Source organism: Shinella sp., assembly GCF_052438155.1.
Lineage (GTDB): Bacteria > Pseudomonadota > Alphaproteobacteria > Rhizobiales > Rhizobiaceae > Shinella.
The window spans coordinates 1-56,755 of record NZ_JBQVPI010000002.1; the positions used below are offsets into that span (position 1 = coordinate 1).

At 61.5% G+C, this 56,755-nt stretch carries 51 protein-coding genes and 1 tRNA gene (1 of these 52 cut by a window edge); 24 read left to right on the top strand and 28 right to left on the bottom strand.

Annotation, left to right across the window (positions count from 1 at the left end):
- Positions 1-30: 30 nt before the first annotated feature.
- Positions 31-807, top strand: a complete 777-nt coding sequence (locus ACT6VE_RS04645; RefSeq protein WP_069058793.1) for an amino acid ABC transporter ATP-binding protein — start codon at positions 31-33, stop codon at positions 805-807.
- 46 nt (positions 808-853) lie between these two features.
- On the opposite strand, the gene ACT6VE_RS04650 is transcribed toward ACT6VE_RS04645, so the two are convergent.
- The gene (locus ACT6VE_RS04650; RefSeq protein WP_444797460.1) at positions 854-1,834 is read right to left on the bottom strand and encodes a GlxA family transcriptional regulator; all 981 of its coding nucleotides are present in this window, start codon (positions 1,832-1,834) and stop codon (positions 854-856) included.
- Positions 1,835-2,104: 270 nt separating this feature from the next.
- Here ACT6VE_RS04650 and ACT6VE_RS04655 point away from each other — a divergent pair, with 270 nt between their 5' ends.
- The 3 genes from ACT6VE_RS04655 (at position 2,105) to ACT6VE_RS04665 (ending at position 3,996) form a co-directional block, all read left to right on the top strand.
- A complete protein-coding gene (locus tag ACT6VE_RS04655) occupies positions 2,105-2,539 on the top strand; it encodes a BA14K family protein (protein WP_444797461.1) in 435 nt (144 codons plus the stop codon).
- 296 nt (positions 2,540-2,835) lie between these two features.
- Complete coding sequence (locus tag ACT6VE_RS04660; protein ID WP_444797462.1) at positions 2,836-3,363, top strand: GNAT family N-acetyltransferase; 528 nt, start codon at positions 2,836-2,838, stop codon at positions 3,361-3,363.
- Positions 3,364-3,573: 210 nt separating this feature from the next.
- Positions 3,574-3,996 carry a DUF4864 domain-containing protein gene (locus tag ACT6VE_RS04665; RefSeq protein ID WP_444797463.1) on the top strand — a complete coding sequence of 141 codons (423 nt, stop codon included), beginning with the start codon at positions 3,574-3,576 and terminating at the stop codon, positions 3,994-3,996.
- 6 nt (positions 3,997-4,002) lie between these two features.
- Here ACT6VE_RS04665 and ACT6VE_RS04670 read toward each other — a convergent pair whose 3' ends face one another.
- The 7 genes from ACT6VE_RS04670 to coaD form a co-directional block, all read right to left on the bottom strand.
- Entirely contained in the window at positions 4,003-4,491 is a 489-nt protein-coding gene (locus ACT6VE_RS04670; RefSeq protein WP_444797464.1) for a hypothetical protein, read from the bottom strand.
- A gap of 28 nt (positions 4,492-4,519) precedes the next feature.
- Complete coding sequence (gene tgt / locus ACT6VE_RS04675; RefSeq protein ID WP_444797465.1) at positions 4,520-5,650, bottom strand: tRNA guanosine(34) transglycosylase Tgt; 1,131 nt, start codon at positions 5,648-5,650, stop codon at positions 4,520-4,522.
- Entirely contained in the window at positions 5,647-6,714 is a 1,068-nt protein-coding gene (gene queA, locus ACT6VE_RS04680; RefSeq protein WP_444797466.1) for a tRNA preQ1(34) S-adenosylmethionine ribosyltransferase-isomerase QueA, read from the bottom strand. The genes tgt and queA overlap by 4 nt, the downstream gene beginning before the upstream one ends.
- Positions 6,715-6,721: 7 nt before the next feature.
- Positions 6,722-7,171: a DMT family transporter gene (locus ACT6VE_RS04685; protein ID WP_444797467.1), complete on the bottom strand. Its 450-nt coding sequence runs from the start codon at positions 7,169-7,171 to the stop codon at positions 6,722-6,724.
- A gap of 80 nt (positions 7,172-7,251) precedes the next feature.
- Positions 7,252-7,767 carry a peptidylprolyl isomerase gene (locus tag ACT6VE_RS04690; RefSeq protein WP_444797468.1) on the bottom strand — a complete coding sequence of 172 codons (516 nt, stop codon included), beginning with the start codon at positions 7,765-7,767 and terminating at the stop codon, positions 7,252-7,254.
- A gap of 83 nt (positions 7,768-7,850) precedes the next feature.
- A complete protein-coding gene (locus ACT6VE_RS04695; protein WP_444797469.1) occupies positions 7,851-8,411 on the bottom strand; it encodes a peptidylprolyl isomerase in 561 nt (186 codons plus the stop codon).
- Positions 8,412-8,444: 33 nt separating this feature from the next.
- Positions 8,445-8,939 carry a pantetheine-phosphate adenylyltransferase gene (gene coaD / locus ACT6VE_RS04700; protein ID WP_444797470.1) on the bottom strand — a complete coding sequence of 165 codons (495 nt, stop codon included), beginning with the start codon at positions 8,937-8,939 and terminating at the stop codon, positions 8,445-8,447.
- 250 nt (positions 8,940-9,189) lie between these two features.
- Here coaD and ACT6VE_RS04705 point away from each other — a divergent pair, with 250 nt between their 5' ends.
- Entirely contained in the window at positions 9,190-9,315 is a 126-nt protein-coding gene (locus ACT6VE_RS04705) for a hypothetical protein (RefSeq protein WP_444797471.1), read from the top strand.
- 13 nt (positions 9,316-9,328) lie between these two features.
- Complete coding sequence (locus ACT6VE_RS04710; RefSeq protein WP_444797472.1) at positions 9,329-9,475, top strand: hypothetical protein; 147 nt, start codon at positions 9,329-9,331, stop codon at positions 9,473-9,475.
- Between the two features lie 122 nt (positions 9,476-9,597).
- On the opposite strand, the gene gyrA is transcribed toward ACT6VE_RS04710, so the two are convergent.
- A complete protein-coding gene (gene gyrA / locus ACT6VE_RS04715; protein ID WP_444797473.1) occupies positions 9,598-12,375 on the bottom strand; it encodes a DNA gyrase subunit A in 2,778 nt (925 codons plus the stop codon).
- A 238-nt stretch (positions 12,376-12,613) separates the two neighbouring features.
- On the opposite strand from gyrA, the gene ACT6VE_RS04720 reads away from it, so the two are divergent.
- Positions 12,614-13,243 (top strand): MarC family protein, encoded by a 630-nt coding sequence (locus tag ACT6VE_RS04720; protein ID WP_444797474.1) that lies wholly within the window; start codon positions 12,614-12,616, stop codon positions 13,241-13,243.
- Positions 13,244-13,710: 467 nt separating this feature from the next.
- On the opposite strand, the gene ACT6VE_RS04725 is transcribed toward ACT6VE_RS04720, so the two are convergent.
- Together ACT6VE_RS04725 and ACT6VE_RS04730 are read right to left on the bottom strand one after the other, a co-directional pair.
- A tRNA-Ser gene (locus ACT6VE_RS04725) sits at positions 13,711-13,800 on the bottom strand.
- Between the two features lie 836 nt (positions 13,801-14,636).
- Positions 14,637-14,771, bottom strand: a complete 135-nt coding sequence (locus ACT6VE_RS04730) for a hypothetical protein (protein WP_444797475.1) — start codon at positions 14,769-14,771, stop codon at positions 14,637-14,639.
- 340 nt (positions 14,772-15,111) lie between these two features.
- Between ACT6VE_RS04730 and ACT6VE_RS04735 the strand changes: the two genes are divergently transcribed.
- Complete coding sequence (locus ACT6VE_RS04735) at positions 15,112-18,432, top strand: Ig-like domain-containing protein (protein ID WP_444797476.1); 3,321 nt, start codon at positions 15,112-15,114, stop codon at positions 18,430-18,432.
- Here ACT6VE_RS04735 and ACT6VE_RS04740 read toward each other — a convergent pair.
- A complete protein-coding gene (locus ACT6VE_RS04740; protein ID WP_444797477.1) occupies positions 18,422-18,715 on the bottom strand; it encodes a hypothetical protein in 294 nt (97 codons plus the stop codon). The two genes, ACT6VE_RS04735 and ACT6VE_RS04740, sit on opposite strands and share 11 nt — an antisense overlap.
- On the opposite strand from ACT6VE_RS04740, the gene ACT6VE_RS04745 reads away from it, so the two are divergent.
- From ACT6VE_RS04745 to ybaL, 5 genes are all read left to right on the top strand, one after another.
- Entirely contained in the window at positions 18,714-18,926 is a 213-nt protein-coding gene (locus ACT6VE_RS04745) for a hypothetical protein (protein ID WP_444797478.1), read from the top strand. The genes ACT6VE_RS04740 and ACT6VE_RS04745 overlap by 2 nt on opposite strands.
- A gap of 184 nt (positions 18,927-19,110) precedes the next feature.
- The gene (locus ACT6VE_RS04750) at positions 19,111-19,635 is read left to right on the top strand and encodes a DUF992 domain-containing protein (protein ID WP_444797479.1); all 525 of its coding nucleotides are present in this window, start codon (positions 19,111-19,113) and stop codon (positions 19,633-19,635) included.
- A 191-nt stretch (positions 19,636-19,826) separates the two neighbouring features.
- On the top strand, positions 19,827-20,096 hold the full coding sequence (locus tag ACT6VE_RS04755) for a hypothetical protein (protein ID WP_444797480.1): 270 nt from the start codon (positions 19,827-19,829) through the stop codon (positions 20,094-20,096).
- 18 nt (positions 20,097-20,114) lie between these two features.
- Entirely contained in the window at positions 20,115-20,462 is a 348-nt protein-coding gene (locus tag ACT6VE_RS04760; protein ID WP_444797481.1) for a hypothetical protein, read from the top strand.
- Between the two features lie 110 nt (positions 20,463-20,572).
- Complete coding sequence (gene ybaL / locus ACT6VE_RS04765) at positions 20,573-22,363, top strand: YbaL family putative K(+) efflux transporter (protein WP_444797482.1); 1,791 nt, start codon at positions 20,573-20,575, stop codon at positions 22,361-22,363.
- On the opposite strand, the gene ACT6VE_RS04770 is transcribed toward ybaL, so the two are convergent.
- Together ACT6VE_RS04770 and ACT6VE_RS04775 are read right to left on the bottom strand one after the other, a co-directional pair.
- Positions 22,364-23,071 (bottom strand): FadR/GntR family transcriptional regulator, encoded by a 708-nt coding sequence (locus ACT6VE_RS04770; protein ID WP_444797884.1) that lies wholly within the window; start codon positions 23,069-23,071, stop codon positions 22,364-22,366.
- A gap of 202 nt (positions 23,072-23,273) precedes the next feature.
- Entirely contained in the window at positions 23,274-23,897 is a 624-nt protein-coding gene (locus tag ACT6VE_RS04775) for an invasion associated locus B family protein (protein ID WP_444797483.1), read from the bottom strand.
- Positions 23,898-24,187: 290 nt separating this feature from the next.
- On the opposite strand from ACT6VE_RS04775, the gene ACT6VE_RS04780 reads away from it, so the two are divergent.
- Together ACT6VE_RS04780 and ACT6VE_RS04785 are read left to right on the top strand one after the other, a co-directional pair.
- Positions 24,188-25,984, top strand: a complete 1,797-nt coding sequence (locus ACT6VE_RS04780; RefSeq protein ID WP_444797885.1) for an extracellular solute-binding protein — start codon at positions 24,188-24,190, stop codon at positions 25,982-25,984.
- A gap of 134 nt (positions 25,985-26,118) precedes the next feature.
- Positions 26,119-26,787: a DsbA family oxidoreductase gene (locus ACT6VE_RS04785; protein ID WP_444797484.1), complete on the top strand. Its 669-nt coding sequence runs from the start codon at positions 26,119-26,121 to the stop codon at positions 26,785-26,787.
- A 55-nt stretch (positions 26,788-26,842) separates the two neighbouring features.
- Here the strand turns inward: ACT6VE_RS04785 and mfd are convergent, their stop codons facing one another.
- Entirely contained in the window at positions 26,843-30,355 is a 3,513-nt protein-coding gene (gene mfd / locus ACT6VE_RS04790) for a transcription-repair coupling factor (RefSeq protein WP_444797485.1), read from the bottom strand.
- Entirely contained in the window at positions 30,352-30,660 is a 309-nt protein-coding gene (locus ACT6VE_RS04795; protein ID WP_444797486.1) for an FAD assembly factor SdhE, read from the bottom strand. The genes mfd and ACT6VE_RS04795 overlap by 4 nt, the downstream gene beginning before the upstream one ends.
- Before the next feature lie 107 nt (positions 30,661-30,767).
- On the opposite strand from ACT6VE_RS04795, the gene recG reads away from it, so the two are divergent.
- Positions 30,768-32,873 (top strand): ATP-dependent DNA helicase RecG, encoded by a 2,106-nt coding sequence (gene recG / locus ACT6VE_RS04800; RefSeq protein ID WP_444797487.1) that lies wholly within the window; start codon positions 30,768-30,770, stop codon positions 32,871-32,873.
- Positions 32,874-32,954: 81 nt separating this feature from the next.
- Complete coding sequence (locus tag ACT6VE_RS04805; RefSeq protein WP_444797488.1) at positions 32,955-33,170, top strand: hypothetical protein; 216 nt, start codon at positions 32,955-32,957, stop codon at positions 33,168-33,170.
- A 39-nt stretch (positions 33,171-33,209) separates the two neighbouring features.
- Here ACT6VE_RS04805 and ACT6VE_RS04810 read toward each other — a convergent pair whose 3' ends face one another.
- The 5 genes from ACT6VE_RS04810 to ACT6VE_RS04830 form a co-directional block, all read right to left on the bottom strand.
- Complete coding sequence (locus tag ACT6VE_RS04810) at positions 33,210-33,917, bottom strand: DUF502 domain-containing protein (protein ID WP_444797489.1); 708 nt, start codon at positions 33,915-33,917, stop codon at positions 33,210-33,212.
- Between the two features lie 35 nt (positions 33,918-33,952).
- Positions 33,953-34,447, bottom strand: a complete 495-nt coding sequence (locus ACT6VE_RS04815) for a GNAT family N-acetyltransferase (protein WP_444797490.1) — start codon at positions 34,445-34,447, stop codon at positions 33,953-33,955.
- Positions 34,444-36,270, bottom strand: a complete 1,827-nt coding sequence (gene glmS / locus ACT6VE_RS04820) for a glutamine--fructose-6-phosphate transaminase (isomerizing) (RefSeq protein ID WP_444797491.1) — start codon at positions 36,268-36,270, stop codon at positions 34,444-34,446. The genes ACT6VE_RS04815 and glmS overlap by 4 nt, the downstream gene beginning before the upstream one ends.
- 138 nt (positions 36,271-36,408) lie before the next feature.
- Positions 36,409-37,788 carry a bifunctional UDP-N-acetylglucosamine diphosphorylase/glucosamine-1-phosphate N-acetyltransferase GlmU gene (gene glmU, locus ACT6VE_RS04825; protein ID WP_444797492.1) on the bottom strand — a complete coding sequence of 460 codons (1,380 nt, stop codon included), beginning with the start codon at positions 37,786-37,788 and terminating at the stop codon, positions 36,409-36,411.
- Positions 37,789-37,868: 80 nt separating this feature from the next.
- Positions 37,869-39,518 carry a Na/Pi cotransporter family protein gene (locus ACT6VE_RS04830; protein WP_444797493.1) on the bottom strand — a complete coding sequence of 550 codons (1,650 nt, stop codon included), beginning with the start codon at positions 39,516-39,518 and terminating at the stop codon, positions 37,869-37,871.
- Here ACT6VE_RS04830 and ACT6VE_RS04835 point away from each other — a divergent pair.
- From ACT6VE_RS04835 to ACT6VE_RS04860, 6 genes are read left to right on the top strand one after another with little or no spacing between them, the layout of a single operon-like run.
- The gene (locus ACT6VE_RS04835; protein ID WP_444797494.1) at positions 39,499-39,798 is read left to right on the top strand and encodes a hypothetical protein; all 300 of its coding nucleotides are present in this window, start codon (positions 39,499-39,501) and stop codon (positions 39,796-39,798) included. The genes ACT6VE_RS04830 and ACT6VE_RS04835 overlap by 20 nt on opposite strands.
- Positions 39,799-39,801: 3 nt before the next feature.
- Positions 39,802-41,691 carry a SurA N-terminal domain-containing protein gene (locus ACT6VE_RS04840; RefSeq protein WP_444797495.1) on the top strand — a complete coding sequence of 630 codons (1,890 nt, stop codon included), beginning with the start codon at positions 39,802-39,804 and terminating at the stop codon, positions 41,689-41,691.
- A 16-nt stretch (positions 41,692-41,707) separates the two neighbouring features.
- Positions 41,708-42,730 carry an anthranilate phosphoribosyltransferase gene (gene trpD, locus ACT6VE_RS04845; protein WP_444797496.1) on the top strand — a complete coding sequence of 341 codons (1,023 nt, stop codon included), beginning with the start codon at positions 41,708-41,710 and terminating at the stop codon, positions 42,728-42,730.
- Positions 42,731-42,738: 8 nt separating this feature from the next.
- Positions 42,739-43,554, top strand: coding sequence for an indole-3-glycerol phosphate synthase TrpC (trpC, locus tag ACT6VE_RS04850; RefSeq protein ID WP_444797497.1), 816 nt, complete (start codon positions 42,739-42,741; stop codon positions 43,552-43,554).
- The gene (gene moaC, locus ACT6VE_RS04855; RefSeq protein ID WP_444797498.1) at positions 43,554-44,048 is read left to right on the top strand and encodes a cyclic pyranopterin monophosphate synthase MoaC; all 495 of its coding nucleotides are present in this window, start codon (positions 43,554-43,556) and stop codon (positions 44,046-44,048) included. Before trpC ends, moaC begins: the two co-directional genes overlap by 1 nt.
- Positions 44,048-45,271: a molybdopterin molybdotransferase MoeA gene (locus tag ACT6VE_RS04860; protein ID WP_444797499.1), complete on the top strand. Its 1,224-nt coding sequence runs from the start codon at positions 44,048-44,050 to the stop codon at positions 45,269-45,271. The genes moaC and ACT6VE_RS04860 overlap by 1 nt, the downstream gene beginning before the upstream one ends.
- Positions 45,272-45,307: 36 nt before the next feature.
- Here the strand turns inward: ACT6VE_RS04860 and ACT6VE_RS04865 are convergent, their stop codons facing one another.
- The 6 genes from ACT6VE_RS04865 to ACT6VE_RS04890 form a co-directional block, all read right to left on the bottom strand.
- On the bottom strand, positions 45,308-46,855 hold the full coding sequence (locus ACT6VE_RS04865; protein ID WP_444797500.1) for a caspase family protein: 1,548 nt from the start codon (positions 46,853-46,855) through the stop codon (positions 45,308-45,310).
- On the bottom strand, positions 46,855-48,441 hold the full coding sequence (locus tag ACT6VE_RS04870) for a caspase family protein (protein ID WP_444797501.1): 1,587 nt from the start codon (positions 48,439-48,441) through the stop codon (positions 46,855-46,857). Before ACT6VE_RS04870 ends, ACT6VE_RS04865 begins: the two co-directional genes overlap by 1 nt.
- Positions 48,441-49,334, bottom strand: a complete 894-nt coding sequence (locus ACT6VE_RS04875; protein WP_444797502.1) for an OmpA family protein — start codon at positions 49,332-49,334, stop codon at positions 48,441-48,443. The genes ACT6VE_RS04870 and ACT6VE_RS04875 overlap by 1 nt, the downstream gene beginning before the upstream one ends.
- Before the next feature lie 65 nt (positions 49,335-49,399).
- Positions 49,400-52,684, bottom strand: a complete 3,285-nt coding sequence (locus ACT6VE_RS04880; RefSeq protein WP_444797503.1) for a c-type cytochrome — start codon at positions 52,682-52,684, stop codon at positions 49,400-49,402.
- A 104-nt stretch (positions 52,685-52,788) separates the two neighbouring features.
- Positions 52,789-54,048 carry a ferredoxin reductase family protein gene (locus ACT6VE_RS04885; protein WP_444797504.1) on the bottom strand — a complete coding sequence of 420 codons (1,260 nt, stop codon included), beginning with the start codon at positions 54,046-54,048 and terminating at the stop codon, positions 52,789-52,791.
- A 242-nt stretch (positions 54,049-54,290) separates the two neighbouring features.
- Positions 54,291-54,560 carry a hypothetical protein gene (locus ACT6VE_RS04890; RefSeq protein ID WP_444797505.1) on the bottom strand — a complete coding sequence of 90 codons (270 nt, stop codon included), beginning with the start codon at positions 54,558-54,560 and terminating at the stop codon, positions 54,291-54,293.
- A gap of 110 nt (positions 54,561-54,670) precedes the next feature.
- Here ACT6VE_RS04890 and ACT6VE_RS04895 point away from each other — a divergent pair, with 110 nt between their 5' ends.
- Positions 54,671-56,326: a M10 family metallopeptidase gene (locus ACT6VE_RS04895; RefSeq protein WP_444797506.1), complete on the top strand. Its 1,656-nt coding sequence runs from the start codon at positions 54,671-54,673 to the stop codon at positions 56,324-56,326.
- A gap of 118 nt (positions 56,327-56,444) precedes the next feature.
- On the opposite strand, the gene ACT6VE_RS04900 is transcribed toward ACT6VE_RS04895, so the two are convergent.
- Positions 56,445-56,755, bottom strand: the 3' end of a protein-coding gene (locus ACT6VE_RS04900) for an XdhC family protein (RefSeq protein ID WP_444797507.1). It continues 616 nt past the right edge of the window; 311 of the gene's 927 nt are visible here — the last part of the coding sequence; its start codon lies beyond the right edge, outside the window — the gene reads right to left on this strand; its stop codon occupies positions 56,445-56,447.

Consider the following 56,755-nt stretch of genomic DNA (forward strand, 5'->3'; position numbering starts at 1 on the left):
GCCACAAAAGATAACTGAGAGGAAACAACAATGGCCAACCAAGCCCAGGCGCAAAAGCTGGCGGTCTCCACGACGGACGTCGCCGTCGAGATCACCAACATGAACAAGTGGTACGGCGATTTCCACGTGCTGCGCGACATCAATCTCAAGGTGATGAAGGGCGAGCGCATCGTCATCGCCGGCCCGTCGGGCTCCGGCAAGTCGACGATGATCCGCTGCATCAACCGTCTGGAAGAGCACCAGAAGGGCCAGATCGTCGTCGATGGCATCGAGCTCACCAACGACCTGAAGAAGATCGACGAAGTGCGCCGCGAAGTCGGCATGGTGTTTCAGCACTTCAACCTCTTCCCGCACCTGACGATCCTGGAAAACTGCACGCTGGCCCCGATCTGGGTGCGCAAGATGCCGAAGAAGGACGCCGAGGAAGTGGCGATGCACTACCTGAAGCGCGTCAAGATCCCGGAACAGGCCCACAAATATCCGGGCCAGCTCTCCGGCGGCCAGCAGCAGCGCGTGGCGATCGCCCGCTCGCTCTGCATGAAGCCGAAGATCATGCTGTTCGACGAGCCGACGTCAGCGCTCGACCCGGAAATGGTCAAGGAAGTGCTCGACACTATGGTGTCGCTGGCCGAAGAAGGCATGACCATGCTGTGCGTGACGCACGAAATGGGTTTTGCCCGCCAGGTCGCCAACCGCGTCATCTTCATGGACCAGGGCCAGATCGTCGAACAGAATTCGCCGGCCGAATTCTTCGACAATCCCCAGCATGAACGCACGAAGCTTTTCCTCAGCCAAATCCTCCACTAAGCGGTCGGCACGGAAATCAGAAGGCGGGCCTAGCAGCCCGCCTTTTTCATTTGGCGCGCTGCTCAGCCCGAAGTTTGAGGGGGCTCGCGCCAAAATGATTGCGGAAAGCGCGCGAAAAGGCGGACAGGCTGTCAAAGCCGCTGCGCAGCGCCACGTCCTGGATCGACAGCGGCGTGTCGCGAACCATCCGCTGCGCTGCCGTCAGCCGCAGGCGCAGGTAATACGTTCCAGGCCCGATGCCGAGACCGTTGGCAAACAGTGTCTCCAGCTTGCGTGTCGAAAACCCGAGTCGCCGGGCAAGGGCCGCAATCGTCAGCGGCCGATCGATGGTGCGCTCCATCAGGCGGATCGCAGCGGCCAATTCCGGCTGGTGCTCCCCCAACCGGCCAAGCGAGACGAGCGGCTGTGCGTCCGTTGCCGCATGGGTCTCGTCATAGACGAAGACACTCGCCACATCGAGCGCCACGGCGGAGCCGAACTGCTCGCGCACCAGATGCAGCATCATGTCGAATGTCGGCGAAGCGCCACCGGACGTCCACAGCGGGCCATCAGTGACGAATCGGTCGGCCCGCACGTTGAGTGCCGGAAAGGCCGCCGCGAAATCTTCGAGTTCTTCCCAATGCGCCGTCGCATCGCGCCCGTCGAGCAGCCCTGAACGCGCCAAAAGCCAGCAACCCGATTCGATGCCCGCCACCACGCCGAAGCGACGGGCTACCTTCTTGAGCCGGGCAACGAAATTGCGGTCGGCATGGCGGTCCTGGTTGAAGCCGGCAATCAAAAGCAGCGCGTCGCCGCTGGTCACGTCGGCAAAGTCACCGTCCACCCGGATTTCCACACCACAGGTCAGCAGGACGGGTTTGCCCTGCGGCGACAGGATCTTCCAGCGGAACACCGGCTCCGGCACGACGCGATTCGCGGCGCGCATCGGGTCAAGAACCGAAGCAAGCGACATGATCGACGATTCAGGCAGGAGGACGATCGTGACATCGAGTGGCCCTTGCCGTTGTGCTTTTTTGCTCATGGGCAAATTGTCAAAAAAGATGCGGATTATGTCAATCGGCAAAAGCGCGTTCGGGCATGATCGACGTCACAGGAGATCCGGAGATGCAGCCGGATTGTGGTGAGAGCCCCTGTACCCCGAACACCCTGATCCGCAATTTACCGGAACGGGTTGGCGAGCCGACAAGGCGGACCAACCCGTTTTTTTTGTTTTGGAAATGACGCCGTTCGACACGCTGGTGGGAACCAAATACCCTGTGCCGCGTTCCGTTGCAGAACAAGCAAGAAAGGTTGCGCCATGTTTAATCTCAAGACCGGTCTCGCCGCCGGGCTTCTCTCGCTCGCCGTTGGACTGACATCCGTTGTTCCGGCCCAGGCAGTGACATTCGCCCGCGTGCCGGTGCCGGAAGCATCCTCGGTGGAGCAGGTGCAGTATCGCGTTGAACGCCGTCGTGATCGGTACGAACGCCGTGCGGACCGTCGCTGGCATGGCCATCGCGGATACCGTGATTATCGCCCCGGCTATCGCCGCAATTCGGACGGCTGGTGGTATCCGCTTGCAGCCTTCGGCCTGGGCGCGGCAATCGGCGGTGCGATCGCCAACCAACCGCAGGCTGGCGGCAACTCGCATGTGAACTGGTGCTCCAACCGCTACCGGTCATACCGCGCCTACGACAACACGTTCCAGCCGAACTATGGTTCGCGCAGGGCTTGCATTTCGCCGTACTCGTAAGGCGGCGGCCTGATTCCGCTGGGTTCTTGATGAACTCGCAAAAAGCCCGCCTCGGCGGGCTTTTCCCTGCCTGATTGAAACTTGAACTGGTCAGGAATCCAGCTCGAACGGGATCCCATCTGCCGATGGAAAAAAGTAAGCCGACGTGCCAATCCGGTGGAGCGCGGGACGGAGCATGTCGACTACGTCGATCTTTCCAGTGTAGGTTGTTGCGAATCCAGTCCGGCCCCGCCAAAATCAGAACCTGCCTCCCTTCCTGAACCCGCACATCCTCCAATTTCCCGCTACTCGGTCCGATGCCCAACATACCTGTTCTTGAAACCGACCGCCTCGTTCTGCGTGGCTTTCAATCTGACGATCTCGACGCACTGACGGCGATGTGGAGCATGCCGGAGGTCGTCCGGTACATTGCCGGCGTCCCCTTGTCGCGGGAGCAGTCGTGGGTCCGCCTCCTCCGCCATATCGGCATGTGGAGCGTCATGGGTTTCGGCTTCTGGGCGATCACGGAAAAGGCTTCAGGACAGCTCATCGGAGAATCCGGCTTCCATGAAATGCGCAGGGGGCTGGTACCCAGCATCGAGGGAACCATGGAAGCAGGCTGGGGTCTGATCCCGGACTATCAGGGTCGCGGCTACGCCAGCGAGGTGCTGGAGACGATATTGCCTTGGGCGGAGGCCAACCACCGCGGTGCCGCCATCACCTGCATCATCGATCCAGACAATGCGCCCTCCATACGCCTTGCCCAGCGGCATGGTTTCCAGGAGTTCGCCCGGTCGACATATCAGGATTCGGACATCGTGGTCTTTCGAAGGAACGCGGCATAGGAAGGCGCGCTCCGTCCGCTGCTTTGTATTTGCTTAGCGCCTTATATCGCAGATATTTAATATTATTGCTTTGGTTTAATTAATTTAAATATCATATTGTTTTAAATCGAAATTTTTATCCATTGAAGCGCCTTACCTCCCCACAAAAGGGGGGCAGCCCCTTGAAAATTCCCGTGCTACTCTACCTTCCGCAGAAAAGGAGTGCGCGCCATGAAATTGCCTGCCGCCTTGTTCCTTTGCGTTTTCCTGCCGGTGATATCGTCCTCCTTCGCCCGGGCGGAGGAGCCCGTCGATACGGCGCAGGGTATCATCCAGAGCCAGATCGATGCCTTCCTGAACGACGATGCGAAGACGGCCTATTCCTTCGCCTCACCCACCATCCGCGGCAAATTTCCGAGCGAGGGTGCCTTCTTCGACATGGTGAAGAAGGGCTACGCGCCGGTCTACCGGCCGGGCAATTTCGCCTTCGGCCGCTCGAAGGTCGCGGGCGACATGGTGGTGCAGGAGGTGCTGATCTCCGGGCCGGACGGGAAGGACTGGACGGCACTCTACCAGCTCGTGAAGCAGCCGGACGGCAGCTACAAGATCAACGGCGTGCACATGGTACGCGCCGCGCCGGGACCGGAAATCTAAGGCACTTCACTCGTGCTCGTCAGCCATGTCTAACAGCGATTCCGCTAAATCGACATGCCCCTTTGCAACCGCTTGCGCTGCGGCAATCGACAGGAGCATCGACCGATCCCATGCCTTATGTCGGTGAAGAAACGCATTGTCGGGCAGAAGGCCGATCGCACGATGATAAGCCTCGGCAAAAGCCTGCGGAACATGTGGACCTCTACCAGTCTGTCGCGCGATCTCGATGCTGGTCGGCAGCAAGAAAAAGGACGTGTCTATTGGTCCTGTAGCGTCGGCCGCAATACGAACGATATGGGGAACGGCCGCGTATGAAGCGGTGTAAACATCGCCCTGATGACATAACCTTGACCACAACCCGAACCACAGCTCTTCCTGATAGTCGGCTTTAGGGCCTGATGATTGAGCAAGGAGGTGCAAAAGCGCCGGGATATCGGTGGCCTCGCCATAGGCATGCTGTAAATCTTTCCAGCGCGGGTCGTCGAGCAGCAGCATCGGGTGCACTTCAAAGCAAACAATAATCTTAGAGCGGGGCGAGATCGCCCCTCGCCCATTCTTCCTGCGTCTCCGCCATGAAATCGGCAAAACGTCCTTCCTCGATCGCCTTGCGGATGCCGGCCATCAGGTCCTGGTAATAGGACAGATTGTTCCAGGTCAGCAGCATGCCGCCGAGCGACTCGTTGGCGCGGATGAGGTGGTGCAGATAGGCGCGCGAATAGTCGCGGGCGGCCGGGCAGTTCGATTCCTCGTCGAGCGGCCTCATGTCTTCCGCATGGCGGGCGTTGCGCAGGTTGATGCGGCCGCGGCGGGTGAAGGCGAGGCCGTGGCGGCCAGCGCGGGTCGGCATCACGCAGTCGAACATGTCGATGCCGCGGGCGACGGATTTCAGCATGTCGTCCGGCGTGCCGACGCCCATCAGGTAACGCGGCTTCTCGGTAGGCATATGCGGAATCGTCGTGTCGATCATGTCGAGCATGACCTCCTGCGGCTCGCCGACAGCAAGGCCGCCGATGGCGTAACCCTTGAGGTTCAGCTCGGCCAGCGCCTGTGCTGAGCGGACGCGCAGATGCGGGATATCGCCGCCCTGCACGATTCCAAACATCGCCTTGCCCGGCTGGTCGCCAAAGGCAACCTTGCAGCGCTCGGCCCAACGCAGCGACATTTCCATCGCACGCTCAATTTCCTTGGGCGACGCCGGAAGCGCCACGCACTCGTCGAGCTGCATCTGGATATCGCTGCCGAGCAGGCCCTGGATTTCGATCGAGCGCTCCGGCGACATGTGGTGCAGCGCGCCGTCGATATGGCTCTTGAAGGTCACGCCCTGTTCGTTAAGCTTGCGCAGGCCCGAAAGCGACATGACCTGGAAACCGCCGGAATCCGTCAGGATCGGGTGCTTCCAGCGGATGAGTTCGTGCAGGCCGCCAAGCCGCGCGACGCGCTCTGCGCCGGGCCGCAGCATCAGGTGATAGGTGTTGCCGAGGATGATGTCGGCGCCGAGTTCGCGCACCTGGTCAAGATACATCGCCTTGACGGTGCCCACCGTGCCGACCGGCATGAAGGCCGGCGTGCGGATGGTGCCGCGCGGCATGGAGACCTCGCCGCGGCGCGCCTTGCCGTCTGTTGCGAGCAATTTGAACTGGAATGTTTCGGTCATCGGTCGTTCCGGAAAAGCAGGCTGGAGTCGCCGTAGGAATAGAAGCGGTAGCCGGCCGCGATCGCATGCGCATAGGCACCACGCATCGTATCCAGGCCGGAGAAGGCCGAGACGAGCATGAACAGCGTCGATTTCGGCAGATGGAAATTGGTCATCAATATATCGGCCGTGCGGAAACGGTAGCCGGGGGTGATGAAGATGCCCGTGGCACCCGACCACGGCTTGATCGTGCCATCCGCGTCGGCCGCACTTTCGAGCAGGCGCAGCGACGTCGTGCCGACAGAGACGATGCGCCCGCCCCGCGCTCGCACAGCGTTGAGCGCGGCAGCGGTCTCTTGCGAGACATAGCCGATCTCCTCATGCATGACGTGGTCGGTCGTGTCATCCGCCTTGACCGGCAAAAAAGTGCCGGCGCCGACATGCAGCGTTACGAAATGCCGTTCGACACCCAGCGCATCGAGTTTTTCGAAGAGCGCGTCGGTGAAGTGCAGGCCGGCGGTGGGCGCGGCGACGGCGCCCTCCTCGCGGGCATAGATCGTCTGGTAGTCTCGGCGGTCCGCTTCGTCGTCCTCACGCTTGGACGCGATGTAGGGCGGCAGCGGGATATGGCCGACGATGGCGATGGCGCGATCTAGGTCGGGGCCGGAGGCGTCGAAATGGAGGGTGACGTCGCCGCCCTCACCTTTCGCCTCGACGGTCGCCGATAGATCGTCGCCCGCGCCGAAGGTGATGCGGTCGCCGATCTTGATGCGTTTGCCGGGCTTGGCAAAGGCTTTCCAGCGGTCGCCGGCAATGCGCATATGCAGCGTCGCGGAAACCTTCTGGCCGCCCGCGCCTTCGCGGTGGCGGATGCCTTCCAGCTGGGCGGGAATTACACGTGTATCGTTGAAGACCAGTGCATCGCCTGCCCGCAGAAGCGACGGCAGGTCGCCAACGGTGAGGTCTTCGTAGGGGGCATCCGTCTCAGGGCGCACGACGAGGAGCTTTGCAGCTTCGCGCGGCGTCACCGGACGAAGTGCTATGCTGGCTTCCGGGAGATCAAAATCGAAGAGGTCTACGCGCATGAAACCCTCAGTAGAAGCGGATCATCAGCGCGCCGACGACGAGCAGCATGGCGCCGGCGATGCGGCCGACGGAAACTTCGCGCACGGCCATGCCGAGGAAGCCGATGCGATCCAGCAGGATTCCGGCGAGAAGCTGGCCTGTGACGGCGAAAGCCATGACGGCGGCAGCACCGATGCGCGGCGTCAGGAAGATGGCGGTGGTGACATAGACCGTGCCGAGCGCGCCACCAGCGAAATACAACCAGACGGCTGGCCCGCGCCAATCGGGTCCCCGGCCTTCAAAAGAGGCGGTCGCCAGCATAACGACGGCGAGGATGATGGCGCCGGACAGGAACGACACGCAGGCGGCAGCCACCGGCATGCCCAGCCCGCGACCGAGCATGGCATTGATGGGAGCCTGGATTGCGATGCACGCGCCGGCCGCAACGCCGAGCAGCGCCCAGAGGAAAGCAGCCATATCGACTTGTCTCTTGAAAAGCGCATAAAGAAAAACCGCGCCCGCCGTGGCGAGCGCGGTCGAAATCGAACGTTTCTCTATCAGGCAGCCGCGTCGGCGGCAACCTTCATCGAGACGATGGTATCGGGATCACGCACCGGCTCGCCGCGCTTGATCTTGTCGATATTGTCCATGCCTTCGATGACCTGGCCCCAGACGGAGTACTGCTTGTTGAGCCACGGGCTATCCGTGAAGCAGATGAAGAACTGCGAATTGGCGGAGTTCGGCATCTGGCTGCGGGCCATCGAGCACGTGCCGCGCACGTGGCTCATGTTGGAGAATTCGGCCTTCAGGTCCGGCTTTTCCGAGCCGCCCATGCCGGCGCGGGCCGGGTTGAAATCCTTGCCTGCGGTCTTGCCGTACTGCACGTCGCCGGTCTGCGCCATGAAGTCTTCGATCACGCGGTGAAAGACGACACCGTCATAGGCGCCTTCGCGCGTCAATTCCTTGACGCGAGCCACGTGGCCCGGTGCGAGATCCGGAAGCAGCTGGATGACAACCTTGCCCTTCGTCGTCTCCATGATGATGGTGTTTTCCGGATCCTTGATCTCGGCCATGGTCTTTCTCCTTCAAAAGTCTGTTGCGCAAAAGGTGTGGTACGGTTTTGCGATTACAACCGGCAGCGAACCAAAAAGTTCACTTACTTGCCGACGGTGACCTTGACCATGCGGTCAGGGTCGGTGACGGAACCGTTGTTGGCGTCGTCGCCGCGCTTGATCTTGTCAACGTTCTCCATGCCGGACACGACCTTGCCGACGACCGTGTACTGGCCGTTCAGGAAGTCGCCGGGCGCGAACATGATGAAGAACTGCGAGTTGGCGGAATTCGGGTCCTGCGACCGCGCCATGCCGACGGTGCCGCGCTGGAAGGGCACTTCGGAGAATTCCGCCGGAAGGTCCGGCTGGCTGGAACCGCCCGTGCCGGCCGCCTGTGCCTGGTAGCCGTCCGCCAGGTCGCCATACTGCACGTCGCCAGTCTGGGCCATGAAGCCTTCGATGACGCGGTGGAAGGCGACATTGTCATATTCGCCGGCAGCGGCGAGTGCCTTCATGCGCTCGACGTGCTTCGGCGCGGCCTTGGTATCAAGCTCGATGACGACCGGGCCGTCCTTCAGCTGGATCGTGAGGAAGTCGGCAGCCTGCGCAACAGCGGTTGTCGCGAGGAGAAGGGCTCCGGCAAAAGCGAGACGAAGGATGTTCATGATAGCTCCCTTGAGGGGTTCAGGATGATTGTGTCAGCTGTTCTTGCGGGCATTCAAAGCCGCAAAGACGGGCGCCGGAACGAAGGCGCTGACATCGCCGCCCATGGCCGCGATCTGGCGGACCAATGTGGCGGTAATGGGCCGCGAGGCAACGCCGGCCGGTAGAAAGACGGTCTGCACGTCCGGCGCCATCTGGCGATTCATGCCGGCCATCTGCATTTCATAGTCGAGATCCGTACCATCGCGCAACCCACGGATGAGCAGGTGGGCATTGTGGCTGCGTGCCGCATCGACGACCAGATTGGCGAACGAAACGACGCTGACATCCCCTGCCCGATCCGGCAGTACTTCGGCGAGAGATTGACGGATTAGGGCTGCCCGCTCTTCGAAGGAAAACATCGGGGTCTTGCCGGGATGGATACCGATTGCGACGATGACCTTGGGAGCCACGTTCAGCGCCTGCACGAGGACATCGATATGGCCGTTGGTGATCGGATCGAAAGAGCCAGGATAGAAGGCAACTGTCATCGGCAGGGTCCCGTTTGCCGCCTTTTGTCACGGACAGCCCAAATTCGCAAGGCTCCGCACGGCTCTACCCGCGACTGTCCCCGGTCGCGAAGATGAACTCTAGGTGAACAGACCGTTCAAACCCGTTTCAGCCGCACTATGTCTATATAGCAAGCATGGAGGTCGGGAACAAAGGTCGCAGTCGCGCATTGTACCGTCCGAACACACCGAACCAAGTATTGCGTTTCCTCTGGCTGGAAGGAACACGAAAATGGCACTGGCAATTCTTTGCATGACGATGTTCATCGCGCTCAGCTTTGCGACGATCCATGCCCTGCGGCAAGAGGATCGCCCCATCACGCCGAAGGCAGTCGGCCGCGGCAAGTGGCTGCGCTGAGTGGAGACGCATGATGGCCGCACTTACCATTCTTTTCACAGTGTTTATCAGCACCGTCTTCACCTTCGACTTCATGCGCACGATCATCGATTTGAAACGTGACCGCGCGGCCTTGAAGGTGGTGAAGCTGAAAACAGAAGCAGGCGGCTTCGGCGTTTAACGCGCCCCCTTGTCGCCGTTAGAGCGGGTAGCCTTCCCTCCGGGCTGCCCGCACCATATGAAAAGCCGGACGGTCGTTCCCTGCCCGTCCGGCTTTTTAATTTCTATAAGAATGCTGCGCGCCTATTCTTCAGTCGGCGCCACATCCACGGCTTCGATCTCGCCTTCGACGCCGATCTCCTCCGCATCATCCTCACCTTCCGGCTCGCTGATACGCTCGACCGACACAACCTTCTCGTCCTTGGCGGTCGAGAAGATCGTCACACCCTTCGTGGCACGGCTGGCGATGCGAATGCCATTGACCGGCACACGGATCAGCTGGCCGCCGTCCGAAACGAGCATGAGCTGGTCCTTGTCCTCGACCGGGAAGGCCGCGACGACTTCGCCGATCTCGTTGGTCTTCGAGGTGTCCGTGGCGCGGATACCCTTGCCGCCACGACCAGATGTACGGAAGTCGTAGGAAGACGACCGCTTGCCAAAGCCCTTCTGCGAAACCGTCAGCACGAATTGTTCACGCGCCTTCAGTTCCTGATACCGCTCTTCAGACAAGTCGCCGATTTCACCGACGTCTTCCCCGACCAGTGCGATATCCTCCTCGTCGACACCGCTCGCACGGCGTTCGGCGGCGGAGCGTTTCAGGTAGGCAGCGCGTTCCCACGGCTCGGCATCGACATGGCTGACGATGGTCATCGAGATGATGCGATCGCCGGCGCCAAGCGAGATACCGCGCACGCCGACCGAGTTACGGCCGGCAAAGACACGCACGTCATCGACCGGGAAGCGAATGCACTGGCCGAGCGCCGTCGTCATCAGCACGTCGTCCTGCTCTGTGCAGGTTTCGACGTTGAGGATTTCGTCGCCCTCTTCCTCGAGCTTCATCGCGATCTTGCCGTTGCGGTTGACCTGGACGAAGTCCGACAACTTGTTGCGGCGAACCGTGCCGCGGGTCGTCGAGAACATGACGTCGAGGTTTTCCCACGTCGTCTCGTCCTCGGGCAGCGGCATGATCGTCGTGATGCGTTCGCCCGGCTCGATCGGCAGCATGTTGATGAGCGCCTTGCCCTTCGACTGCGGCGTACCGATCGGCAGGCGCCAGACCTTCTCCTTGTAGACGATGCCACGCGAGGAGAAGAACAGGACCGGCGTATGCGTGTTGGCAACGAAGAGGCGGGTTGCGAAATCCTCGTCCTTCATCGCCATGCCGGAGCGGCCCTTGCCGCCGCGGCGCTGCGCGCGGTAGGTCGCAAGCGGCACGCGCTTGACGTAGCCGGCATGCGACACGGTCACCACCATGTCCTCGCGGGCGATCAGGTCCTCGTCGTCCATGTCCGGACCGCCCTCGACGATCACGGAGCGGCGCGGCGTGCCGAATTCGTCGCGCACGGAGATGAGCTCGTCCTTGACGATATTCATCATGCGCAGGCGCGAGGAGAGGATGTCGAGGTAATCCTTGATCTCCTCGCCAATCTTGTTCAGTTCCTCGTCGATTTCGTCACGACCGAGCGCCGTGAGGCGGGCGAGGCGCAGCTCGAGGATGGCACGGGCCTGTTCCTCGGAGAGATTGTAGGTGAGGTCCTCGTTGATGCGATGACGCGGATCGTCGATGAGCTTGATCAGCACGTCGACGTCCTTCGCCGGCCAGCGGCGCTCCATCAACTGCTCGCGCGCCGTCTGCGGATCGGGCGCGCGGCGGATGAGACTGATCACTTCGTCGATATTGGCAACCGCGATTGCAAGACCCACCAGGACGTGGGCACGGTCACGCGCCTTGCGCAGCAGGTATTTGGTGCGGCGGCTGACGACTTCCTCGCGGAAGGACACGAAGGCGCGCAGCATGTCGAGCAGCGTCATCTGCTCCGGCTTGCCGCCGTTCAGCGCCACCATGTTGCATCCGAAGGAGGTCTGCAGCGGCGTGTAGCGATAGAGTTGGTTGAGGATAACCTCGGCATTGGCATCGCGCTTCAGCTCGATGACGACGCGGTAGCCCTGCCGGTCGGATTCGTCGCGCAGGTCCGAAATGCCCTCGATGCGCTTGTCGCGCACCAGTTCGGCCATTTTCTCGATCATCGACGACTTGTTCACCTGGAAGGGAACTTCCGTGACGATGATCTGCTCGCGGTCGCCGCGCATCGGCTCGATATGGGCGCGGCCGCGCATGATGACCGAGCCGCGGCCTGTCTCGTAGGCCTGGCGGATGCCAGCACGCCCGAGAATCAGCGCGCCGGTGGGGAAGTCCGGCCCCGGGATGTGCTGCATAAGGTCGAGCAATTCGATCGCCGGGTTTTCGATCAGCGCGATACAGCCGTTGATGACTTCAGTCAGATTGTGTGGCGGGATGTTCGTCGCCATGCCGACGGCGATGCCGCCAGCACCGTTAACGAGCAAGTTGGGGAACTTCGCGGGCATGACGACGGGCTCGCTCATCGTGCCGTCGTAGTTGTCGCGGAAGTTGACAGTTTCCTTGTCGAGGTCGTCGAGCAGCGAGTGAGCTGCCTTTTCCAGACGGCATTCCGTGTAGCGCTGAGCTGCCGGCGGGTCGCCGTCGATGGAGCCGAAATTGCCCTGACCGTCGATCAGCGGCAGGCGGAGCGACCAGTCCTGCGCCATGCGGGCCAACGCGTCATAGATCGCGCTGTCGCCGTGCGGATGGTATTTACCCATCACGTCACCGGTGACGCGCGCCGACTTCACATATTTCTTGTTCCAGTCGACGCCCATCTCGCTCATCGAGTAGAGGATGCGCCGGTGCACGGGCTTCAGGCCGTCACGCACATCGGGCAGCGCGCGGGACACGATCACGCTCATCGCGTAGTCGAGATACGACCGCTGCATTTCCTCTATGATGGAAATAGGCTCAATGCCGGGTGGGTTTTTGCCGCCGGGTGTCGATTGCTCTGTCAATTTTGATCACGATCGTTGTTCAGAATCAGTCTTGATTTATAGCCTACCGGCGTCTGTCACGCCAATTTTGCAAAGGGTTTTGAACAGGCTTTTGCAAGTAAAATCCGCCAATTTGCGCATTTTCGTGACATTGTCGGTGCAAGTCTGCGACTGCCCTTCCCTTGCACACGACCCTCGCCTAACAATGCGGGCATAAAGCCGTCAAAAGCGGCCGCACAATGGCGAGGGGAACGCCGCAATGCTCAACATCGACCTTCTGGTCAATGCGGTCACGACGCTGCTCGTAACCATCGACCCGCCCGGCCTCGCACCGATTTTCCTGGGCCTGACCGTCGGCATGACGCGCGCGCAACGCAAGCAGGTGGCGCTGCGCGGCTGCATCATCGCCTTCTGTATCCTGGCGGTTTTCGCGCTCACGGGCGCCGGCGTGCTGTCGCTGCTCGGCATCTCGATTGGCGCCTTCCGCATCGCCGGCGGCCTGCTGCTGTTCTGGATCGCCTTTGAAATGATCTTCGAGCGCCGCAATGAGCGGAAGGAAAAGACCAGCGAAGTGGCGATCACCCGTGATCACATCCACAATATCGCCGTCTTCCCCCTCGCCTTGCCCCTCATCGCCGGCCCCGGCGCCATCTCCGCGACGATCCTCACCTCCGGCTCCTTCCCGTCGGCGCTGGAACGCAGCGCCCTCATCGGCGTCATCGCGCTCTGCATCGCCATCCTCTTCCTCTCGCTGGTGATCGCTGAACGCATCGACCGCTTCCTCGGCAACACCGGTCGCGCCATCCTCACCCGCCTCCTCGGCGTCATCCTGGCGGCGCTGGCGGTGCAGTTCGTGGTGGATGGGGTCAAATCGGTCTTCGTTGGGTGACGTCGGACGGGCCCGCCGCATTCCCGCGCCTCAAAATCGCCGGGACTATAAGCCTCTCGCTGTCCGGCAGGGCGCGAACTTGAGGGGAATGCGCTTTTAGGGGTAGCTTCAGAGCACCCCAAAATGCCCAAACCAGACTGCGAGCGCTGTTTGGGGAGAGCGCATGCCAGCAGGACGTAGGGCGATGAATGCCAACGCCGTTTTTTTGCTCCAGACCTCCGGTACTTCAGAATTTCTGGAACCAAACGGCCGCCAAAGCTCTCCAGTGTGGCTTCTTCTCCTTCGCTGGGAGCAAACACCTAGATCGTGTGAGCTCGTTGATCGGCGTGTCGATTCGTGAGGCCGAAAGGGTGCGTGATTCCGCATCTTTCCTCGACAGACCGAGGAGATGGATCAGGGCGTATTGCGTACGTCGTTTTGTGCGCAGGATCGAAAAACTGATAGTTACTAAACAGAAACAATTGGATTGGCGGAAGAGGTGGGATTCGAACCCACGGTACGGTTTCCCGCACGCCGGTTTTCAAGACCGGTTCCTTAAACCACTCGGACACTCTTCCATGCGATTGATTTGGTTGAGTAATCGATATCTTACCCGTTTCCCCAAAAACGGCGATGCCTACCGCTTTGCTACCCAATCATTCGATGGCTGGCGTTTTAGCAGCTTTGATTGCCGCGTCAACTTGCTCCGCCGCATTCCGGGCATCCCGTGGCTGTACAGATCGCTACCGCTATCGCGGCGTTCGCAAAGGCAATGTCCCGTAAGCACAGAGCGACGACCTCCCCTCGCTTCATCCCGCATAGCGCTGCCAGCAGCACCGGGATGAAGACGAGACTTTTCGCAGATCACCTCATACCGTTGAGCAAATCAAATAAGGCGGTGGCTGATCTCGCCGACATTCTCGAAAATGAACGAGGGAGTGAGTTCTATTGGCCTATATTCGAGCGATTGGAACGCGAACTCGCGATGTGAGACACGCGATCTGCGCGGCTTGCCGCCGCACGTGCTGCCGTACGACGTGACCGGTTCGAAATCGGTCATCGCCCTCCCAGAACGGAATGATCGAGGTTCAACGCGATGGCCACCATCCTATCACACCACAACTCGAGTGAACCCCCGTCGCCATATTCCGGTCGCATCGTTCGTGAGCGAGCGCGTGGCGGCGGTACTCGTCATTGTAGCCAGCCTCAGCCATCCGCTTCTCATAGGTGTACCGCAACGAATAGACTCGGTGTTTGCCACCTTCCGGCACCAGTCTTTTTTCGCAGGTGCCTCATCAACAGGGCAGAAAGGTTCGTTTCCTTGTCCTGATAGAGAGGCAAGCCATTTAGCGCGCTGCACATTGCCCCGGCGAGACACCGACCAACACTACGTCGCGAATACTGTTCTCCGTCTTCAACGGCGATCATCTGTGAAAATGATGGCGGTAAATGGTACGTTGGCATCAAGGTGGATGTCTTCCGGCTCCAGACTGCGCAGTTTGGAAGGCCGACATCCGGTTTCGATCATGGCAAAGAACAGCCAGCGCACCTCTTCATTCAATGTTTTAGACGGCGTTCCCTACTGGTATTTTTCGGCAAGGGCGCATCCTACATAACAGTGCGAGGGGCTCAATTGTAGGTTTCACAGGTGTCGCCCATACCTGCATTGGCTTGACTCTGGCGTGTGACATGGCAACCTTACTCCATCACAAGGGGAACACACCTAAGGCTCCTGGCTGGTTCGCTCGGACATTATAGTTCGCCACGCTCCACTGTCTGCAAAATAGGTCCACGTGTTTTTGTTGCTGTTGGCTGCAGCGCTTCGACCACGCCAAGTGTGCGGGAAGCCGTGAAATTTCGTGAGCCGAACGAATAGACAGGATGTTGACATGACACAGGCTGCACTTTCTTTCGATGACGCCGGGCAACCCTCTTCAAGCAATGGGGAAATGGCAGGTGGTTTTGATCGCCACCATGGAAGTGCCCCAATGTCCGCTGCCTCTGCCACAGGCTCGGGGGCCAACAACGTACTTGTCGTTGACGACGTTCGGCCGACCTCAACGATCACCGTTTCAGACAGCGCGCTGAAGGCTGGCGAGACCTCGCTTGTTACCATCACCTTCAGCGAGAAGGTTTTGGGATTCGACAATGACGACCTCACCGTCGAAGGCGGTACGCTGGGCACTGTCACGACGTCCGACAGCGGCATCACCTGGACGGCGGTGTTTACGCCGAAAGCCAACTTCACAGACGCGACGAACGTCATTACCCTCGACAACTTCGATGTAACGGACCTTGCAGGCAACACCGGCATTGGCGCCACGGATTCCCCGAATTACACGATCGATACGACGCGACCGACCTCGACCATCGTTGTTTCGGGCGGAAGTGCCGCCGAAGATCTCACAGTCACCATCACATTCAGTGAAAAGATCACCGGGTTTGAGGCCGCCGACCTGTCCGTGTCAGCCGGCATGGGTACGCTGGGCGATATGTCGTCATCCGATGGCGGACAGACTTGGACCGGGTTATTGACGGTGCCAGCCGATACTCAGAACGGCGGCCGCATTACACTCGACAATACGAAGCTCACCGACTTGGCTGGCAATAGCGGCGTCGGCACGACATCTGGCAGTTACTGGGTCGATACAAAACGCCCGACGGTGACGATCACCATCGAAGATACCATGCTTACGGTCGGAGAAACCACGCACGTCGCATTCACATTCAGCGAAGATATCAAAAATCTAGACAACAACGCGATTACTGTTGAGGGCGGCACTTTGAGCCGGTGGTATCTACCGGACCCGGTGTCAGATCCCAGTCTGACCTGGTATGCAACGTTCACGCCGACCCAAAATATTACCGACACGTCGAACATAATCACGTTCCTCAATTCGGGTCTGACGGACTACGCCGGGAACACGGGTACCGGTACCACCGTATCGAACACATTCGCTATCGATACCGAGCTTCCAACGGCGGCGATACACGTGTCGGATACCGTGCTGCAGACGGGCGAGACCGCAACAGTTACGATCACGTTCAGCGAAAGGGTCAAAGGCTTTAGCCTGACTGACCTCATGGTTCAGAATGCGGCGTTGGATGGGCTTGTCAGTGCGGATGGCATCACATGGACGGCGACACTTACTCCGACTGCCGGTATCTCCGACGCAAAAAATATTATCACTCTCGAAAATACGGGATTTACGGACGACGCGGGCAATCGCGTAGCAGGGACGACAATCTCCAATAGCTATGTGGTTGAAACAGGGGGCATTCCAAACACCCCTGCCGTTGTAGCCGGCGACCTGGCGGCAACACTGAATGAGGGCGGCAGCTACGTGCTGACGACCGCAGACCTCAACTTCACCGATCCGGACGATGTTGCCTCGGGCGTCCGCTTCACCGTTTCCAACCAGGAAGCCGTTCAACTGCTGGTCGACGGCGTGGTCGAGACGAGTTTTACCGGCGCTCAACTTGCCGCCGGCAAGGTGGCCTTCGTCCATGACGGCACGGAGACGACGACGGCAACGTTCAAGGTCTCAGTCGAAGATGGCGACGAGGACAACTCGATCCCGACGTCATCCACATTCACCTTCTCCGTCAACCCCGTCAACGATGCACCGAAGCCTATGGGCAGCCTGAAGGGAGCAGTCACGGAAGGCCGCAGCTACAAGCTGAACCCGGCCGCCTTCAAGATTACCGATCCGGACGACGCCGCCGCGGACATCCACTTCACCGTTTCCAGCGTAAGCGCCGGCAAGCTGCTGGTAAACGGCACGGTCGCGACGAGCTTCACCGTCGCTGAACTCGTCGCCGGCAAGGTCATCTTCGTGCATGACGGCTCGGAAACGTGGAAAGCCTCTTTCAATTTCACTGTTGAAGACGGCAACGAGGATGGCTCCACGCCAAAAGAGTATACCTTCTCCATCAACGTCAAGTCCTTCAACGATCCACCGAAGCTCGTCACCGATCAGTTGATGATGTCCATTGCCGAGGACGCGTCAACGGAAGCGCCGCAAAAAGTCGCGACGCTTGTAGTCTTGGATCCCGACACAAGCCCCTACTACAACAAATTGTCCCTAACCGGCAGTGATGCGGGGCTGTTCGAGATCAAGGATGGCGCACTCTGGCTCAAGAAGGGAGTCAGCCTCGACTACCAGACCAATACTACTCTCGACGTGACGGTGCGAGTCGACGATCTGTCGATCGGTACGAGCTACGAAGCGGAACAATCCTTCAAGATCACCGTCACGGGTGATTATCAAACAACCGGGACGCCTGGCAATGACAGGCTCGTGGGCACGTCGAACAATGACCTGCTGGATGGCAAAGGCGGCAACGACGTTCTTATCGGCGGTGCCGGTGGCGACAGGCTTGATGGTGGTAGCGGCATCGATACTGCCTCCTACGAGACGGCGACAGGCGCGGTTGTCGCCAGCCTGTGGCGGCCATCCACGAACACCGGCGTCGCACAGGGTGACACCTATTTTGGCATAGAGAGGCTGACCGGTTCGTCCTTCGCAGACAGGCTGGAAGGCAATGGCGGCGCAAATCTCATATCCGGTGGAGGCGGCGCCGACGAGATCTACGGTGAAGACGGCAACGATACACTGGTCGGCGGTGCTGGCGCCGACAAGCTGCACGGTGGGACCGGCAGCGACACAGCATCCTATGAAGGCGCGGCGGCAGCCATTCGCGCCAGCTTGACAAACCAGGCCTCCAACGCCGGCGACGCCAAGGGCGACACATATTCGTCGATCGAGAACCTGACCGGCTCGTCTTTTGCCGACCGGCTCGTCGGCAACGCGGCGGCCAACACGCTAAAAGGGGGAGCTGGCAACGACAGGCTCTACGCCGCAGCAGGCGCCGACAAGCTCTACGGCGGCACGGGTGCGGACACCTTCGTATTCCTCAAAACCGCGGAAAGCACATTAACCGCGCGTGACATCGTCTACGATTTCTCGCGCGTCGGCGGCGACAAGTTCGACATATCCGCCATTGACGCCAGCACCAAAACGACCGGCGACCAGGCTTTTACATTCATCGGGATAATGGAGTTCAGCCATAAGGCCGGTGAACTGCGCTACCTCAAGAAGAATGGTGATACATTCATCCATGGCGACGTGAACGGCGATGGCAGCATCGATTTCTCCCTTCGCCTGGATGCCGCTATTGATATGAGAAGCACCGACTTCATCTTGTGATGCTGGAGCCATGATGCGGATTCAGCACGGGGCTGACCTGAAACCTCTTGTTTTGAACACAATGCCCACCTATATACCCTGCATCGGCATTGCTATGAGCGCTGGAAAATATCTGCCGCTCGCAATTGCTGCCATCACCTGATGCCCTTGACCACGGATGTACTGGCACTGGTGAAAAGGTGATGATGAGGAAGGTCGGTGCGGTTTCGCCCCGGCCTTTTTTGTTGCCGGAACAATCGGGCAGCATGCGGGTTTCTGGTTCGCCACCACAGGAGGCCGCCATGGAACAGACATCCACCGCAAAACTTGCCGCAGAATATGTTCGCCTCGGCGGCAACCGGCTGGCGAAGATCGACGACAATCAACTCAGCACTCGGCAATGGAAACACGAGACGCGCGCGGCCGAAGTGTTCTGGAACGAGCACATCGCGCGCCTCGACGAAAGGCGCCGCGACGAGGTGATCACGCATCTGCCGACGATCAATCAGGTGTAAAGCGGCCTATGCCCTCCCCGGATATGATGTTGAAAAGCCTCACCCGGCGCTGCCGGCGCCTGCAATCTGTTAGCAAAACGTTACCTGCCCACACTCTGCCACGATCTTCGCCATGAGATGCCCTGCGACCCGGAACAAATTCGCCGGATTCGCCGTTATCGTGCCTGTTAGAAGGAGTGCACAGATGAATAAAAAGCTCGGAACAGTCCTCGCGCTGGCCCTTGCGCAGGCTATCGCGACCACGGCTGGCGCGGCCGACATGGCAAACCGTGATCCGGCACCCACCTATGTCGACCGTGGCGACCAGGGCGGCGTCAAGATCGGGATGCTGACCTGCGACGTCGGCGGCGGAGTCGGCTACGTGCTGGGTTCGGCAAAGACCGTCGATTGCGTCTTCTCCTCCAGCCGCGGCACACACGATTCCTACAGCGGCGTCATCCGCAAGCTGGGCGTCGATCTCGGCTTCACCACGCAGGGCCGCATCGTCTGGGCGGTCTTCGCGCCGACGGCGGGCTACCATCAGGGTTCGCTCGGCGGCCTCTACCAGGGTGCGACAGCCGAAGCGACCCTCGGCTTTGGCATCGGTACCAACCTGCTCGTTGGCGGTACTTCGGGTTCGATCCACCTGCAGACGATCAGCATCAGCGGGCAGATCGGCCTCAACCTGGCGGCAACCGGTACCTCGGTAACGCTCACGCCGCAGGGTTGATACGGACGAAAGCGGGCGGCCTTGGTCGCCCGTTTCTCATGGGGGCTGCCGCATGGTGATCTGCTAAAGCGCACCGCGATGTTTCGGATTCGCTCCTTGCGCTTTAGGTCTTTGATTCTTCGCATATCTTTATCGCAAAACCGCTGCACACTTTGCGCGACATGCTTTAGAATGCTGACGAGGAGACCATCATGACCCGTCTTTTGCCCGCTCTTCTGTCCGTTCTCCTGCTTGCCGCCTGTACGGCCGGCACTCCGCGGTCGATGGAGCCCATCCCGGGCAGCATCACCTATGGCGGGCAGCCGCGCACCAAATTGACGAAAGCACCGATTGGCAGCACGTTCGACCATACGTTCTTCGACAATCGTGGCCGCCGTGTCGTGGAAATCTATCAAATACAGCCGGATCGCTCGCTTCTTCTTCTCCGTCGTCACACTCGAATCGAGTATCTGTGGGATTAGAAACGAATGGAGACGACCATGTTGGAAAGCACCGATATCGAACTGGAAGACGAACGCCTGAAGCTGCTCGACATTCTGGCCGACGAACGCGCCATGACGCCGCCAGTGCTGTTGTCCCACTATACGTCCGGTTCCTTCGGCTTTCACGAGGCGGTGCACACGGCCTCCATTGTGCTCGATCTCGTCGATGACCAGCTTCTCCACCACCCTGCAATTGCCGGTAACAGCGACTGGTTCCGGCTTGCGGCACGGGCAAGCGAGGCGCTTTTCAATCTCTACCAGTCGATGGGAGCCGCCCAGTTGGTGACCCGCGCTGTGGACGAGGGCAAGCGGCCGGAAGAACTGGACGCCAGCAACGACGGCTGATGTATTTACCGCCTTGCGCACAGAAATTGGCGACGGTACCCTATCCTCTTGAATTATAGAGAACTTCCTGCGATTTGCGGGCGTTCTCTCAATAAAATCGGGATAGTGCGTTGCCCCATGAGACACCGCTGATCGCAACCTTGGTTGCCGGCATCTGCCTTGCCTTCGCGGCGGGGCTAGTTGCGCATCGCTTCCGCCTGCCGCCGATAGCCGGCTATCTATTGGCGGGCGTCATCATCGGCCCGTTCACGCCCGGATTCGTCGCAGACCAAAATCTCGCGAACGAACTGGCGGAGATCGGCGTCATCCTGCTGATGTTCGGTGTCGGTCTGCATTTTTCCCTGAAGGACCTGCTGTCGGTCCGGGCGATCGCCATTCCGGGTGCGATCGGCCAGATCGCGGTGGCGACCGTCTTCGGCCTGCTGCTTGCGCTTGCGATGGGCTGGTCGGCGGGCAGCGGCTTCGTGTTCGGCCTGTCGCTTTCCGTCGCCAGTACCGTGGTGTTGCTGCGCGCATTGCAGGAACGCCGCATGGTGGAGACGGAAAAAGGCCGTATTGCGGTCGGCTGGCTGATCGTCGAGGACCTGGTGATGGTGTTGACGCTCGTGCTGCTGCCGCCTTTGGCCGGCGTGCTGGGCGGCACGGCGCAGACCGCCAATGTCGATCCCGACTTGACGCGAGCACTTGGTATCGGCGCGGTCTGGACGGCGGTCGGTGTCACCGCGCTCAAGGTATCCGCCTTCATAGCGCTGATGCTCGTCGTCGGACGCAAGGTCATTCCGATGATCCTGCACTATGTGGCGCATACCGGTTCGCGGGAGCTGTTTCGCCTCTCGGTCCTCGCCATTGCGCTGGGTGTCGCCTATGGCTCGGCAAAACTCTTCGGTGTCTCCTTCGCGCTCGGCGCGTTCTTTGCCGGCATGGTGCTGGCCGAATCGCAACTCAGCCAACAGGCGGCGCGCGAAACGTTGCCGTTGCGCGATGCCTTCGCAGTTCTCTTCTTCGTCTCCGTCGGCATGCTGTTCAATCCGGTCAACCTGATCGAACGGCCGCTGGCGATCCTTGCGACCATCGTGACGATCGTCTTCATCAAGTCGGCTGCCGCCTACCTGATCGTCAAGGCGTTCGGCTATCCGCGCACGATCGCGCTGACCATTGCCGCGAGCCTGGCGCAGGTCGGCGAATTCTCCTTCATCCTTGTCGCTCTGGGTGTCGGCCTCGACCTGCTGCCGCCCGTCGCGCAGGATCTTATCGTTGCGGGCGCCCTGTTTTCGATTCTCGTCAATCCGTTGCTCTTCATGGCGGTCGATCGCTATGGCGCGAAGCTTGACGCGGCCCCAGCCGCGGCGGAACCGGCAGGAGACGAAGACGCGACAACGCATCCAGAAGAGCCGGCACAGGATATGCCGGAGCCGACGACGCTCACCGACCATGCGGTGGTGGTGGGCTATGGCCGCGTCGGCAGGCGCATCGTCGAGCAGTTGCGTGCGGCCGGCATTCCCCTGCTCGTCATCGAGGAGCGGGCCGGCGTGGCGGAAGAGCTGCGGGACGGTCGCATCGAGGCCATCGGTGAGCCCGCCGGTAGCCGCGGCGTGCTGGCACAGGCCAACATTGCCGGCGCGCGATGGTTCGTGACCGCCCTTCCGGATGCCTTTGCCGCCGGCACGCTGATCGAGCAGGCGCGCGCAGCCAATGGCGCGATCAGCATCGTGGCGCGGGCGAACTCTCAGGCGGAGGCCGATCACCTCCGGCAATTCGGCGCCAATCACATTGTCATTGCCAAGGAGGAGCTTGCCGCGGCGATGGCCGATCGGCTGCTTGCCGGCGATGCGCAAAAGGGGCACCGCCCGAAGGATGTTACGCAGGGCGAGCTGGATCTCGCCGCGCCGTCGTCGGCCTGACTATTTTTCGCTGCGCAGGGCTTCGACGACCCGCTCACGTCCAACCCGGATGACATTTTCCATCGCGCGCCTTGCGCCGTCCTCGTCGCGTTTGTCGATCTCCTCGACGATGCGGATATGGCTGGTCGACACGTCGCCGATCTTGCCGCGATCGGAGGCCGGTGAACTCAGCTTGAAGACGCCGACAAGCCCGGCCTCGATGAGGCTACCCAGCGTGCGCAGGAAGGGATTGCGCGAGGCCTCGAGCACGGACAGGTGGAATTTCAGGTCGGCCACGGCGAGCGTTTCCGCCGTATGCTCCGGATCGCCCATGGCAACGGCAAGGCGCATCATCTGGCTGATATCCGCCTCGGAAGCATGCCGCGCCGCCAGCGCCGCGGCATGCGGTTCGAAGGCGAGCCGCACCTCGGAAAGATGCAGCAGAAAATCTTCGTTGACGCCGACGGCGAAGTACCAGGTGAGGATATCGCTGTCGAAGAGGTTCCATTGCATGCTCGGCGTCACACGCGTGCCGATGCGTGCGCGCGGCACCACAAGGCCCTTGGCCGCGAGCGTCTTCATCGCCTCGCGCAGAACGGTGCGGGAAACCTTGAAGCGGGCGGCAAGCTCGGCATCGCCCGGCAGCGTCGCCCCGACGGGGTAGTCTCCAGCGATGATGGCCCTGCCCAGTTCGTTGACGACCTGTGCATGGCTGGTACGCGTGTTCATCCCGCTGATGACGGTTTCAAGCAAACCTTTGCGCAAGAACGTTCCCCTCCTCCGCCCCGGCCCACCCCTCTGGTCCGGAACAATCGTGCAGGTATAGAGCGCCCCGCCGATTCCGCAAAGCCCGATCGCGTCACGCGTCTGTCACACACAAAAAACCCGGCTCTCGGCCGGGTTCTTCATGTCTGGATTTAAGCGGCAAGTCTTACTGGCTCTTGGCTGCCTTCTGGGCGTCTTCGAGCTTCTTGCGGGCTTCCTCAGCCTTCTTCTGCATTTCTTCCTGCAGCAGGCGCTGGCGCTCTTCAAGCTTCGACTGTTCGATCGGCTCGCCGTCGAACACGCCGGTGAAGCCTTCGAGCGAGATCTTGATCGGGTTCGGCGCGCGCTGGAAGTTGATCGAGGTCAGCACGAGTTCGCCGCCCTTCTTGAGGCTGGCGATCATCTGGTCGGTCAGAAGCACTTCGGCGACGCACTTGTCGGGCATGCAGATAGCGTAGTCGAGCTTCTGGCCCTTGCCGCCGTCGATCTGCATCTGGATGCCCGGCGGGATGAGACGCGCGCTGGGGACCGAGACCTGCATGATCTTGCGGTTGGTCTTGCCGGTGACGGTGATGAGGCCGACAGCGGTGATCAGCTGGCCGCTGTTGGCCGCCAACAGGTTCTGCACGATGCAGACGTCATTGTCTTCCTGCTTGGTGCAGACCTTGAACCAGCCCTTCGGCGGAGCGGCCTGCTGTGCGAGCGATGCGGACGGCACAGCCGCCAGGGCAACGCCAGCAGCAAAGGCGGAAAGCACGGTCCGCTTGATGAGGTGCGATGTGAAGATCATACGAATTCGGTCTCCTGAAAATCCGGTGCCGGAGCGACGACGCCCCTCCTTGAGCCCCTCTCGGGCGTGTGGTCAGTCGTGCGCTCTCCTGTCGGCGAATTGAGGCATTTGCATGACCCGCTTCGGGGAACCCTGTTACAATGGGCGGCTGCGGATATCCAGCTTTTCTTGCGAAAATCCCGCACGCATTCGATTTCCCTCACTTGCCACACTGCTGTCCCCGTTCCAGCGGTTATAATAACAAAGAATCATCCGGACCTCACGAGGAGATCCCCTTGCGCCCCTTCCTGATGGCCTTTGCGGCCTGCCTCATCGGCGTGCCCGCCAGCCTTGGCCATGCCGCCCCCCTCCACGGCATTGCCATGCATGGCGACCCGGCCCTGCCGCCGGATTACAAGCACTTCAGCTACGTCAATCCGGACGTGAAGAAGGGTGGCCGCATTTCTTATGGCGTCGTCGGCACCTTCGACAGTCTCAATCCTTTCATCCTGAAAAGCATGCGCACGACGGCGCGCGGCATGTGGGATCCGGAATTCGGCAATCTCGTCTACGAATCGCTGATGGTGCGCTCGCGCGACGAAGCCTTCTCCATGTATGGCCTGCTCGCAGAAAGCGTGGAGTGGGACGACGACCGCAGCTTCATCGAATTCCATCTCAACCCGAAGGCGCGCTGGGCGGACGGAAAGCCCGTGACGCCGGAAGACGTCATCTTCACCTTCGAGCTGATGCGCGACAAGGGCCGTGCGCCGTTCAGCATCCGCCTGAATGCCGTCGAAAAGCTGGAAAAGACCGGCGAGCACAGTGTCCGCTTCACCTTCAACGAGAAGGGTGACCGAGAGGCACCGCTCCTCATCGCCTTCTCGCCGATCCTGCCGAAGCATGCGATCGACGTGGAGACTTTCGACCGGTCATCGCTCGCCTTGCCGCTCGGCTCCGGCCCCTACAAGGTCAAGGCGGTAAAGCCAGGCGAACGCATCGTTTACGAGCGCGATCCGAATTACTGGGGCAAGGACATCCCCTCGAAGGTCGGCTTCGACAATTACGACGAGATCTCCGTCGAGTATTTCCTGCAGGACAATTCGCTGTTCGAGGCCTTCAAGAAGGGCGTGATCGACGTCTACCAGGAAGGCAATCCGACAAAATGGGCGCGCGGCTACGATTTTCCTGCGGTCCACTCCGGCACGGTCATCAAGGACGCCGTGACGTCGAAACTGCCGCCGGTGATGTTCGGCTTCGTCTTCAACACACGCAGGCCTGTCTTCCAGAACGCGGAATTGCGCAAGGCGCTCTCGCTCGTCTTCGATTTCGAATGGGTCAATCGTACCCTGTTTGAAAACGCCTATACGCGCACGGAAAGTTTTTGGCAGAATTCAGCACTGTCATCGCTCAATGTACCGATCGACGCCCGCGAACGCGAAATCATCGGCGACGCGGTGAACAAAATCGATCCCTCCGTGCTCGCCGGCACGCATCGTTTTCCGGTGACCGACGGCTCGGGCCGCGACCGCAAGGTGTTGCGGGAGGCGATGGGCCATTTCCAGAAGGCTGGCTATTCGATCAAGGACGGCCGCATGGTCGATGCCTCCGGCAAGCCGCTCGCCTTTGAAATCATGACGCAGAACGCCGACCAGGAAAAACTCGCCCTCGCCTACCAGCGCTTCCTTGCCGCCCTCGGTGTGCGGGTAAGCCTCAGAACCGTCGATGATTCGCAATATCAGAGCCGCAGCCAGACCTTCGACTACGATGTCATCATGAAGGCCTTCCTGTCGTCGCTGTCGCCAGGTCTCGAACAGGTGCGACGCTGGGGAACACAGGCGCGCGATCTCGAAGGCAGTGAGAATTTCGCCGGCGTCGCCGATCCCGATATCGACCGTGTCATGACGGCCATTCTCACCGCCCGTTCGGCAGAGGATTTTCAGTCCGCCGTTCGTCTCCAGGACAGGATGCTGCTTTCCGGCAACTACATCGTCCCGCTCTATCATCTCGGAGAGCAATGGGTGGCGCGCAACAAACATATTGGTCGACCCGAGATGACGCCGCTCTGGGGCTTCCAGTTCCCCGCATGGTGGGACGAGCAGGCACAATAAAGGGGACATCCCCAGAATTAAGGGTACTTTGAGGTAACCTGTTGAAAGCCGCGGCAGACCGGCCTATCTCGGCGTTCAAGTAGCGCGTCAATGTGCGTCCGCCGGAAACTCCGGCGTCTCGAAAGGAAATCCGGATGGAAGCCATTACGATCGATGTCGTTTCGGATGTCGTCTGCCCTTGGTGTTACCTCGGCAAGAAACGGCTTGAGAAAGCAATCGACAACGTCAAGGGCGACTTTGCCGTGGCCGTGACGTTCCGCCCCTACCAGCTCAACCCGGACATGCCAGCCGAAGGCGTCGACCACAAAAAACACCTCGCGGAAAAGCTCGGTGGCGCCGACGCGGTCGAGCGGGCGCACAAGATGCTGACGGGCCTCGGCCATGAGGACGGCATCGATTTCGATTTTCCGGCTGTGAAAGTCAGCCCGAACACGCTGGATGCCCACCGCCTGCTCCGCTGGGCGATGATCGAGAGCCCGGAAATCCAGGCCCGCGTGGCGATAGCTCTGTTCAAGGCCTATTTCGAGGAAGGCCGCAATGTCGGCGACCGCACGGTGCTGCTGGATATTGCGGAAAACAACGGCATGGACCGCGCCGTGGTGAGCGCCCTGTTTTCCGCCGGCGCCGATGTCGATGCGGTCAAGGAAGAAATCGGCATGGCCCGCGACATGGGCGTCACCGGCGTGCCGTGCTTCATCATCGACAACAAATATGCGGTGATGGGTGCCCAGTCGGTGGACGTGCTGACCAACGCCTTCCGCGAGATTGTGGCGGTGAAGGCAAAGGAACGCGCCGCCGGTTGATAAGGCCCGGTGCGCGACAGGAAATGGGCCGCCCGGCTTTCGCCGGGCGGCTTTTTCATGTCGGTTGTTTTGCCAGCCCCGCAAGCTGCGTCATTACCTGCGCCGCGCCTGTCAGGCGCTTTTCCGGTGTCGGGTAGTCGCGGGACAGGAACAGGCTCTGGTCAGGCCTGATCTTCGCGAGCGTGCCCTGCTTGGAAATGTAGCCGACCAGTGCGGCGGGGTTCGGGAACTGCTTGTTGCGGAACTGCACGACGACGCCCTTCGGGCCGGCATCGAGTTTTTCCACATTCGCCACGCGGCAGAGCGACTTGATGTAAACGATCTTCAAGAGATGCTGCACCTCGAGCGGCAACGGGCCGAAGCGGTCGATCAGTTCGGCGCCGAAAGCATCGATATCGCCGAGTTCGGTGATCTCGCCCAGACGGCGGTAGAGACCGAGGCGCAAATGCAGGTCCGGTACGTAGTCGTCCGGGATCATCACCGGCGTGCCGACCGAAATCTGCGGCGACCAGCCGCTGTCGGCGACCTCTTCGTCGCCCTTGATCTCAGCCACGGCCTCTTCGAGCATCTGCTGGTAGAGCTCGAAGCCGACCTCCTTGATATGGCCGGACTGTTCTTCACCCAAGAGGTTGCCGGCGCCGCGGATATCCAGGTCGTGGCTGGCGAGCTGGAAGCCTGCGCCAAGCGTGTCGAGCGATTGCAGCACCTTGAGGCGACGCTCCGCCATGCCCGTCAGCGTGCGGTTGACCGGCAGCGTCAGCAGCGCGAAGGCACGCACCTTCGACCGGCCGACGCGCCCGCGCAGCTGGTAGAGCTGGGCGAGGCCGAACATGTCGGCGCGATGGATGATCATCGTGTTCGCCGTCGGCACGTCGAGGCCGGATTCGACGATGGTCGTCGAGAGCAGCACGTCGTAGCGGCCCTCGTAGAAGGCGTTCATGATGTCTTCGAGTTCGGTCGCCGGCATCTGGCCGTGCGCGACCGCCACTTTCAGCTCCGGCACGTCCTGGCGCAGGAAATCATGGATTTCCGAAAGGTCGCTGAGACGCGGGCAGACATAAAAGCTCTGACCGCCACGATAATGCTCGCGCATCAAGGTCTCGCGGATGACGAGCGGATCGAAGGGCGAGATGAAGGTGCGCACCGCCATGCGGTCGACCGGCGGCGTGGTGATCAGCGACAGTTCGCGAACACCCGTCATGGCGAGTTGCAAGGTGCGCGGGATCGGCGTCGCCGAGAGCGTCAACACATGCACATCGCTCTTCAGATCCTTCAGCCGCTCCTTGTGCTTCACGCCAAAATGCTGCTCCTCGTCGATGATCAGCAAGCCGAGATTGGCGAACTTGATAGAGCTGCCAAGCAGCGCATGGGTGCCGACGACGATATCCGTCTTCCCCTCGGACAGTTCCTTCTTCGTCAGCGCCAGTTCCTTCGAGCCGACCAGGCGGGAGGCCTGCTGCAAACGGATCGGAAGCCCGCGGAAACGCTCGGTGAAGGTCTTGAAATGCTGGCGGGAGAGCAGCGTCGTCGGCACGACGACGGCGACCTGAACACCGTTCATCGCGGCGATGAAGGCCGCACGCAACGCCACTTCCGTCTTGCCGAAGCCGACGTCGCCGCAGACGAGGCGGTCCATCGGTCGGCCGGCGCCGAGATCCTCGCGCACGGCATCGATGGCGGTCGCCTGGTCGTCCGTCTCGTCATAGGGGAAGCGGGCAGCAAACTCGTCGTAGATACCGTCTGGAGCCGCCAGCACCGGGGCATGACGCACCAGGCGCGCGGCGGCGATCTGGATAAGCCCGTTCGCCATGTCGAGTAGGCGCTTCTTGAGCTTGGCCTTGCGTGCCTGCCAGGCGACACCGCCGAGCTTGTCGAGCATCGCATCGCTGCCCTCGCCGCCGTAGCGCGACAGAAGGTCGATGTTTTCGACCGGCAGAAAGAGCTTCGCCTCATCCGCATAGACGAGTTCGAGACAGGCATGCGGCGCCCCGGCCGCCTCGATGGTGCGCAGGCCGACGAAACGACCGATGCCATGTTCGGCATGTACGACGATCGAACCCTCGTCGAGACCAGCGACCTCCGTGATGAAATCCGCGCCGCGCTTGCGCCGCTTCGAGCGCCGCACCATGCGGTCACCCAGAATATCCTGCTCGCCGATAACGACCACATCGCCGGTCTCGAAGCCGCTTTCGAGGCTGAGCACTGCGGAACCCGCCTCACCCGGCTTCAGTTTGCGGACGTCGGCAAACTTTTCGACAGGCACGACATTGCCGAGGCCGTGTTCGGAAAGAACCTGCAACAGGCGATCGAGCGACCCCTCCGACCAGCCCGTGACGAGAACCTTGGCACCCGAAGCGCGCTTGTCCGCAATATGCGTCACCGCCTGGCCGAACACGTTGACGCGGGCGCCCTCCGCATCCTCGTTGCCCGCCGGCCGCGCCCAGCGCATGCCCGGCCGCGCCTCAATGGCCACGACTTGGCGCGCTTCGCCTTCATGCTCGTTGAAGGGCGTCAGGCGGATGGCGTTGCGTTGATCGAGTTCCTGCGCAAAACGCTCGGCATCGAGATAGACCTGGCCGGGCGGAACGGGTTTGTAAGGCGTGGACTGCGATATTTTGCCCTTGCCCGGCGTCGCGGACGCAACACGCGCGTCGTAATAATCACGCACGAGACGAGCGCGCTCGACAGCCGATTCCCGCACGGTATGGTCAGTGACGATACGAAAGCCTTCGAGATAGTCGAAGGTCGTTTCCAGCTCCTCATAAAACAGCGGCAGCCAGTGCTCCATGCCGGCATAGCGCCGGCCCTCGGAGACGGCGAGGTAGAGTGCATCGTCACGTGTCGTGGCACCGAAGGCGGCGAGATATTGCGTGCGGAAACGGGAGATCGTCTCCGGCGTCAACGTCACTTCGCTCATCGGGTTGAGATCGAGCGAACGCGCCTGGCCCGTCGTGCGCTGACTGGCCGGGTCGAAGGAACGGATTGATTCCAGCGTGTCGCCGAAGAAATCGAGACGCACCGGCTCGCCGCTGCCGGGCACAAAAACGTCGAGAATGCCGCCGCGCACCGCATATTCGCCGACCTCGCGTACGGTCGCGACGCGGTCGAAGCCGTTGCGCTCCAGTCTTGCGGCGACATCGTCCATGCGGATCTGGTTGCCGGGCCGGGCAGAAAAAGCCAGGCTTTCGATGATCGCGCGCGGCGCCGTCTTCTGCAGCATGGCGTTGACGGTGACGAGCACGATGGCCGGATGCGGCTTCTTCTGGTGGGCGATCAGCGCCGAGAGCGCGGACAGCCGGCGTGCCGAAACTTCGGCGCTCGGCGAGACGCGGTCATAGGGCAAACAGTCCCAGCCGGGCAGCGTCAGCACCGGAATGTCGGGCGCGACGAAGCCGAGCATCTGTTCGAGATCGGAAATGCGCTGGCCGTCCGACAGAACGAAGGCGATCGGGCCGGTCTTGCGGGCAAGATCGGCAAGGATCAGCGGCTCGACGCCTGACGGCACGGCACCGATGGTCAGCGGTCGGCCGGCAGCCGCGATGCGTTCAGGGGAAAAACCGGGGATCATGCGCGGTCGTCTTTGAAGAGCGGAGAGAAATCGGGGCGATAGGCGGCGATGCGGGGGAAGAGGCCGTCGCGAAATTCTTCAGGCACCGGCATTTCACCGGTCACCCATTTCACGAGGTCGTTGTCCTCCTCCTCCATGATGCGCTCCAGCTCATCCAGTTCGGCCTCGCTGAGGTTTTCGATCTCCGCATCGGCGAAGGCGCCGAGCACCAGGTCCATCTCGCGGATACCGCGGTGCCAGCAGCGAAAGAGGATGCGCTTGCGGCGTGGGTCGATCTCGGCGCTGGAGCGTGTCGTTCCCGTCATGATCGTCTTCACTTTCCTACCGCTTGGATCGTCTGGCGCTTCTATAGACTGGCAAAAGCCACTTGTCAGCCTTGCCAAAGCGTCCTTCTCCAGCGATTTTGCCGGTCATGCGTCCCGCCCTTCTTGATCCGCTCTTTGCACCGCTTTCTTCCCTTCCGGGCATCGGCCCGAAGCTGGGAGACCTGTTCGCACGCCTGCTCAACCAGGAGAGCATCGACGACTGCCGCGTCATCGATCTCGTTTTCCATTTTCCCCACAGTATCGTCGATCGCCGTAACCAGCCGGGCATTGCCAATGCGCAGCAGGGCGTCATCGTGACGATCACCGGTCGCGTCGATCGCCATCAGCCGCCGCCGCCCGGCAAATCGAACCAGCCCTACCGCGTCTTCCTGCACGACGAGACGGGCGAGCTGGCGCTCACCTTCTTCCGCGCCAAGGGAAACTGGCTGGAAAAAGCGCTGCCGATCGACGAAACGGTGGTCGTCAGCGGCAAGGTCGACTGGTTCAACGGCCGGCCCTCCATGGTGCATCCGGACTATATGGCCCGGCTTGGCGACGCCGACAACCTGCCGCTGGTCGAGCCGGTGCACGGCCTGACCGCGGGCCTGACGTCCCGTGTGCTGCGCAAGGTAGTGGAGGCGGCGATCGCTCGCGTGCCGCACCTGCCGGAATGGATCGAAGAGACGCTGTTGCAACGGGAGGGTTTCCCCTCCGCCTTCGATGCCATCCATCGCCTGCACGATCCGCGCGACGAGACGGACCTCGACCCACAGGCCCCCGCCCGCCGCCGGCTTGCCTATGACGAGTTCCTGGCAGGCCAGATTTCGCTCGCCCTCGTGCGCCAGCGCCTGCGCAAGGTCGCCGGCCGGCCGGTCGTCGCGACGGGTGCGCTCAGCCGACCGGTTATCGACGCCCTGCCCTTTTCGCTGACCAACAGCCAGCAGGTGGCAATTGCCGAAGTGCTCAAGGATATCGCAGGCGAGCAGCGCATGTTGCGGCTGTTGCAAGGCGACGTCGGCGCGGGCAAGACGGCGGTGGCGCTGATGGCGATGCTCGCCGCCGTCGAATCCGGCGGACAGGCCGTGCTGATGGCGCCGACCGAAATCCTTGCCCGGCAGCATTTTGCCACGCTGTCGCGCATGGCGGCACCCGCCGGCGTCACCATCGACGTCCTGACTGGCCGCACCAAGGGCCGCGAACGCGACGCGATCCTCGAACGCATCGCCTCCGGTGAAACGCAAATCGTCATCGGCACGCATGCGCTGTTCCAGGACAATGTCGTCTACAATGACCTCGTGCTCGCCGTCGTCGATGAACAGCACCGGTTCGGCGTGCACCAACGCCTGCGGCTGACCGCGAAGGGCATCTCGCCGCACATGCTGGTGATGACGGCGACGCCCATCCCGCGCACGCTGGTGCTTGCGGCCTTCGGCGACATGGATGTGTCGAAACTCACGGAGAAACCGGCCGGCCGCAAGCCGATCCAGACCGTCGTGGTGGCGCAGGAGCGCGTCGGAGAAATCGTCGATCGGCTGCGCGCAGCCATTTCCGAAGGCAAGAAGGCCTATTGGATCTGCCCGCTCGTCGAAGAATCGGAAGAGAGCGACCTGATGTCCGTCGAGGAGCGGCATGCGACGCTCGCCAGCGTCTTCGGCCCCGCCGCCGGCCTCGTACACGGCCGGATGAGCGGACCCGAGAAGGACGCGGCCATGCTCGCCTTCAAAACCGGTGAAACGCGACTGCTGGTCGCGACGACAGTGGTGGAGGTTGGCGTGGACGTACCGGATGCCACCATCATGGTGATCGAACATGCCGAGCGCTTCGGGCTCGCCCAGCTTCACCAACTGCGTGGCCGCGTCGGGCGCGGCGACGAGGCGTCGAGCTGCATCCTGCTCTACAAGGGGCCGCTCAGCGAGAATGGAAGGGCACGCCTTTCCATTCTGCGCGACACGGAAGACGGCTTCCGCATTGCCGAGGAGGACCTGAAGCTGCGCGGCGAAGGCGAGTTGCTGGGGACCCGGCAATCCGGCACGCCGGGCTTTCTGGTGGCAAGCCTCGAAGCGCATGGCGACCTTCTGGAGATTGCGCGCAAAGATGCCGCCTATGTGCTGGAGCGCGACGCCGACCTGACGAGCCAGCGTGGCGAGGCGATCCGCACGCTGCTCTATCTCCATCGCCGGGACGAGGCGATCCGGTTCCTGCGCGCCGGCTGATCACGACCACAAAATCGTGATTTCGTCGATCTGGCGCGTGAAGGCATACTGAGTAAGCCTCAGCGAAGAAGGAGAAATGCCATGAAGACAGTTCTCATAGTCGCAGCCACGATTGGCCTTTCGGCATCCGCAGCCTTTGCGGACTGTGCAGGCCACAGCAAGATCAATGCGGCCGCAGACGTCGACAAGACGATTACGACGGCAAGCGTCGTCACCACGGAAAAACAATCCCGTCTGCCGGCAGAAGCGGACCAGATCCTTCTGGACGACCAAAAAGACGCGTCGGCTTCAAAGTAAGCCGTTCGAGCCGTCCCTGTCGGGGCGGCTTGCCTCTCATCAGTTCTTTTTCTTGGCTTTCGCCTTTGCCTTGCGCTGTTCTTCGCTCTCCAGCAGTTGCAACGTCTTTTCCGGCGGCGTGACGAGGCCAACAGAGATGATGAGCTTGGCGGCATCCTCGGCGCTCATGTCGAGCAGCATGAGCTTCTCCCGCGGCACATAGACGAGGAAGCCCGCCGTCGGAAACGGCGTCGGCGGCAGGAAGCAGGCGACCATGTCCTTGCCCATCGCCTTGAATTTCGAAGCGATCTCGCCGCGCGCATCGGTCGCCACGAAAACGATCGCCCACAGGCCCGGCCCCGGATATTCAATCATCGCCGCCTTGTTGAACGACGTGCCCTTGTCCTTCAACACCGTCTCAAAAATCTGCTTGAGGCTTTTGTGCACCGTGCGCACCAGCGGCGTGCGGTTGAACAGCGAATCACCGAACTGGACGACAGTACGGCCGATGAGGTTCTTGCCGAGAAAGCCGACCAGCGTGATCAGCACGAGGGCGGTCAGCAGGCCGAAGCCGGGAATGGCGAACTGGAGATAGCTTTCCGGGTTATACTGCGCCGGAATATAGGGTTTCACCCAACTGTCGGCCCAGCGGATGAAGGTCCAGGTCAGCCATATGGTGATGGCGATCGGCGCGCAGATGACGAGGCCGGTCAGGAAATTGTTACGCAGCCGCATGGCAGGCGACTGTCTCGGAAGGAGGTCGGTCATCGGATATCCAGCGTGAGGCGAGCGTGGGAGGCCGCTCAGCCGTAGAAACCCGGATGATAGGAAACGGTTCCCCCGCCGTAAACCGGCGAAAACGCCACACGCATGAAATACTCTGGCGGCACCCCGTCCAGCGTGAGTTTCGGATCGGCCTCAAAGCCGAAGCGGCCATAATAGGCGGGATCACCAAGCAGCACGCAACCGGCCGCGCCCAGAGCCTTCAGGTGCTGAAGCCCCTCACGCACCAGCCTGCTGCCGATTCCCTCGCCCTGCCGGGCCGGATCGACGGAAATCGGGCCGAGACCGTACCAGTCAGCGCTACCATCGGAGACCGAAACCGGCGAGAAGGCGACGTGTCCGACAATCACACCGTCGACCTCCGCCACAAGCGACAGCGTCAGGACACCGGCCGCCCGCAGGCGGTCGATGATGACGTGCTCCGTGCCGTCGGCATGCGGCGCCGTCCGGAACGCCGTTTCCGTCAGGGTGCGGATGGCGTCGATATCGGCCGGCTGCTCGGGGCGGACGATCATTCGACCGTGACGGACTTGGCAAGATTACGCGGCTGGTCGACATCCGTGCCCATGAAGACGGCCGTATGATAGGCCAGAAGCTGGATCGGCAGCGAGTAGATCATCGGCGCGATGATCTCGTCGACATTCGGCAGAACGATCGTCGCCATGGTTTCCAGCTTCGAGGCCGCCGCACCCTTCTCGTCGGTGATGAAGATGATCCGGCCACCGCGGGCGGCCACTTCCTGCATGTTCGAGACGGTCTTGTCGAAGAAACGGTCATGCGGCGCAATGACGATGACCGGCATGTTTTCATCGATCAGCGCGATCGGCCCATGCTTCAACTCGCCGGCGGCGTAGCCTTCCGCGTGGATGTAGGAGATTTCCTTGAGCTTCAGTGCGCCTTCCATCGCCAGCGGATAGCTGGTGCCGCGGCCGAGATAGAGCACGTCCTTGAACTTGGTGAGTTCGCGGGCAAGCTGCTCGATCGACGGCTGGATGGTGTTCAGCACGCTTGCCATGATGCGGGGCATCTCGGCGAGGTAGCGAACGAGGTCCTTCTCTTCCGCCTCGGTGATCGTGCCGCGCGCCCTGCCCGCGCCGATCGCCAGCGCCGCCAGCACCGTCAACTGGCAGGTGAAGGCCTTTGTCGAGGCAACGCCGATTTCCGGGCCGGCGAGGATCGGGAAGACCGCATCCGATTCACGAGCGATCGTCGATTCCTTCGTGTTGACCACGGCGCCGATCTTCAGGCCGTGTTCCTTGCAATAACGCAACGAAGCCAGCGTGTCGGCGGTCTCGCCGGACTGGGAAATGAAGAGGGCTGCCGAGGCAGGATTCAGCGGAATTTCGCGGTAGCGAAACTCCGAGGCAACGTCGATTTCGACCGGCAGGCGGGCATAGCGCTCGAACCAGTATTTGCCGACGAGGCCCGCGAGATAGGCCGTGCCGCATGCCGAGATCGCAAGGCTCGGCACCTTGGCGAAATCGATATCCGCGGCAACGGGGCGAACCGTGTGGTTCAGGAAATCGACATAGTGAGCGAGAGCGTGAGAAACCGCCTCCGGCTGTTCATGGATTTCCTTTTCCATGAAGTGGCGGTGATTGCCCTTGTCGACGAGGTAGGCAGCGGCCGAGGATATCTGTCGCGGGCGCTCGACGCGGTTGCCGTCAAGATCGAAGATGTGCACGCCCTCGCGCCCCATCACCGCCCAGTCGCCATCGACGAGATAGCTGATATCGTTGGTGAATGGCGCAAGCGCGATTGCGTCGGAGCCGAGGAACATCTCGCCCTTGCCGTAGCCGACAGCGAGCGGCGGGCCGTTACGGGCTGCCATGATGGTCGACGGGTCGTCTTCGAAAATGACTGCAAGCGCATAGGCACCCGTGACGCGGCGCAGCATGGCATGCATTGCCTCGCGACGGCCGAGGCCCTGCCGGAGGTATTTTGCGACGAGCTGTGCGACGACCTCGGTGTCCGTCTGCGTCACGAAGGTCGCACCTTCAGCCGCCAACTCATCTTTCAGCTCGGAAAAATTCTCGATGATGCCGTTATGGACGACAGCGACGCCGTCGACGAAATGCGGATGCGCATTCTGCTCCGTCGGTGCACCGTGCGTTGCCCAACGCGTGTGGGCAATGCCGATGACGCCGGCCAGCGGCTCTTCCCCCAACCGCTTCTCCAGATTGACGAGCTTGCCTTCGGCGCGCCGTCGCTCGAGCTTGCCGTTGACGATGGTGGCCACACCCGCGGAATCATATCCCCGGTATTCGAGGCGTTTCAGGGCATCGACGAGCCGAGCTGCAACAGGCTGGTTTCCAACGATCCCGACAATTCCGCACATAAGCCGCTCCGCTCTTTCGAATGGTTTTGATTTGGTTCTTTTCGTAGAGATTTTTTACTGCAGCGCAACACGTCCATGCTCACTTTCGATTGCATGCATTAATGTGCAACACGTGCTGTAACGGGAGAGACGGGCCGGCTATTCGGCCGCCTTCTTCTTTGCATCCTTGATCGCCTGGTTGCGCTCGCGGATGACAGCGGCCCGTCCGGGCTTGTTTTCCTGCCGGGCGCGGCCGAAGGCGACCGCATCATCCGGTACATCTTCGGTGACGACGCTGCCTGAAGCGATATAAGCGCCATTGCCGATCGACACCGGTGCCACCAGCGACGAATTCGACCCGATGAAGGCGTTGGCGCCGATCCGGGTTATGTGCTTGTTGATGCCGTCGTAATTGCAGGTGATGGTTCCGGCGCCGATATTCGTCTTGGCCCCGATGACGGCGTCACCGATATAGGTCAGGTGGTTGACCTTGGCGCCTGCGCCGATATCCGCCTTCTTCACTTCGCAGAAATTGCCGACCTTCGCGCCCTCGCCGAGATTGGCACCGGGCCGCAGCCGCGCATAGGGGCCGACTTCCGCATCCGCCGCGACATGGGCTCCCTCGATATGCGAGAAGGAATGAATGACGGTCCCACTCTCGATGGTCACGCCCGGGCCGAAGACGACATTCGGCTCGATCGTCACATCCCGCCCGATCACCGTGTCATAGGACAGGAAGACGGTTTCCGGGGCGATCATGGAAACGCCGTCGATCATCATCTCGTGCCGACGACGCTGCTGCCAGAGCCGCTCGATGACGGCAAGTTCGGCGCGCGTGTTGCAGCCGGTCAGTTCCTCCTCCGGCGCTTCGACCGCGATCGCCCGCCCGCCTGCGGCCCGCACGATCTCGACGATGTCCGTGAGGTAGTACTCACCCTTCACATTGTTGTTGCCGATCCGGTCGATCAGGTCGAGGGCCTTCCGACCATCGATCGCCATCAGGCCGCCATTGCAATAGGTGATGGCGCGTTCGGCGTCGCTCGCATCCTTGTGTTCGCGGATCGCCAGCAGTTCGCCGTTCTCCACCAGCAGCCGGCCGTAGCCGGTCGGATCCGCAGTCTCGAAGCCGATGACGACGACGTCGGCGCCGGCCGCAAGGCCATCGCGCGCGGCGATCAGCGGCGCTTCGGTGATGAGCGGTGTATCGCCGAAGACGACGAGAACGTCGTCATAGCCCCTGGCAATGGCCGCACGGGCCGCGAGCACCGCATGTGCCGTGCCGAGGCGTTCCATCTGGATATGGACGGAACTTGTGACGGCAGCGTTCTTCGCCGCCGCTTCGACCTTTTCCGCGTCACGGCCCAATACGAGTGCGATATCGGAAATGCCGGCCTTGGCGAGTGCATCGACGACATGGGCGATCATCGGCCGGTTGCCGACCGGATGCAGGACTTTCGACTGCGACGACTTCATACGCGTGCTTTCGCCGGCCGCCAGAATGACGGCCAGGCAGTTGCGTTTCGTCCGGTCTGCAGTCATGGGAATCCCTCGTTCACCCGAAATCGATGGCGTTCCTTAGCAAAAAGCCACCCGAAGAGACAAAGGGATTTCGCAACAGGTCAATTTGCGCTGCTGCGCAGGCGGCTTTCCGTCAGCAACCCGCCTTCGTCGAGGATCGGATAGGCGACCGACACCAGATGGGCGTTGACCCGCTTCAGGTCGCGCAGGATGTCGAGATGCAGCGAGCTGGTCTGGAGACTGTCCAGCCGGCCGTCGCGCAGCCGTTCGAGGTGGCGCTCGGAGGATTGTTTCTCCATGCGGCGCACATCGACCTTCACCTCGACCAGCTGGCGTGCCAGACCGGAATCACGCGTGACGAAAATCGTCTGGGCGATGCGCAGGTTCTCGATCGTCAGGTTGAAGAGGTTGGAAAGTTCCTTGTAGCCGTCGTCGGAAAATTTCAGGCCGTTGACGATCTTCTTGCGCACCTGCTCCTGGAGACCTTTTTCGATGATGTCGCCGACATGCTCGAGATTGATCGCATAGTCGATGATGACGATCGAGCGGGCTGCGGATTCGCCGCCCACGCCCTGCCTGCCAAGCCGCGAAAGGTAGATCTTCACATCCTGCTGCAAGGCGTCGACCTGGCGTTCCAGCTCGGCGACATCTTTCAGCGGCGCGAGATTGTTGTCGTTGAAAGCGCGCATGGTGCTGATCAGCATGGATTCGATGATATCGCCGACCCGCAGCACTTCGCGGGTCGCGCCGGAAAGCGCGATGACCGGCGTCGAGAGCGCAGCGTCGTCGAGATATTTCGGCCCCGTTTCCGGCTGTTCCTCCTCCGGAACGAGCTTTTCCATAAGGCACGAGAGGGGACTGGAAAGCGGCCAGAGTACCAGAGCGACGGCTATATTGAAGACGAGATGCACATCGACCGGCAGTTTTGCGGCCGGAACCGGCAGCAGCGCCAGCAATTCGGCAACCTGTCCCGCGAAGGGAAGCACGACAAGACACCCGACACCGCGAGCCAGAAGATTGCCAAGCGTGACCCGTCGTGCCGAAGCCGCCGCCTTCAACGTCGCGATGACGGGCGGGACCGCACCACCGAGATTGGCGCCAAGCACGAGGATGACGGTCAATGCCGGGGACAGAATACCCATGGATGCGAGCGACAGGATGAGCACGACGACAGCTAGGCTCGACGAGGAGATGATGGCCAGCACGGTGGAAAAGGCAAGCGCCGCCGGCCAGGCACCGTCAAGCAGCTTCAGGAATGCGGCGAGCGCCGGCGACTGGCGCATCGGCTCCGTGGCGAAGCCGAGCAGATGCAGGGAGAGCAGCATCAGGCCGATACCGACAAGTGCGGAGCCAAGGCCCTGCCGAGCCGTGGAACTGCTCGATTTGTAGAGCACGACGCCGACCAGGATGACCAGTGGCGAAATCGATTCGATGCCAGTCGCGACCAGCCAGGCGGTGACGGCCGTGCCGACATTGGCGCCAAGCAGCACGATCTGCGCCATCCGTGCGCGGACCAGGTTGCGCTCGACGAAGGAGGCAATCATCAGGGCTGTCGCCGTGGAGCTCTGGAGCGCAACCGTCGCAACGAAACCGGCGAAAAAGGAGCGGAACGGCCCGCGCGTGCCGAGCGCCAGCCCGGAGCGCAATTTGACACCGAATGCCCGCGTCATGCCGTCCTTCACCTGCGCTAGGCCGAACAGGAGCAGCGCGACCGCGCCGAAAAGGTTGATCATGACGATTGTAGATTCCACTTTTGTTATTCTCCTCCACACCCCGGCCGTCGACGGACTCACGGCAGTGATCACGCATCCGATCATGAATTTTCAAATTATGACAGTGGATTTAGTCGGAAATCTGCCAATAATTTCAAAAAAAATTGGTTTGCCGGCAAAAGAAATCAACACAAAGACCGCATGGGTGAGAGTGTTGATTTTGCGCAGCATTGCAAACACGTTGCGGACTTCAAATCCCGTGAACTTTCCTTTAAGAGACGATTTCCGGCCGCATGGCCGCGTTCATGAGGAAATTTAGACGATGCTCGAAGCCCTGAGACGCTCCTCCCAGACCTGGGTGGCAAAAGCCCTGCTGATCGTACTGGTCGGTTCCTTCGCTGTCTGGGGCGTTTCGAGCTCGCTTGTCACGGCAACGTCCAGCTCCGTCGTCACGGTCGGCGACGTCAAGGTTTCGCCGACGGACTTCCGTTTGGCCTATGAGCGCCAGATCGCGACGATGTCGCAGCGCATCGGCATGCGGATCAATGCCGAACAGGCTCGCGCCTTCGGTATCGAGAACCAGGTTTTTGCCGAACTCGTTGCGGGTGCCGCCCTCGACCAGCTTTCGCGCGACATGAACCTCGGTCTTTCCGAAGGCCGCCTCGCCCAGCTGATCGCCGACGACCCGGCCTTCCGCGGCGTCAACGGCCAGTTCGACCGCCTGGCCTTCTCGTCCGTGCTTCGCAATGCGGGCCTGCGCGAGAACGATTATATCAACAACCGCAGCCAGGTGGCGATCCGCACCCAGGTGGTGGAAGCCGTTTCCGACGGCTACAAGGCACCGGTCGTGCTGACCGAAGCGCTCCGCCAGTACCGCAACGAAGCGCGTACCATCGACTACTTGCTGCTTAGCAACGCCAATATCGATCCCGTGAAGGCGCCGGGCGACGACGTGCTCGCGCCCTGGTTCGAACAGAACAAGGCAAAGTATCGCGCACCGGAATACCGCAAGTTCATCTATCTCGCGCTTGAGCCGAAGGACATCCTGGACACGGCTGCCATTACCGACGAGGCGCTTCAGGCCGACTACGAGAAGAACAAGGAAAAGTACCGCACGCCGGCAACCCGCACGATCGAGCAGCTGACCTTCGCCGACCGCGCCGCCGCCGATGCCGCGGCCGCAAAACTCGCCGCCGGCACGACCTTCGACGCGCTCGTCACGGAACAGGGCAAGACCCCGGCCGACGTATTGCTCGGCGATTTCACGAAGGCGAACGTACCGGACCAGAAATTTGCGGAGCCGGCTTTCGCCGTCGCTACGGACGGCGGCACGACGCCGGTCATCGACGGCACTTTCGGCCCGATCATCCTGCGCGTCACGAATATCCGCCCGGAAGTGCTGAAGACTTTCGACGAGGTGAAGGAAGAGCTGCGCAACGAGCTGGCGCTCTCCGAAGCGGCCGACGGCATTCTCGCCGTGCATGACCGTATCGAGGACAGCCGCGCCGAGGGCCTCAGCCTTGCCGAGGCTGCCGCCAAGAACAACCTGAAGGCTGTGACGATCGATGCAATCGACGCCCAGGGCAACGACCAGAAGGGCGAAGAAATCAACGGCCTGCCGGAAAAAGCCGCCCTTGTCGGCGAAGTCTTCAAGACAGAAATCGGCACGGAAACCCAGCCGGTCAATGTCGGCCGCGAAGGCTATGCCTGGTTCGAAGTGCTTGACGTGGTGCCGGATCGCGACCGCACGCTGGATGAAGTGCGCGACCGCGTCGTCGCCGACTGGACGGCCGAGCAGCAGCGTCAGGCGCTTGCCAAGAAGGCAGGAGAACTGGCCGAGCGTGTCAGCAAGGGCGGAGACCTCGCCGCTATTGCCGGCGAACTCGGCATTGCCGTCGAAAACAAGATCGGCCTGCGTCGCGGCGCCCAGGATCCAGTACTCGGCCCGGCCGCCGTTGCCGCCGCCTTTGCTGGTCCGGTCGGCCATGTCGCCAACACGCCGGGCGTTGATGGCGAAGGCCAGATCCTGTTGAAGGTCACGGAAGCCAACGCGGATACCGCAACCGACGCGCTCTCCAACGACGAGCAGCAGATTGCTGCCGTCGCCCGCGCCAGCGGCGACGACATTCTCGACCAGATGGTCAGCGCGCTGCAGACGGCCTACGGCGTCTCGATCAACCGCGCACTCGCCGAACAGAGCATCACGCGGTAAGGGAGACGGGAAATCCATGTCCGACCTGAAACCCTATATTGCCAAAGTCGCGGCGGGAAACCTTCTCGACCGCGAGGAGGCGAGAGGCGCTTTCGAGATCATCATGTCCGGCGCCGCCACGCCCTCGCAGATCGGCGGCTTCCTGATGGCGCTGCGCGTGCGCGGCGAGACGGTGGACGAGATCTACGGCGCCGTCGGCTCGATGCGGGCCCGCATGCTGCCGGTCACCGTGCCGGCGGATGCGATGGATATCGTCGGTACCGGTGGTGATGGCGCCGGGACATACAACATCTCGACGCTCGCCGCGATCATTGTCGCGGGCGCCGGCGTGCCGGTCGCCAAGCATGGCAACCGCGCGCTCAGCTCCAAGTCCGGTACAGCGGATGCCCTCTCCTGCCTCGGCGTCAAGCTCGATATCGGCCCGGCCGAGATTGCGCGCTGCGTGCACGATGCCGGCCTCGGCTTCATGTTCGCTCAGTTGCACCACCCGGCAATGAAGCATGTCGGCCCGTCGCGCGTCGAACTCGGCACGCGCACCATCTTCAACCTGCTTGGCCCCCTTTCCAATCCCGGCGGCGTCAAGCGCCAACTCCTCGGCGTCTTCTCGCCGCATTGGCTGGTGCCGATTGCCGAAGTGATGCGTGACCTCGGATCGGAAAGCATCTGGGTCGTGCACGGCGAAGGCCTCGACGAGATCACCACGACCGGCACCACGCAGGTCGCCGCACTCGAGGACGGAAAGATCCGCACCTTCGAACTGACACCCGCCGATTTCGGCCTTCCGCAGGTGAAACTCGACGACATCCGCGGTGGCGACGGCGCGCACAATGCCGCCGCCCTCCTTTCGGTGCTCGGCGGCGCGCACATGCCCTACCGTGACATATCGCTTGCCAATGCCGCCGCCTCGCTTGTCGTAGCCGGCAAGGCGGAAACCCTGATGGACGGCATGGTGCAGGCAACGGAAGCGCTCGAAAGCGGCCGCGCCCGCGCCGCACTGGAACGCCTTGTCGCGGTTTCCAATGAAGGCCAGGCGGAGTAGGATTGGCCATGACTGATATTCTGAAGAAGATCGAAGCCTACAAGCTGGACGAGATCGCCGCCGCCAAGGCGCGCGTCGCGCCCGCCGAACTTCGTGCCCGCATCCGCGACCAGCCGCCGCCACGCGGTTTCTTCGCGAGCCTCAAGGACAAAAAAGCAGAAAGTCGCTTCGGCCTCATCGCCGAGATCAAGAAGGCCAGTCCCTCGAAGGGGCTCATCCGGCCGGATTTCGATCCGCCGGCCCTCGCCAAGGCCTATGAGGCCGGTGGTGCCGCCTGCCTCTCCGTGCTCACCGACACGCCGAGTTTCCAGGGCGCACCGGAATTTTTGATCGCGGCCCGCGAAGCCTGCGCCCTGCCGGCGCTGCGCAAGGATTTCATGTTCGACAGCTACCAGGTGCTGGAAGCCCGCGCCTGGGGCGCGGACTGCATCCTGCTCATCATGGCCTCGCTCAGCGACGACACCGCGAAGATGCTGGAAGATTCGGCCTTCTCGCTCGGCATGGACGTGCTGATCGAAGTGCATGACGAAGAAGAGATGGAGCGCGCGCTGAAGCTGAAATCCAAGCTCGTCGGCGTCAACAACCGCAACCTGCGCACCTTCGAGGTCGATCTTGCGGTTTCGGAAAAGCTCGCCGGCATGGTGCCGGATGACCGGCTGCTCGTCGGCGAAAGCGGCATCTTCACCCACGCGGACTGCGAACGCCTCGGCAAAGTCGGCATTTCGACCTTCCTCGTCGGCGAAAGCCTGATGCGCAAGGACGACGTGGCGGCCGCAACGCGCGAACTCCTCACCGGCTCGGCCGGCATGCTGGCGGCGGAATGATGGCCGGGACGGCTGACACGCTCACCCATATCGATGCCTCCGGCGAAGCCAATATGGTGGATGTCGGCGACAAGGCCGAGACCGTCCGTATCGCCGTCGCCGAGGGTTTCATCCGCATGGCGCCGGCGACGCTCGATCTCATCCTCAAGGGCGACGCCAAGAAGGGCGACGTGATTGGCACGGCGCGCCTTGCCGGCATCATGGCCGCCAAGCAGACGTCCAACCTCATCCCGCTCTGCCATCCGCTGATGCTGACGAAGGTCGCAGTGGACATCCGCGAGGACCGCGCCCTGCCCGGCCTGCGCATCGAGGCCATGGCGAAATTGACCGGCCGCACCGGCGTCGAGATGGAGGCGCTGACCGCCGTCAGCGTCGCCTGCCTCACCATCTACGACATGGCAAAGGCCGCAGACCGCGAGATGGAAATCGGCGGCGTCCGGCTGCGTGAAAAATCCGGCGGCCGCTCCGGCGATTACAAACGCAGAGACAGCTGATGTCCCTTCTTCCTGTTACCGATGCCCTCGATCGCCTGCTCTCCGGCGCAAGGCCACCCCTTCGGACGGAACAGGTTTCGCTGCATGACGCCCAGGGTCGTGTGCTCGCAGAAGACATCGCGGCACGGCTCACCCAGCCTCCCTTCGACAATTCCGCCATGGATGGCTATGCCGTCCGCCATGCTGACATTGCCGAACTCGGCTCCGTTCTGAAGGTTGCTGGCACGTCCGCCGCCGGGCGCGCCTTCGAAGGTGACGTTGGTTCCGGCGAGGCCGTGCGCATCTTCACCGGCGCCCCGCTTCCCGCTTTCGCCGATACCGTGCTCCTGCAGGAAGACGCCGAGGTGCTGGAGGGTGGCCGCATCCGCACGACCTTCCTCACGCCGAAAGGCCGCCATATCCGTCCCCGCGGCCAGGATTTTTCCGAAGGCGACGTCGTGCTCAAGGCCGGCGATATGCTCGATGCCGGTCGCCTGACGGTCGCCGCTGCGATGAATCATCCGCAACTGACCGTCTACGCCCGACCGCGCATTGCCGTGCTTGCCACCGGCGACGAACTCGTGCCGCCTGGCACGCCGCCCGGTGCCAGCCAGATCATCGCCTCCAACACCTACGGCGTCTCCGCCCTTGCGCGTGAGGCCGGCGCGGAAGTGATCGACCTCGGCATCGTTGGTGACGACAAGCAGGCAATCCTCGACGCCGTGCGCAACGCTCTGTCGCTCGATATCGACGTGCTCGTCACGCTCGGCGGCGCGTCCGTCGGAGATTTCGATCTCGTTCAGCCCGTGCTTGGCGAAGCTGGCATGGAACTCGACTTCTGGCGCATCGCCATGCGCCCCGGAAAGCCGTTGATGGTCGGCCGCCTCGGTGCCATCCATGTTGTCGGCCTGCCTGGCAACCCCGTCTCCAGCCTGGTTTGCTCGCTGCTTTTCCTGGAACCCCTTGTCCGCCATCTCGCCCGTCTGCCTGTAAGAAACCGGCAGCGTCCGGCCCTTGCCGCTGTCGCGCTCAAGGAGAATGACCAGAGGCAGGATTATGTGCGTGCACGCATCCATCTGGCCGCGGACGGGGCCTATCGCGTGACGCCGTTCGCGAAACAAGATTCCTCGATGATGAAGGTCTTCGCCGAATCGGAAGGCCTGCTCATCCGTCCGCCGCATGCGCCGGCAGTGCCGGAAGGTGCTGCTTGCGAAATCCTGCTGATTCGCGAGCCGCAAGGCTGAGCCGGCGCTGGCGGGTGGCCCCAGCGGCCCACCCGCTCAATAGACCGTATATTTCAACAGCCCAAGCGACCAGTTGACGCCACGGTTTTCCGTATCGCGCGTCCAGGTCTGTTTCAGCGTGCCGGCAATCTCGGCGATTGTGGTGCGGGCATCCAGTTCCTTGGTCAGGCCATAGTCGTTGGGCGCAACCTTGGTGAGGTCCACATCGTCGGCGACGACGATCGCCACCAGGACGTTTTCGCTTGGGCCATCGGCCTCGAATTCAAAGCCGTAATAGTCATCGGGAATGGTAAGCGGCATGTTCGGCGTAAGCGGCGTGATCTTCTGCGCCGCTTCGTTCGGGAAAATCTGCGTTGCCTTGCCGTCCTTGTCGACATCGTAGAGGATGAGATGTCCGCCCGTGCTGCTCGTTACGGTAATCTTGAAGGCATCGCCGCCCTTCAGGTGATCAGAGGAGAGCGATACCTTGACGTCACCCGTCTGCGGCTTGCCGAGAATGTCGCCAACAGCATCCATCGGGTCCGCGGCCACATAGGCCGTCTGCTGCGTGTTCTCGACCTTGACCTCCTCGACCTTGCCATAGTCGGGGTTCTGCTGCGTTTCGCCGCCGGTCTGCGGCTGCTGGTATTGCTGTCCGCCCTCGGCGGTCGGCGTGACGGCGCTGGCGCCGAGCAGGGCGTAGTTGACCTCCAACTGCGGATCGAGACCCTGGCACTGCGTTTGCGCTGAGCAATAGGTCTGCGACTGCTTTTTCACATATTCGAGCAGTTCCGCATTCGAGATGATGCCATTGCCATTGCTGTCGCCGGCGGAAATCTCGTGGCCATTGACATAGGAAAGTGTGAAAACGCCGTGCCGTTCTTCCGGCGGCAGGCGCGTATCATCCCAGGCAACCTGATAGGACGAGGCAGCACTCCACGCCTCCACGCCGTTCTGCTTGGCGATTTCCGGCTTGTCGACCACGGCGACATCGATGCGCAGGCCGCGCGTCTTCAACGCGTCGGCGGGCTTCGCGAAGGGGCGCGGCAGGAAGCGCGCGCTTTCCAGCGCCTCACCGACATCCGTCGAGAGCGAGCGTGAAATCGTACCGGAATGGCAGGCGTCGATGACGATGGACACGGCGCGGTCCTTCAACTTCGCCAGCATCGCGTCGATCTCGTCGTCCAGAATGACATTCGACCAGTCGCCATCGCCGGCAACAATGTCATAGGTCGACAGCGCCTCGTCCAGCCCGTCCTCCTCGTCACCGCTCACATCCTTCACCTGAAGGCCGTGACCGGAGAAATAGAAATAGACCCGGTCGCCCGGCTGCGTGCCGTTGACCAGCCACTCGTCGATGCTGGCGAGGATCGCCGCGCGGCTCGCATCCTTGTCGAGCAGGACCCGGATCTGGTCTGCCGCATAGCCCTGCTTTTCCTTCAGCAGCTTTTCGATCAGCGGCACATCGTTCTTCGGCCCTTCAAGGAACATTTTTTCCGGCAAGGACGCATAGGTGCCGATGCCGATCAGGAGCGCCCGATCGGCGGCCTCCGCGCCGGAAAACAGGCTGAGCGACAGGAGAAGAGCGGCGGCGTAACGGATCATCAGAGCGTTTCCCGCGTGTAGAGTGGTTGAATGGCGACACTGGCCTCTTTGCCGTCGAGACGGGTCGTGAGGGCCTGCAGCACGGCTTCGGCGGTCACGTTCTTGTCGGCCAGCGCCGCGCCGATGGCATCGACCGGCTCGGCGGTCCAGATCGTGATGAGATGGTCGGCGCCAAAGGGTTTGACGACCTCCAGATCCGTCAGCTTGAATTCGGAGCTGTTCGTGCCCGCCGCCTGCATGTCGAGGAACTGCACCTCGCCCGTATTGGCAAGGTTGAAGACAAGCATGTTCGGATAGCGGCCGGGGGGGGCGTCGAAGCGCAGGCGATCACCGGCCGCGTAGATATCCTTGGTGGGCGTCAGCGAGACGGAGCCGGGATTCTGGCTTGCCATGGCTTTCAGGAAGTCGAGCAGCACATATTTGTCCACCACCGCCTGGATACGGTCCGCGCCGACACTTTCGGCCGCGACATCGCCGTTCGGCGTGTAGAAGACGCCGGTCGCCACATCCCAGTGATAGGGTGTTCCGGTGCCGTCGGTATTGTTCGGCTTGTCGGCCGTTCCGTCGATCTGAAGGGCGATATTGCCCGTCCAGCCGAGATCCTGCGCCGTTTTGATGACCCTGCCAGTGTCGGCCGCGCCGCCGTCATTGGTGTCCGTGGTGTCTGTTGTCGTGGTATCGCTTCCCTCGACCGGGATGCCGCGCGTCAGGGTTACGACGACCTCGCCATCCGAACGCGCCACCTGCGGCGTGAAGTTCGGCACTTGCAGCGCTTCCGAGCGGTTCTTCACATTGCTGAAGACATAGTCTTCAAGCTCAATGCGGGTGATGATGCCATTGCCGTCGCGGTCGGCGCTGCCTTCCAAGGCGCGGGCAAAACTCCAGCTCAACGCGCCACGCGGCTCGCCGTCGATGATGACCTCCGGCGTCGGCTGGCTTTCCAGCGAGGCAGCCAGCACCGTCACCTGCTTGAAGCTGACTTCCTTGAGATTGGCCCCGGCGATCGCCTCCTGCGAGGGCGGCGCAAGCTTGACCTTGACCGCCGGTGCCAGGCGGCTCTTGCCCTTGATCGACCGGCTCATGCCGCCGGAAAAGCAGCTATCCGAGACGAAAAGCACATGCACGCCCTTGCTCTCGGCCTCGGCAAACCAGGCGTTCATCTCGTTGTCGACGATGATCTCGTTGGACGTTTCTTCATGACGGTTGCGGTCAAAACCCGGCAGCTGGAGAAACTCGTCGAGGCCATCGGCCTCATCGCCGGCGACAAGCTCGGGCATCTGCGCACCGTGGCCAGCGTAAGTGAAGATGATCGTATCACCGGCGGCGGCCTGCGCCACCATGTCGGTCCAGGCCTTGCGGATATCGTCCTTGCGCGCCTGCTCGTTGGTGAACTTGGTGGCTGTGAAGCCCGCCGCACTCATCGAACGATAGACGTCTTCCGCGTCCCGCACCGCGCCGTCGAGACTGACATCGTTCGGATATTGGTCAACGCCGACGACGAGCGCATAGGTCTGCGCCGCGAAAACCGGCGCTGGCAGCGCGACGGCAAGAGAAAGGGCCAGGAGGCGGGGCAGCGTCTTCATCATTATTGCACATCCACTTCCACGCGGCGGTGCAACTGGTTCAGCGTCTCCGTATCATAGGCGCTGGCATCGTCCGGCTTGAAGGGCTGGTCCTCGCCCTTGCCCTCGGTGGTGATCGTACCGGCATAGCCGGCCGAATAGAGGTAGGTCTTCAGCGTTTCGGCGCGCGCAAGCGAGAGCTTGTAGTTCGCATCAGCGGAGCCGACGGGGTCGGTGTGGCCGATCAGCGTGATCGAACCGGGTTTGACGGTCTTCAGGCACTCGGCCAGATCCTTCGCCGCCTCGATACCCTCCGGCGCAAAATCCGCCGTGCCGAAGATGTATCGTATAGGCGTCGACTTCTTCTTGATCGTCACGCCGCGGAACGAAACCTTGCACCCGCCACGCATGGCAAGTTTCACCGGGCGGGGTGCGGCAAGCCGCATTTCGCTGGCCATCTTGTCGAGGCGCAGGATGTACTGTTCGTCTGGCGCCATCCAGTCCGGCGTCAGCGTCTCGTTCGATCCGTCTTCCAGTGCAATCTGGTAGAACCGTGCCGCCTGCTCGTAATCCTTGCGCTCGCGGGCAAGATCGCCCAGCGCATCGAAAACCTGCCAGGGACCGCCATATTGCCGCTGGAGGTTTTCCAGTTCCTGCTGATGATCGGACAGCTTGCCGCCATTGCCCACCGCACTCGAGATGCGGTTGAAGGCCGTGAGAGCTGCAATGCGACCGACCAGCGTGCGTTCGTTTGCGCTGCAATTGGCCGTACCGGCGGTTTCTGCAAGGGCGCGTGCCTTCTGCTCGTCGCCGGCATTGAACGCCTCGATGACGCCGGTGAAGGCATCGCAGGCCGCTGCGGCCGGCGCAGCTCCAGCCAGTAAGAAGAGTGTCGCTGCCAGGGATCGCATCAGCATTGTCAGTCCAGCCCTTGTCCTCGTGGTCGGAATGGGCAGGGGCCTGAAGGCCCCTGCCCGGCTTGTCACTTTATCTCGAAAGTCACCATCTGGAGACCGGCCGCGCCATTGTCCTGCTCCGCCTGCTTGGCGAGGTTGACCGCAATGCCGCGGGTGGTCGGCTGCTTTGAGCCGACGGATAGCTGCTTGGCCTGCTCGGCCGTCAGCTTCTGGTCGCCGAGGCCGCCGATCTTGCAGTAGGCGATCATCGTTTCGCCGGGCGACGGCGAATCGAAGGTCAGGTTGCCTGTGCCCGGTTGCGGGATCAAGCGGCGTTCGCCGACGTTCAGCGTAGTGCTGCCGATCATGACGTCCGGAATGATCTCCACATTGCCGGTGTCCTCCACATACATCACCTGAAGCTCGCAGGCGTGGTTGGTGCTGAGCTCGAAGCTCAGGTAGTCCCCCACCTTCGCACTTGTCGATGGGACATGCAGGGCAAGCTTGACCTTTTCAGCCTGCGCCTTGTCGTCCTGCTTGTAGGCCGGTGTGACGTAGGTGTTGTTGACCGGATACTGCTCGCCACCCGTTGCCTGCTCCTGCTTCTGCTCCGGCTGCTGATAGCCGGTGTTGTCCACGGCCGGCTTGGTGTAGGCGGCATCGCCGGTAGTGTTGGCGGCAACGTCCGGATTGACGCCGCGCTTCAGCGGCTGGAGCTGCAGCAGCGGTTCCAGCATGAAGGCATACTGTTCCTCCACCTCGGTGCGCGGGATCGTGGCGCCGGATTCGAGCGTCGCAACCCAGTCGATGCCGACACGCAGTGCATTCACGTCGGTGAGGCGGCGGATGTCGGAAGAGAATTCCTCCGGCGTCATGTCGAACTCGGCAGCCAGCTGTTCGAAGTTCAACTCGTCCTCATACTGGTCAGCGAAGTAGGTAAAGATTTCCGCCCCGCCAGGCGCCTTCAGGCCAGTCTTGCCCCCGCCGGATGTTGGTTCCGTGATGCCGAGACGGTCGAGCGCGGCGACGAAACGATCCGTGTCGCGCTTGTAGACCTCGTTCAACTCCTCCTGCGGCACATAGACGGCGAGCAGCTCGTCCTGCTGGTCCTTGGAGAACAGCGTGGAGGTTTCGATATGCTCGCGAAGCTGGTCGCGCTTGGAGAGAATGCCGTCGAAGTGGCAGTCGAAGCACGAGCGGGCATTGATGATCTCGACGCCCTTGCCGATCGGCCGCTTGCGGAAGGAGACGATCGCCGTCGGGCCGATGTCGAGCTGGTCGCCCTTGTCGGTCGAGAGATAGTAGCCCTGCATGCCGTTCGGAAGCGAGAAGATCATTTCGCCACCGTCATGATCGAAGGCGACGAGACCGGCCTTCAGGCGAACACCTTCGGGGCCTGCCGGGAAGCGCTTCAGCACCTGCTTGCCGACGTCGCCTGCGAAGTCATAGGACTTCCAGTAGTAGCCGCCAAACGGCATGTCGTGCCGTTCCAGCATGCGGTTATGGTCGGATACGCCTGACGAACCGTCGGCAAAGCCGGCACGAACGATGCGGCGGCGCTCGATGTTTTGCTCGACAGGCACCTGGAAGCGCTTTTCAAGCTCCGCAATATTGGTCGGCAGCTTCATGAGGCGGTTGTAGACCTTCGGCCGAGCGCCGTTGCTCATGAACCAGTCGACGCGCATGATGGGAAGCTGTGACTGCGTCGCCTTGGCAAGCGAGTGCAACTGGGCATCGCTCGCCGGGTCCACGCCATAGAAATACTCGTTGATCAGGAAGTCGTAGTCTTCCTGGCTCCATTCGAGGTCGCGCAGGTCGACGCGAACGAGCAGGCCGTCGGAGCCCTCCACTTCTTCGGGAAACACCAGCTCAGGCCCGTAGGACAGCGAGTTCAGCAGCTTTTTGAAGCCACCCGCCAACACCCGCATGCGCTTCAGGAAGGTTTCGTGCGTCTCGCAGCTCATCATGCCGTTGTACTGGTCGCGATAGCTGAAATAGCGCATGAACGGCTGGTCATGCTCGTCCACCTTCGAAATATCGCGCAGCGCCAGCTCGACGAAATCGAGATATTTCAGCATCGGCCGAGAGCGCTTTGTCTGTGTTGCGGAGACCGCCGTCGGAATATCCGACTGGTTCAGCGAATTGATCCAGTTGGCAAGGCCCTGCACTTCGGCATCGTCCGGGCGTTTGCCGAGCGGCATCCGGCCGCTGGTGACGCTGGTGTAGAGCAGCGACTTAGCAGCGTCGCCGGGTGTCACGAAGGCCGGGTTGGAAGCAATCGAGGCAAGGTCGCCCGATGGGAACGAACCTTGCGAGCTTTCTCCTGGGCCATGGCAATTGCGGCAATATTTGCCGATGAAGGCGTCGGCGGCCGAGGCAAATTCCGCACTGCCGCCGGCGGCGCCGAGCGCGCTTTCGGCCGTCGCTTCGCTGCAGACCGGCGTGGGGCTAGTCTCGACGGGGGTTACCTTCACCTCGCGATCGGCGAGAAAGGCGTACATCGCCTGCTTGTCCTCATCGGACAGCGCCGAAAGGCCCTGCGCGATCCGGCGCATGACCGGATCGGACAGCGGCGAACCGGAGAGCTTCTTGCCCTCGTCGATCAGTCCCTTGGTGAAGACTTCATGCGAGGCAAGGCCGCTCATGCGCGCCTTGGTGATATCCGGCGCGACGGCGCCGGTCAGACCTTTTTCGCCTTCATAGGCGCGGGCGAGATCAAGGCCGTAAGTGGTGGTGCGCGGCGTATGGCAATCGCCGCAGCCGCCGACATTTTCGATGAGATAGCGGCCGCGCTCCATCTGCGTTTCCTCGCGCGGCTGGTAGGCCTGCACGGTGAAATGGCTGCGCTTCCAGAGCGTCAGCGTGGTCTGCCGGTTGAACGGGAAGGCAATCTCATGCTCGTGCGAGGCGGCGTCCGACTGCGGCAGCGTATCGATATAGGCTTTGATATCCAGCACATCCTCCGGCTTCATGCCGCCATAGGACGTATAGGGCATGACCGGGTAGAGGTTGTTGCCTTCCTTGTCGAGGCCGACCATCACGGCGTTCAGGAATTCCGCATTCGACCAGCCGCCAATACCGTTCGGATGGGCGGAGATGTTCGGCGCGAAGAATTTGCCGATCGCCGTCTGCATTTCCATGCCGCCGGACAACAGCTCGGTATTGTCGCCCGAACCGTGGCAGGCGCCGCAGCCGGCGGCGCCGAACATGATCTTGCCGTTGTCGACATTCGGCTGGTAGGTGCCGAAGGCATCCGGTGCGAACTGGTCGATCGCCAATGCCCCGGTGGGACAGACGGCCAGCATGGCAAGGCCAAGCGTTGCGGCAATGCCCGAGCGCCGGCGGGAAAATGATGTCTTGAACATGCGCATGGCTTGTTCCCTCGCTCCAAGAGGCCGGCGGACCGGCTGGAAATTCAATCTCTCTCACACAATTCCGGATGCGAAACCGCTGCGCAGTTTCTTCGGGAACTGTCCTATCGAAACTCGAAACGCTCGAACTCGACGCGGCGCGGTGCCTTGCCGAGTTCCTTCAATCCCTTTTCGATGGCCAGCCGCAAGGGCGGCGGGCCGCAGAACCACAAATCGGCCTCGGCCGGGTTTATCGTCGTGCCCGACACGAGCTTCGTTGCATCGAAGCGCCCGTCGGTCGCCGAATTGTGCAGAACGAAGTTGAAATTCTCGAGTTTTTCGGCCTGCGCCCGGAACGTCTCGAGGCCGATCGCCTCGGCTCCGTCGCGCACGCAGTAGACCATGTGGATATCCTGCCCCTCGTCCCCCTTCAGCCGGCTCGCCATGGCGAGAAACGGCGTGACGCCGATGCCGCCGGCAAGCCAGATCTGCTTCTTGCCACCGCGCTTATGGTTGAAATGCCCGTAGCCGCCCTCGAGCGTCAGCGCATCGCCAACCGCAACCGTCTCGCGCAACGCCTTGGTGTAGTCGCCGAGCGGCTTGATGGCGAAGCGGACCGAACCATCGTCCTCGATTCCGGCGATCGTGAAGGGATGCGGCTCGCGAAGGCCCGGCTTGTTGACGCGGAAGAAACCGAACTGACCAGGCTTCGCGCGAAGCTTGCCGTTGATCGGCCTTGCCGAAATGATTGTCGCCCCGTCATGGCGCTCGACATTCACAACCTCGTATCGGCGCGTGCGAAGCCATGGCAGGAGCTGCGTATATGCATAACTGACGATGCCGATGAGAGCGAAGAGGTTGAGATAGGTCGCCAGAAAGGCCGTGCTGTCATAGGGCCGCTTGATGAACATCTGGTGGAAGGCGACGAGCACGAAAAGCAGCCCGATGAAGCGGTGCGTGATGCGCCAGTACTGGTAGGGAATCTGGAAGCGCGTCTTCGGGATCACCTTCACGAGGCTCAAAACCAAAAGGATGACAAAGGCGTAGAAGGCCCATTCACCGGCGGTAGCCGCCAGGATGTTCAGCCCCTGCGTTACCGCCTGCCCCTGGAAATCTGGCGTGAGGAAGTAATGCACCAGGATAAGACAGAGCACCGCGATGCCGATCTTGCGATGGAAATGGTAGATGCGGTCGAGCCCGCCAAACAGCCTTTCGATGAAGGGCGGGCGCGTCGCCATGAACTGGGCAATCCCCATCGCGACGAAGGCCATGGAAGAAGCCATCAGCGAAAACGTGGTTCCCGCATTGGTATGGCTGACGGCCGGCACGGCCAGAAGGCCGGCGAAGACGATCAGAAGTGTCGCGATGATGGAACCCGCAGTCAACGTATGCCCCCACATTCAGCTGGTTGGTCGCAATTCCAGGGGCATGCTGGCAAGGCCCATGACATTCGTCAACCGCAATCCTCTAATCGACGGACGGGCCTGCGGCTTTATTCGGGTGTATCTGCCGTATGGGGAAAACAGGGGTAAGTCAGGTTGTATCAGGACCTAATATTGCAACGGAAATAGGTAGATAGAAACGACCGCTATCAGTCCCCTACCGCGGCTCCAGCCGGTTCAATCACTCATTTTCCGAGGCGGCGAATATCTTCCCGCGCCTGTTCGGCAAGGGGATGATCAGCATGGCGCCTGATGAAAAGCTCCAGAGCTTTCCGCGTGCCCCGACTTTTCAGGGCTTGGTATTCGGCCTCGATTGCTTTCTCAGGATCGCCCGGTTTTTCCATGACGGCCTCAATGACTTTGTCTGGTCGCGATGAAACGATCTCGCTCGATCCAGTTTGGCCAGCGAGATTCATATTGGAAAGCGATAGTGCCAAAAAAATCCCGAATAGCATACCGATCCTACACGTCTTCAATTTGGTCGTTGTAATGGTGTATCGACACTAGGGCTATTTTGGGAAGCCGATTCTCAATTGGAAGCGTCATATCGGGTTTGGAGGGAAACATGTCGGGTTCTGCAACGGGTTCAAAAACAGTTGATGCAACTGGGTCAATCTTTGTCGATTCAGTTCTTGTCGGAACCGCTTGGAGCGGGTCGACCGTAACTTATGCCTTTCCCACATTGGCATCGGATTACAGCTATTTTGGCTTCGCCGATAACGGCTTCAATACAATTACCGCTGCGCAGAAGAACAACGCCCTTTTCGCGATGGAGAAATCTTTTGGCGGGTCGGCAAACGATGGGTTCTCCGTTGAGGGTTTCACCAATCTGAACTTCACCGCGGGAAGTTCATCCGACGCAACACTTCGTTTTGCTGAGTCCCTCACCCCAGGTACCGCTGAGGTTGCCGACTTTCCTGGCAACCTGCTCACCTTCGATACTGCAGACGATGGCGACATCTGGTTCGGCACCGCTGATGCGGGCACGATCTTCGACCTGCGCAAGCCTGTTGCGGGCAACTATGCCTGGCACACGCTGATCCACGAACTGGGGCATGCGCTCGGCCTCAAGCACGCACAGGAGAACCTGGTCTACGGCGCAATGCCGGACGAGACGAACAGCGTCGAATTCACGGTGATGAGCTACAGGTCATTTATCGGTGATTTTGGAGACGGCTATGACTATGAGCAGTTTGGCGCTCCGCAAACCTTCATGATGGCCGATATCGCTGCCCTGCAGCATATGTATGGGGCGGATTACTCTACAAATTCCGGCGCAACCGTCTACAAATGGACGCCGGACAGCGGCAAGACGTTCGTCAACGGACAGGTTGCCATTGCGCCTGGCGACAATCGCATATTCGCGACGATCTGGGACGGTGGTGGTAACGACACCTACGATCTCAGCGCCTACAAGGACAGTGTCAGCGTCGATCTCCGCCCTGGAAAACATTCGGTCTTCGACGCGGGCCAGCTCGCGTTTCTCGGCGGCGGGCCGAACGATGGCTTTGCCCGCGGCAACCTCTTCAACGCGCTTCTGTTCGAGGGTGACCTTCGGTCCCTTATCGAAAATGCGAAGGGCGGCAGCGGCAACGACGAGATTCGCGGCAATCAGGCAGCCAACACCCTCTATGGCAACGGCGGCAACGATATCCTTTATGGCTTCGACGGCGACGACAAGTTCTATGGCGGAGCGGGCCGCGACATCCTCTCCGGCGGCACTGGTAACGACAAGCTGACCGGTGGCGCAGGCGCTGACAGGTTGATCGGCGGCAGCGGAACGGACACGGCCTCGTACGCCGATGCGAAAGGAGCCGTGCGAGCCAGCCTGGCGAATCCGTCGGTCAATACCGGGGATGCCGAAGGGGATACCTATTCGTCCATCGCAAACCTGTTGGGCAGCGCCTTCAATGACAGGTTGATCGGCAATCACGGCGGCAACAAGCTTACCGGCGGCAGGGGCAACGATACGCTGACCGGCGGCAGCGGCGCTGATGATTTCTCTTTCGCCAAGGGCTTCGGCAAGGACAAGATCACCGACTTCCAGAACAACGTCGATGATATCGATTTGCGGTCGTACAACTTCTCATCGATCAGCTCGGTCCTGAGCAAATCCACTCAGGTCGGCGCTGACGTGCAAATCAAACTCGCCAGCACGGACATCATCACACTCCACGATTTCAAGTTGAGCGATCTCAACGCGAGCGATTTCCTTCTCTGAGCGAGAAAGAATCGAGTCGAAACGAGAAAGGCCCGGCATTGCCGGGCCTTTTATATGCACAGGTAGATGATTTTCTTGCGGGGCACGTTCAAACCGGTTCGGCTGGACGCTGGTTTTTTCAACAGTCGCGCAACCGCGCCTGTGCGATATCGGCAACGATCGAGAGCGCCAGCGTGCGTGCATCCCTTGCCTTGTCAAAGATTCCGATCGGGGCCTTGATCCTGGCGAGGTCGACGTCACTGTAACCACGCTGCAATAAGGCTGCACAGCGCGTCCCGTGCGTGCGGCGGCTTCCAAGCGCACCGATGTAGAAGGCCCTCGATGCCAGGGCGCGTTCAAGCAATTGCAGTTCTCGGTCGACGTCATGGAACAGCAGCGCGACGGCAGTGTCACGGTCCAACTGATCGTCTGCAGGCACCTGACCCCGCT

Excerpts from the sequence above, each read along its gene's own strand:
- ACT6VE_RS04645 (WP_069058793.1), top strand. The coding sequence starts at position 31 with ATGGCCAACCAAGCCCAGGCGCAAAAGCTGGCGGTCTCCACGACGGAC.
- ACT6VE_RS04655 (WP_444797461.1), top strand. The coding sequence starts at position 2,105 with ATGTTTAATCTCAAGACCGGTCTCGCCGCCGGGCTTCTCTCGCTCGCC.
- ACT6VE_RS04660 (WP_444797462.1), top strand. The coding sequence starts at position 2,836 with ATGCCCAACATACCTGTTCTTGAAACCGACCGCCTCGTTCTGCGTGGC.
- ACT6VE_RS04665 (WP_444797463.1), top strand. The coding sequence starts at position 3,574 with ATGAAATTGCCTGCCGCCTTGTTCCTTTGCGTTTTCCTGCCGGTGATA.
- ACT6VE_RS04670 (WP_444797464.1), bottom strand. The coding sequence starts at position 4,491 with ATGCTGCTGCTCGACGACCCGCGCTGGAAAGATTTACAGCATGCCTAT.
- tgt (WP_444797465.1), bottom strand. The coding sequence starts at position 5,650 with ATGACCGAAACATTCCAGTTCAAATTGCTCGCAACAGACGGCAAGGCG.
- queA (WP_444797466.1), bottom strand. The coding sequence starts at position 6,714 with ATGCGCGTAGACCTCTTCGATTTTGATCTCCCGGAAGCCAGCATAGCA.
- ACT6VE_RS04685 (WP_444797467.1), bottom strand. The coding sequence starts at position 7,171 with ATGGCTGCTTTCCTCTGGGCGCTGCTCGGCGTTGCGGCCGGCGCGTGC.
- ACT6VE_RS04690 (WP_444797468.1), bottom strand. The coding sequence starts at position 7,767 with ATGGCCGAGATCAAGGATCCGGAAAACACCATCATCATGGAGACGACG.
- ACT6VE_RS04695 (WP_444797469.1), bottom strand. The coding sequence starts at position 8,411 with ATGAACATCCTTCGTCTCGCTTTTGCCGGAGCCCTTCTCCTCGCGACA.
- coaD (WP_444797470.1), bottom strand. The coding sequence starts at position 8,939 with ATGACAGTTGCCTTCTATCCTGGCTCTTTCGATCCGATCACCAACGGC.
- ACT6VE_RS04705 (WP_444797471.1), top strand. The coding sequence starts at position 9,190 with ATGGCACTGGCAATTCTTTGCATGACGATGTTCATCGCGCTCAGCTTT.
- ACT6VE_RS04710 (WP_444797472.1), top strand. The coding sequence starts at position 9,329 with ATGGCCGCACTTACCATTCTTTTCACAGTGTTTATCAGCACCGTCTTC.
- ACT6VE_RS04720 (WP_444797474.1), top strand. The coding sequence starts at position 12,614 with ATGCTCAACATCGACCTTCTGGTCAATGCGGTCACGACGCTGCTCGTA.
- ACT6VE_RS04735 (WP_444797476.1), top strand. The coding sequence starts at position 15,112 with ATGACACAGGCTGCACTTTCTTTCGATGACGCCGGGCAACCCTCTTCA.
- ACT6VE_RS04745 (WP_444797478.1), top strand. The coding sequence starts at position 18,714 with ATGGAACAGACATCCACCGCAAAACTTGCCGCAGAATATGTTCGCCTC.
- ACT6VE_RS04740 (WP_444797477.1), bottom strand. The coding sequence starts at position 18,715 with ATGGCGGCCTCCTGTGGTGGCGAACCAGAAACCCGCATGCTGCCCGAT.
- ACT6VE_RS04750 (WP_444797479.1), top strand. The coding sequence starts at position 19,111 with ATGAATAAAAAGCTCGGAACAGTCCTCGCGCTGGCCCTTGCGCAGGCT.
- ACT6VE_RS04755 (WP_444797480.1), top strand. The coding sequence starts at position 19,827 with ATGACCCGTCTTTTGCCCGCTCTTCTGTCCGTTCTCCTGCTTGCCGCC.
- ACT6VE_RS04760 (WP_444797481.1), top strand. The coding sequence starts at position 20,115 with ATGTTGGAAAGCACCGATATCGAACTGGAAGACGAACGCCTGAAGCTG.
- ACT6VE_RS04770 (WP_444797884.1), bottom strand. The coding sequence starts at position 23,071 with ATGAACACGCGTACCAGCCATGCACAGGTCGTCAACGAACTGGGCAGG.
- ACT6VE_RS04775 (WP_444797483.1), bottom strand. The coding sequence starts at position 23,897 with ATGATCTTCACATCGCACCTCATCAAGCGGACCGTGCTTTCCGCCTTT.
- ACT6VE_RS04780 (WP_444797885.1), top strand. The coding sequence starts at position 24,188 with ATGGCCTTTGCGGCCTGCCTCATCGGCGTGCCCGCCAGCCTTGGCCAT.
- ACT6VE_RS04785 (WP_444797484.1), top strand. The coding sequence starts at position 26,119 with ATGGAAGCCATTACGATCGATGTCGTTTCGGATGTCGTCTGCCCTTGG.
- mfd (WP_444797485.1), bottom strand. The coding sequence starts at position 30,355 with ATGATCCCCGGTTTTTCCCCTGAACGCATCGCGGCTGCCGGCCGACCG.
- ACT6VE_RS04795 (WP_444797486.1), bottom strand. The coding sequence starts at position 30,660 with ATGACGGGAACGACACGCTCCAGCGCCGAGATCGACCCACGCCGCAAG.
- recG (WP_444797487.1), top strand. The coding sequence starts at position 30,768 with ATGCGTCCCGCCCTTCTTGATCCGCTCTTTGCACCGCTTTCTTCCCTT.
- ACT6VE_RS04805 (WP_444797488.1), top strand. The coding sequence starts at position 32,955 with ATGAAGACAGTTCTCATAGTCGCAGCCACGATTGGCCTTTCGGCATCC.
- ACT6VE_RS04810 (WP_444797489.1), bottom strand. The coding sequence starts at position 33,917 with ATGACCGACCTCCTTCCGAGACAGTCGCCTGCCATGCGGCTGCGTAAC.
- ACT6VE_RS04815 (WP_444797490.1), bottom strand. The coding sequence starts at position 34,447 with ATGATCGTCCGCCCCGAGCAGCCGGCCGATATCGACGCCATCCGCACC.
- glmS (WP_444797491.1), bottom strand. The coding sequence starts at position 36,270 with ATGTGCGGAATTGTCGGGATCGTTGGAAACCAGCCTGTTGCAGCTCGG.
- glmU (WP_444797492.1), bottom strand. The coding sequence starts at position 37,788 with ATGACTGCAGACCGGACGAAACGCAACTGCCTGGCCGTCATTCTGGCG.
- ACT6VE_RS04835 (WP_444797494.1), top strand. The coding sequence starts at position 39,499 with ATGACGATTGTAGATTCCACTTTTGTTATTCTCCTCCACACCCCGGCC.
- ACT6VE_RS04840 (WP_444797495.1), top strand. The coding sequence starts at position 39,802 with ATGCTCGAAGCCCTGAGACGCTCCTCCCAGACCTGGGTGGCAAAAGCC.
- trpD (WP_444797496.1), top strand. The coding sequence starts at position 41,708 with ATGTCCGACCTGAAACCCTATATTGCCAAAGTCGCGGCGGGAAACCTT.
- trpC (WP_444797497.1), top strand. The coding sequence starts at position 42,739 with ATGACTGATATTCTGAAGAAGATCGAAGCCTACAAGCTGGACGAGATC.
- moaC (WP_444797498.1), top strand. The coding sequence starts at position 43,554 with ATGGCCGGGACGGCTGACACGCTCACCCATATCGATGCCTCCGGCGAA.
- ACT6VE_RS04860 (WP_444797499.1), top strand. The coding sequence starts at position 44,048 with ATGTCCCTTCTTCCTGTTACCGATGCCCTCGATCGCCTGCTCTCCGGC.
- ACT6VE_RS04865 (WP_444797500.1), bottom strand. The coding sequence starts at position 46,855 with ATGATCCGTTACGCCGCCGCTCTTCTCCTGTCGCTCAGCCTGTTTTCC.
- ACT6VE_RS04870 (WP_444797501.1), bottom strand. The coding sequence starts at position 48,441 with ATGATGAAGACGCTGCCCCGCCTCCTGGCCCTTTCTCTTGCCGTCGCG.
- ACT6VE_RS04875 (WP_444797502.1), bottom strand. The coding sequence starts at position 49,334 with ATGCTGATGCGATCCCTGGCAGCGACACTCTTCTTACTGGCTGGAGCT.
- ACT6VE_RS04880 (WP_444797503.1), bottom strand. The coding sequence starts at position 52,684 with ATGCGCATGTTCAAGACATCATTTTCCCGCCGGCGCTCGGGCATTGCC.
- ACT6VE_RS04890 (WP_444797505.1), bottom strand. The coding sequence starts at position 54,560 with ATGCTATTCGGGATTTTTTTGGCACTATCGCTTTCCAATATGAATCTC.
- ACT6VE_RS04895 (WP_444797506.1), top strand. The coding sequence starts at position 54,671 with ATGTCGGGTTCTGCAACGGGTTCAAAAACAGTTGATGCAACTGGGTCA.